Origin of the sequence: Amycolatopsis samaneae, assembly GCF_039541975.1 — a bacterium.
Lineage (GTDB): Bacteria > Actinomycetota > Actinomycetes > Mycobacteriales > Pseudonocardiaceae > Amycolatopsis > Amycolatopsis samaneae.
In genome coordinates this window covers 391,853-447,857 of record NZ_BAABHG010000006.1, presented here as the reverse complement: position 1 = coordinate 447,857, position 56,005 = coordinate 391,853, and the positions used below count along the sequence as shown (strand labels likewise).

General features: G+C 70.5%; 55 protein-coding genes and 1 riboswitch (1 of these 56 only partly in view). Of the genes, 31 read left to right on the top strand and 24 right to left on the bottom strand.

The window, feature by feature from the left end:
• Both ABD987_RS18810 and ABD987_RS18805 read left to right on the top strand, forming a co-directional pair.
• A protein-coding gene (locus tag ABD987_RS18810) for an NHL repeat-containing protein (protein ID WP_345394668.1) crosses the window boundary here: on the top strand, nt 1-625 show its 3' portion. Its footprint begins 527 nt before the window's first position; the window shows 625 of its 1,152 coding nt (coding positions 528-1,152); the start codon falls outside the window, past its left edge; it ends in the stop codon at nt 623-625.
• Nucleotides 622-2,019, top strand: a complete 1,398-nt coding sequence (locus tag ABD987_RS18805; RefSeq protein ID WP_345394665.1) for a phosphocholine-specific phospholipase C — start codon at nt 622-624, stop codon at nt 2,017-2,019. The genes ABD987_RS18810 and ABD987_RS18805 overlap by 4 nt, the downstream gene beginning before the upstream one ends.
• Nucleotides 2,020-2,142: 123 nt before the next feature.
• Here ABD987_RS18805 and ABD987_RS18800 read toward each other — a convergent pair whose 3' ends face one another.
• Together ABD987_RS18800 and ABD987_RS18795 are read right to left on the bottom strand one after the other, a co-directional pair.
• Nucleotides 2,143-2,547 (bottom strand): CoA-binding protein, encoded by a 405-nt coding sequence (locus ABD987_RS18800; protein WP_345394663.1) that lies wholly within the window; start codon nt 2,545-2,547, stop codon nt 2,143-2,145.
• Between the two features lie 81 nt (nt 2,548-2,628).
• Nucleotides 2,629-3,132, bottom strand: a complete 504-nt coding sequence (locus tag ABD987_RS18795) for a VOC family protein (protein ID WP_345394660.1) — start codon at nt 3,130-3,132, stop codon at nt 2,629-2,631.
• 162 nt (nt 3,133-3,294) lie between these two features.
• Between ABD987_RS18795 and ABD987_RS18790 the strand changes: the two genes are divergently transcribed.
• The 5 genes from ABD987_RS18790 (at nt 3,295) to ABD987_RS18770 (ending at nt 6,777) form a co-directional block, all read left to right on the top strand.
• Nucleotides 3,295-4,092 carry a 2-keto-4-pentenoate hydratase gene (locus ABD987_RS18790; protein WP_345394657.1) on the top strand — a complete coding sequence of 266 codons (798 nt, stop codon included), beginning with the start codon at nt 3,295-3,297 and terminating at the stop codon, nt 4,090-4,092.
• Complete coding sequence (locus tag ABD987_RS18785) at nt 4,089-4,880, top strand: 2-keto-4-pentenoate hydratase (RefSeq protein ID WP_345394654.1); 792 nt, start codon at nt 4,089-4,091, stop codon at nt 4,878-4,880. Before ABD987_RS18790 ends, ABD987_RS18785 begins: the two co-directional genes overlap by 4 nt.
• 105 nt (nt 4,881-4,985) lie before the next feature.
• Entirely contained in the window at nt 4,986-5,393 is a 408-nt protein-coding gene (locus tag ABD987_RS18780) for a nitroreductase/quinone reductase family protein (protein WP_345394832.1), read from the top strand.
• A 71-nt stretch (nt 5,394-5,464) separates the two neighbouring features.
• Nucleotides 5,465-5,803 carry a PadR family transcriptional regulator gene (locus ABD987_RS18775; protein ID WP_345394651.1) on the top strand — a complete coding sequence of 113 codons (339 nt, stop codon included), beginning with the start codon at nt 5,465-5,467 and terminating at the stop codon, nt 5,801-5,803.
• Nucleotides 5,800-6,777, top strand: a complete 978-nt coding sequence (locus ABD987_RS18770; protein ID WP_345394648.1) for a hypothetical protein — start codon at nt 5,800-5,802, stop codon at nt 6,775-6,777. The genes ABD987_RS18775 and ABD987_RS18770 overlap by 4 nt, the downstream gene beginning before the upstream one ends.
• 22 nt (nt 6,778-6,799) lie before the next feature.
• On the opposite strand, the gene ABD987_RS18765 is transcribed toward ABD987_RS18770, so the two are convergent.
• Nucleotides 6,800-8,662, bottom strand: coding sequence for an ABC transporter ATP-binding protein (locus ABD987_RS18765; RefSeq protein WP_345394829.1), 1,863 nt, complete (start codon nt 8,660-8,662; stop codon nt 6,800-6,802).
• Between the two features lie 73 nt (nt 8,663-8,735).
• A complete protein-coding gene (locus ABD987_RS18760; protein ID WP_345394646.1) occupies nt 8,736-9,218 on the bottom strand; it encodes a DUF1579 family protein in 483 nt (160 codons plus the stop codon).
• Between the two features lie 46 nt (nt 9,219-9,264).
• On the opposite strand from ABD987_RS18760, the gene ABD987_RS18755 reads away from it, so the two are divergent.
• The gene (locus tag ABD987_RS18755; RefSeq protein WP_345394643.1) at nt 9,265-9,708 is read left to right on the top strand and encodes a MarR family winged helix-turn-helix transcriptional regulator; all 444 of its coding nucleotides are present in this window, start codon (nt 9,265-9,267) and stop codon (nt 9,706-9,708) included.
• Between the two features lie 322 nt (nt 9,709-10,030).
• Here the strand turns inward: ABD987_RS18755 and ABD987_RS18750 are convergent, their stop codons facing one another.
• Nucleotides 10,031-10,603 carry a TetR/AcrR family transcriptional regulator gene (locus tag ABD987_RS18750; RefSeq protein WP_345394641.1) on the bottom strand — a complete coding sequence of 191 codons (573 nt, stop codon included), beginning with the start codon at nt 10,601-10,603 and terminating at the stop codon, nt 10,031-10,033.
• 115 nt (nt 10,604-10,718) lie between these two features.
• Between ABD987_RS18750 and ABD987_RS18745 the strand changes: the two genes are divergently transcribed.
• Complete coding sequence (locus ABD987_RS18745) at nt 10,719-13,157, top strand: glycoside hydrolase family 3 protein (RefSeq protein WP_345394638.1); 2,439 nt, start codon at nt 10,719-10,721, stop codon at nt 13,155-13,157.
• Nucleotides 13,158-13,187: 30 nt separating this feature from the next.
• On the top strand, nt 13,188-13,619 hold the full coding sequence (locus ABD987_RS18740; RefSeq protein WP_345394635.1) for a hypothetical protein: 432 nt from the start codon (nt 13,188-13,190) through the stop codon (nt 13,617-13,619).
• On the opposite strand, the gene ABD987_RS18735 is transcribed toward ABD987_RS18740, so the two are convergent.
• Complete coding sequence (locus tag ABD987_RS18735; protein ID WP_345394632.1) at nt 13,606-14,061, bottom strand: MarR family winged helix-turn-helix transcriptional regulator; 456 nt, start codon at nt 14,059-14,061, stop codon at nt 13,606-13,608. The genes ABD987_RS18740 and ABD987_RS18735 overlap by 14 nt on opposite strands.
• Nucleotides 14,062-14,156: 95 nt before the next feature.
• Between ABD987_RS18735 and ABD987_RS18730 the strand changes: the two genes are divergently transcribed.
• Nucleotides 14,157-15,296 (top strand): dipeptidase, encoded by a 1,140-nt coding sequence (locus ABD987_RS18730; RefSeq protein WP_345394629.1) that lies wholly within the window; start codon nt 14,157-14,159, stop codon nt 15,294-15,296.
• Between the two features lie 48 nt (nt 15,297-15,344).
• Nucleotides 15,345-15,758: a LapA family protein gene (locus ABD987_RS18725; RefSeq protein WP_345394626.1), complete on the top strand. Its 414-nt coding sequence runs from the start codon at nt 15,345-15,347 to the stop codon at nt 15,756-15,758.
• Between the two features lie 48 nt (nt 15,759-15,806).
• On the opposite strand, the gene ABD987_RS18720 is transcribed toward ABD987_RS18725, so the two are convergent.
• Complete coding sequence (locus ABD987_RS18720; protein ID WP_345394623.1) at nt 15,807-16,622, bottom strand: maleylpyruvate isomerase N-terminal domain-containing protein; 816 nt, start codon at nt 16,620-16,622, stop codon at nt 15,807-15,809.
• 96 nt (nt 16,623-16,718) lie between these two features.
• Between ABD987_RS18720 and ABD987_RS18715 the strand changes: the two genes are divergently transcribed.
• The 8 genes from ABD987_RS18715 (at nt 16,719) to ABD987_RS18680 (ending at nt 29,186) form a co-directional block, all read left to right on the top strand.
• On the top strand, nt 16,719-17,525 hold the full coding sequence (locus ABD987_RS18715) for an Abi-alpha family protein (protein WP_378214073.1): 807 nt from the start codon (nt 16,719-16,721) through the stop codon (nt 17,523-17,525).
• 8 nt (nt 17,526-17,533) lie between these two features.
• Nucleotides 17,534-18,778 carry a DUF445 domain-containing protein gene (locus ABD987_RS18710; protein WP_345394620.1) on the top strand — a complete coding sequence of 415 codons (1,245 nt, stop codon included), beginning with the start codon at nt 17,534-17,536 and terminating at the stop codon, nt 18,776-18,778.
• Between the two features lie 131 nt (nt 18,779-18,909).
• Nucleotides 18,910-21,957 carry a patatin-like protein gene (locus ABD987_RS18705; protein WP_345394823.1) on the top strand — a complete coding sequence of 1,016 codons (3,048 nt, stop codon included), beginning with the start codon at nt 18,910-18,912 and terminating at the stop codon, nt 21,955-21,957.
• Between the two features lie 773 nt (nt 21,958-22,730).
• Nucleotides 22,731-23,231: a diaminobutyrate acetyltransferase gene (gene ectA, locus ABD987_RS18700; protein ID WP_345394617.1), complete on the top strand. Its 501-nt coding sequence runs from the start codon at nt 22,731-22,733 to the stop codon at nt 23,229-23,231.
• A gap of 48 nt (nt 23,232-23,279) precedes the next feature.
• Nucleotides 23,280-24,536 carry a diaminobutyrate--2-oxoglutarate transaminase gene (gene ectB / locus ABD987_RS18695; protein WP_345394614.1) on the top strand — a complete coding sequence of 419 codons (1,257 nt, stop codon included), beginning with the start codon at nt 23,280-23,282 and terminating at the stop codon, nt 24,534-24,536.
• A gap of 10 nt (nt 24,537-24,546) precedes the next feature.
• Nucleotides 24,547-24,942 carry an ectoine synthase gene (locus ABD987_RS18690; protein ID WP_345394611.1) on the top strand — a complete coding sequence of 132 codons (396 nt, stop codon included), beginning with the start codon at nt 24,547-24,549 and terminating at the stop codon, nt 24,940-24,942.
• Between the two features lie 38 nt (nt 24,943-24,980).
• Nucleotides 24,981-25,883 carry an ectoine hydroxylase gene (gene thpD / locus ABD987_RS18685; RefSeq protein ID WP_345394608.1) on the top strand — a complete coding sequence of 301 codons (903 nt, stop codon included), beginning with the start codon at nt 24,981-24,983 and terminating at the stop codon, nt 25,881-25,883.
• Between the two features lie 522 nt (nt 25,884-26,405).
• Entirely contained in the window at nt 26,406-29,186 is a 2,781-nt protein-coding gene (locus ABD987_RS18680) for an AfsR/SARP family transcriptional regulator (protein WP_345394605.1), read from the top strand.
• Between the two features lie 323 nt (nt 29,187-29,509).
• On the opposite strand, the gene ABD987_RS18675 is transcribed toward ABD987_RS18680, so the two are convergent.
• The 6 genes from ABD987_RS18675 to ABD987_RS18650 form a co-directional block, all read right to left on the bottom strand.
• Nucleotides 29,510-30,088, bottom strand: coding sequence for a DUF4190 domain-containing protein (locus tag ABD987_RS18675; protein ID WP_345394602.1), 579 nt, complete (start codon nt 30,086-30,088; stop codon nt 29,510-29,512).
• A gap of 648 nt (nt 30,089-30,736) precedes the next feature.
• Nucleotides 30,737-31,624: a hypothetical protein gene (locus ABD987_RS18670; protein ID WP_345394599.1), complete on the bottom strand. Its 888-nt coding sequence runs from the start codon at nt 31,622-31,624 to the stop codon at nt 30,737-30,739.
• Nucleotides 31,621-32,097, bottom strand: coding sequence for a DUF6932 family protein (locus ABD987_RS18665; protein ID WP_345394597.1), 477 nt, complete (start codon nt 32,095-32,097; stop codon nt 31,621-31,623). The genes ABD987_RS18670 and ABD987_RS18665 overlap by 4 nt, the downstream gene beginning before the upstream one ends.
• A gap of 90 nt (nt 32,098-32,187) precedes the next feature.
• On the bottom strand, nt 32,188-32,673 hold the full coding sequence (locus ABD987_RS18660) for a hypothetical protein (RefSeq protein ID WP_345394594.1): 486 nt from the start codon (nt 32,671-32,673) through the stop codon (nt 32,188-32,190).
• A gap of 5 nt (nt 32,674-32,678) precedes the next feature.
• Nucleotides 32,679-33,422, bottom strand: coding sequence for an OmpA family protein (locus ABD987_RS18655; RefSeq protein WP_345394591.1), 744 nt, complete (start codon nt 33,420-33,422; stop codon nt 32,679-32,681).
• 76 nt (nt 33,423-33,498) lie between these two features.
• Nucleotides 33,499-34,317, bottom strand: a complete 819-nt coding sequence (locus ABD987_RS18650; RefSeq protein ID WP_345394588.1) for an SGNH/GDSL hydrolase family protein — start codon at nt 34,315-34,317, stop codon at nt 33,499-33,501.
• A gap of 239 nt (nt 34,318-34,556) precedes the next feature.
• Here ABD987_RS18650 and ABD987_RS18645 point away from each other — a divergent pair, with 239 nt between their 5' ends.
• Nucleotides 34,557-35,225 carry a DUF3159 domain-containing protein gene (locus ABD987_RS18645; RefSeq protein ID WP_345394585.1) on the top strand — a complete coding sequence of 223 codons (669 nt, stop codon included), beginning with the start codon at nt 34,557-34,559 and terminating at the stop codon, nt 35,223-35,225.
• A 107-nt stretch (nt 35,226-35,332) separates the two neighbouring features.
• Here the strand turns inward: ABD987_RS18645 and ABD987_RS18640 are convergent, their stop codons facing one another.
• Both ABD987_RS18640 and ABD987_RS18635 read right to left on the bottom strand, forming a co-directional pair.
• A complete protein-coding gene (locus ABD987_RS18640) occupies nt 35,333-36,292 on the bottom strand; it encodes an N-acetylglucosamine kinase (RefSeq protein ID WP_345394582.1) in 960 nt (319 codons plus the stop codon).
• Nucleotides 36,289-37,332, bottom strand: a complete 1,044-nt coding sequence (locus ABD987_RS18635; protein WP_345394579.1) for an SIS domain-containing protein — start codon at nt 37,330-37,332, stop codon at nt 36,289-36,291. Before ABD987_RS18635 ends, ABD987_RS18640 begins: the two co-directional genes overlap by 4 nt.
• Before the next feature lie 154 nt (nt 37,333-37,486).
• On the opposite strand from ABD987_RS18635, the gene ABD987_RS18630 reads away from it, so the two are divergent.
• From ABD987_RS18630 to ABD987_RS18620, 3 genes are all read left to right on the top strand, one after another.
• Nucleotides 37,487-38,242, top strand: a complete 756-nt coding sequence (locus ABD987_RS18630) for a GntR family transcriptional regulator (RefSeq protein ID WP_345394576.1) — start codon at nt 37,487-37,489, stop codon at nt 38,240-38,242.
• Nucleotides 38,243-38,330: 88 nt separating this feature from the next.
• Nucleotides 38,331-39,845 carry an MFS transporter gene (locus tag ABD987_RS18625; protein WP_345394573.1) on the top strand — a complete coding sequence of 505 codons (1,515 nt, stop codon included), beginning with the start codon at nt 38,331-38,333 and terminating at the stop codon, nt 39,843-39,845.
• A gap of 112 nt (nt 39,846-39,957) precedes the next feature.
• Nucleotides 39,958-40,743, top strand: a complete 786-nt coding sequence (locus ABD987_RS18620) for a hypothetical protein (protein ID WP_345394570.1) — start codon at nt 39,958-39,960, stop codon at nt 40,741-40,743.
• A 104-nt stretch (nt 40,744-40,847) separates the two neighbouring features.
• Here the strand turns inward: ABD987_RS18620 and thiE are convergent, their stop codons facing one another.
• Nucleotides 40,848-41,516, bottom strand: coding sequence for a thiamine phosphate synthase (thiE, locus tag ABD987_RS18615; RefSeq protein WP_345394567.1), 669 nt, complete (start codon nt 41,514-41,516; stop codon nt 40,848-40,850).
• 30 nt (nt 41,517-41,546) lie between these two features.
• Nucleotides 41,547-41,655: riboswitch (TPP riboswitch) on the top strand.
• Nucleotides 41,656-41,728: 73 nt separating this feature from the next.
• Here thiE and thiO point away from each other — a divergent pair.
• The 4 genes from thiO to ABD987_RS18595 all read left to right on the top strand — a co-directional run bounded on the left by thiO (nt 41,729) and on the right by ABD987_RS18595 (nt 44,366).
• On the top strand, nt 41,729-42,805 hold the full coding sequence (thiO, locus tag ABD987_RS18610) for a glycine oxidase ThiO (protein ID WP_345394564.1): 1,077 nt from the start codon (nt 41,729-41,731) through the stop codon (nt 42,803-42,805).
• The gene (thiS, locus tag ABD987_RS18605) at nt 42,805-43,005 is read left to right on the top strand and encodes a sulfur carrier protein ThiS (RefSeq protein ID WP_345394561.1); all 201 of its coding nucleotides are present in this window, start codon (nt 42,805-42,807) and stop codon (nt 43,003-43,005) included. Before thiO ends, thiS begins: the two co-directional genes overlap by 1 nt.
• An 85-nt stretch (nt 43,006-43,090) precedes the next feature.
• Nucleotides 43,091-43,855: a thiazole synthase gene (gene thiG, locus ABD987_RS18600; RefSeq protein ID WP_345394558.1), complete on the top strand. Its 765-nt coding sequence runs from the start codon at nt 43,091-43,093 to the stop codon at nt 43,853-43,855.
• An 82-nt stretch (nt 43,856-43,937) separates the two neighbouring features.
• Complete coding sequence (locus tag ABD987_RS18595; protein WP_345394555.1) at nt 43,938-44,366, top strand: MarR family winged helix-turn-helix transcriptional regulator; 429 nt, start codon at nt 43,938-43,940, stop codon at nt 44,364-44,366.
• Nucleotides 44,367-44,369: 3 nt separating this feature from the next.
• On the opposite strand, the gene thiD (ABD987_RS18590) is transcribed toward ABD987_RS18595, so the two are convergent.
• On the bottom strand, nt 44,370-45,203 hold the full coding sequence (gene thiD, locus ABD987_RS18590) for a bifunctional hydroxymethylpyrimidine kinase/phosphomethylpyrimidine kinase (protein WP_345394552.1): 834 nt from the start codon (nt 45,201-45,203) through the stop codon (nt 44,370-44,372).
• Between the two features lie 107 nt (nt 45,204-45,310).
• Here thiD (ABD987_RS18590) and ABD987_RS18585 point away from each other — a divergent pair, with 107 nt between their 5' ends.
• On the top strand, nt 45,311-46,336 hold the full coding sequence (locus tag ABD987_RS18585; RefSeq protein ID WP_345394549.1) for a phosphatidylinositol-specific phospholipase C domain-containing protein: 1,026 nt from the start codon (nt 45,311-45,313) through the stop codon (nt 46,334-46,336).
• Between the two features lie 68 nt (nt 46,337-46,404).
• Here ABD987_RS18585 and ABD987_RS18580 read toward each other — a convergent pair whose 3' ends face one another.
• From ABD987_RS18580 to ABD987_RS18565, 4 genes are all read right to left on the bottom strand, one after another.
• Complete coding sequence (locus ABD987_RS18580; protein ID WP_345394546.1) at nt 46,405-46,758, bottom strand: hypothetical protein; 354 nt, start codon at nt 46,756-46,758, stop codon at nt 46,405-46,407.
• 122 nt (nt 46,759-46,880) lie between these two features.
• Nucleotides 46,881-47,699 carry a bifunctional hydroxymethylpyrimidine kinase/phosphomethylpyrimidine kinase gene (gene thiD / locus ABD987_RS18575; protein ID WP_345394543.1) on the bottom strand — a complete coding sequence of 273 codons (819 nt, stop codon included), beginning with the start codon at nt 47,697-47,699 and terminating at the stop codon, nt 46,881-46,883.
• Nucleotides 47,696-49,339, bottom strand: coding sequence for a phosphomethylpyrimidine synthase ThiC (gene thiC / locus ABD987_RS18570; RefSeq protein WP_345394540.1), 1,644 nt, complete (start codon nt 49,337-49,339; stop codon nt 47,696-47,698). Before thiC ends, thiD (ABD987_RS18575) begins: the two co-directional genes overlap by 4 nt.
• 504 nt (nt 49,340-49,843) lie before the next feature.
• Entirely contained in the window at nt 49,844-50,410 is a 567-nt protein-coding gene (locus ABD987_RS18565) for a peptide deformylase (protein WP_345394537.1), read from the bottom strand.
• A 157-nt stretch (nt 50,411-50,567) separates the two neighbouring features.
• Between ABD987_RS18565 and ABD987_RS18560 the strand changes: the two genes are divergently transcribed.
• Entirely contained in the window at nt 50,568-50,879 is a 312-nt protein-coding gene (locus ABD987_RS18560) for a DUF3263 domain-containing protein (protein WP_345394534.1), read from the top strand.
• Nucleotides 50,880-50,955: 76 nt separating this feature from the next.
• Nucleotides 50,956-51,606, top strand: coding sequence for a LytR C-terminal domain-containing protein (locus ABD987_RS18555; RefSeq protein ID WP_345394531.1), 651 nt, complete (start codon nt 50,956-50,958; stop codon nt 51,604-51,606).
• A gap of 55 nt (nt 51,607-51,661) precedes the next feature.
• Here ABD987_RS18555 and ABD987_RS18550 read toward each other — a convergent pair whose 3' ends face one another.
• From ABD987_RS18550 to ABD987_RS18540, 3 genes are all read right to left on the bottom strand, one after another.
• Nucleotides 51,662-53,935 carry an AAA family ATPase gene (locus ABD987_RS18550; RefSeq protein WP_345394528.1) on the bottom strand — a complete coding sequence of 758 codons (2,274 nt, stop codon included), beginning with the start codon at nt 53,933-53,935 and terminating at the stop codon, nt 51,662-51,664.
• 357 nt (nt 53,936-54,292) lie between these two features.
• Nucleotides 54,293-55,273: a CDP-diacylglycerol--serine O-phosphatidyltransferase gene (pssA, locus tag ABD987_RS18545; protein ID WP_345394525.1), complete on the bottom strand. Its 981-nt coding sequence runs from the start codon at nt 55,271-55,273 to the stop codon at nt 54,293-54,295.
• 3 nt (nt 55,274-55,276) lie between these two features.
• Nucleotides 55,277-56,002 carry a phosphatidylserine decarboxylase gene (locus ABD987_RS18540; RefSeq protein WP_345394523.1) on the bottom strand — a complete coding sequence of 242 codons (726 nt, stop codon included), beginning with the start codon at nt 56,000-56,002 and terminating at the stop codon, nt 55,277-55,279.
• Nucleotides 56,003-56,005: the final 3 nt, after the last annotated feature.

Here is a 56,005-nt window from a genome sequence, read left to right as displayed (position 1 = left end):
CGCGCTCGACGGCGCGGGCAACGTCTACGTCGCCGACACCGGGAACAACCGGGTCGTCGAGTACTCCTGGTGGGGCGGGTTCGTCCGGGAGTTCGGCGCGGGCAAGCTGGACAACCCGCGCGGTGTCGCGATCGACACCGCGGGCAGGCTCTGGGTGGCCGACACCGGGCACCAGCGCGTCGCCCGGTTCGACACCAGGGACGGGGCGGCGCTGGCCGACGTCACCGAGAAGGTCAGCTCGCCGCAGGGCGTCACGAGCGACGGCGCCGGCGGTGCCTGGGTCGTCCACAACGGACGCGCGGCGAGCGGGAACGTCGCCGTGGTGCGGTATTCGGCCGAGGGCAAGGCGATCGCGTCGATCGGCTACGGGCAGCACAGTACGTTCGGCGGGCTGTCCAACCCCGCCGACGTCGCGGTGAACGCGGGCGGTGACGCCTACGTCGTGGTGCCCGACTACGGCTGGGTGGCGCAGTTCCGGGTCACCGGCCCCTATCGCGCGGAGTTCGGGACGGACGGTCCGGGCGCGCTGCGCTTCCCGCTCGGGGTCGCCGTCGACCCGGCGGGCCGGATCTTCGTCGCGGACACCGGAAACCACCGTATCGTCCACTTTGGAGCATCCGCGTGAACGGCCACCCCCTGACCCGACGTCGTGTCCTCGGTGCCGCCGCGGCGGCCGCGCTGGGGTCGACGGTGCTGCCGCCGAACGTGCGCCGGGCGATCGCCGAGCCCGTAGTGCGTCCCGGCCGGCTTTCCGACATCGAGCACATCGTCATCCTGATGCAGGAGAACCGGTCCTTCGACCACTACTTCGGCACCATGCAGGGCGTTCGCGGGTTCTCCGATCCGACGGCGATGAAGCTGCCGAACGGTGATTCCGTGTTCAAGCAGCCGTATTCCGGTCATCCGGACGGCTATCTGCTGCCGTTCCGCTACAACACGGCGAAGACGAACGCGCAGGCGACGCCGGGGCTGCCGCACAACTGGTCGGATCAGCACTCGGCGTGGAACAACGGGAAGATGGACAACTGGATCCCGGCCAAGGGCGCCAAGACCATGGCGTACTACGACCGCGAGGACATTCCGTTCCACTTCGCGCTCGCCGAGGCGTTCACCGTGTGCGACAACTACCACTGTTCGGTGATCGGCCCGACGAACCCGAACCGGCTGTACATGTGGACCGGCTGGATCGACCCGCACGGCACCGCGGGCGGCCCGGCGAACACGAACTTCATGTCCTCGGACAATCCGGTGCTGTCCTGGAAGACCTATCCGGAGCGGCTCACCGAGGCCGGTGTCTCCTGGCGGATCTACCAGGAGGAGGACAACTACGATGACAACTCGCTGGCGTGGTTCCGGCAGTTCGCGGACGCGCCGAAGTCGTCGCCGTTGTACCGCAACGGAATGGTGAAGAAGTCGGCGGGCTGGTTCGAGCACGATGCCCGCAACGACCGGCTGCCCGCGGTTTCCTGGCTGGTGGCACCCTCCGCGCAGACCGAGCACCCGAACTGGATGCCCGCCGCCGGCGCGCAGTACATCGCGTCCAAACTGGACGCCATCGCGGCGAACCCGGACGTGTGGGCGAAAACCGCGTTCATCCTGACCTACGACGAGAACGACGGCTACTTCGACCACGTGCTGCCGCCAACGCCCGCCGCGGGCACCCCGGACGAGTTCGTCGGCGACGTCCCGATCGGCCTCGGGTTCCGGGTGCCGACGGTGGTCGTCTCGCCGTGGACGGCCGGGGGTTTCGTCTGCTCGGAGACGTTCGACCACTCGTCGCTGATCCGCCTGCTGGAGGCGCGTTTCGGGGTGCGGGAGCCGCACATCAGCGACTGGCGGCGGCGCACGGCCGGTGACCTGACCTCGGCGTTCCGCTTCGGCCGCCCGCCCGCCGGGTTCCCGCACGACAGGGCCGATCTTCGTTACCCCGCAACGGTTTCCAAACTTCGGCAGGCCCAGTTCGAGGTCCGCGACAACCCCGATCCCACCGTCCCCACCGGCCCCCAGCACCTGCCCTGACGCTCCCGGTACCCCGGCGCCCCAAGCGCCCCAATGTGGCGTTCGCTGCGTTGGACGCAGCGAATGTGGCGTTCGGTGCGTTGAGCGCACCCAATGCCACATTGGGGCGTTCGGCCCCGGGAGCTAGGCGGCTTTGGAGATGTTCGCGACGGCGCGGACCACGGCGGTGCAGCGGTCCTCGACGTATTCGAGCCCGGCCTCCTCGGCGATGCGGCGTGCCTCGGCGGAGACGATTCCCTGCTGGAGCCACAGCGCTTTCGCGCCGATGGCGACCGCCTGTGCCGCGATGCCCGGCGCCTCGTCCGCGGGGCGGAAGACGTCGACGAGGTCGACCGGCTCGGGAATGTCGGTCAAGGATCGGTAGACCTTCTCGCCGAGCAGTTCGTCGGCGGAGGGGTGCACCGGGATGATCCGGAACCCGTGTTCCCGCAACACCGCGGGCACGCCGTGCGCCGCCTTCGCCGGGTCGCGGCTCAGGCCGACGACCGCGATGGTGTCCGCGCTCGCGAGGATCTCCTCTGGCTTCATACCGGTGGAACGTCCAACCGTGCCGTGGCATTCCGCCGCTACGGCTTCCGGAGCCCGCGAACGACGAGCCGAATCCACGGTTCAGCCGATCTTTTCGCCGTACATCTCGCCGAGCGGGTCCGAGATGAGTTCCAGCCGCACGCCGTCCGGGTCGGGCAGGTAGATCGAGGTCCTGCTCTCCAGCTGGTAGGCGACCCCGGCTTCGTCGAGCCGCTTGCGTGCGCCTTCCCAGTGTTCCGGGGTGACGGACAGCGCGAGGTGGTGCAGCCCGCCGAGCACCTCGGCGTACGGGCCGAGGTCGAGACCGGGCAGGTCGAAGAACGCGACGGCGTTCCCGTTGCCGACGTCGAAGAAGAAGTGGCTGGACCCGGGGTAGTCGCGGTTCTCGAACAGTTCGGTCAGCGGGAAGCCGAGGATGTCCTGGTAGAAGGTGATCGTTCGTTCGACGTCGCTGGAGATCAGCGCGGTGTGGTGGATCCCGCGCCCGATGGTGGCTGGCCGTTCTCCGGCCGGACGGAGATGGCGGCGGCGGAGATCGTCGCGGACTTCGGCGAGCTTCGCGACCTCGGTTTCGGGCAGGGCCACGGTGACCACGTCCTTTCTCGCTGTGCGTGGTCACGACGGTACGCCGATAACATCTCGCGCGCAAGAGATTGACTTGCGAGAGGTTTTTGTTCTGCTCAGCGGAACGGCGGTCTTGTCCGCTCCCGCTCTGGACGGCAGAGTTCGCGGTGTCGGAAGGACCCCATGGACGCACACGCGCTGCACGAAGCGGCCACCAGCCTGATGAGCGCCTACGAGACGCGGAAGCCGATCGAACCGCTCGTGACGAGTTATCCCGAGGCGACCGTGGAGGACGCCTACCGGATCCAGCAGCACGTGGTGCGGCACTGGGTCGAGGGCGGCGATGTCGTGCGCGGGCACAAGGTCGGCCTCGCCTCGGCCGCCATGCAGCGGCAGATGGGCGTCGACCAGCCCGACTACGGTCACCTCACCGGCACCATGTTCCACCTGGAGCACCAGCCGATCCCGAGCGGGCGATTCCTGCAGCCGAGGATCGAACCCGAGGTCGCGTTCGTGCTCGGCTCGGCGCTGCGCGGTCCGGGGGTCACCGTCGCCGACGCGGTGCGCGCGGTCGATTTCGTGTTGCCGGCGCTGGAGATCGTCGACTCGCGTATCCGGGACTGGCGGATCGCGCTGGTGGACACGATCGCCGACAACGCCTCGTCCGGCGGTGTCGTGCTGGGTAGCAGGCCGACCGCGCTCGGCGACGTCGACCTGCGGCTGGCCGGATGCCTCCTGCACGCCGACGGCGAGCTCGCGGCGACCGGGGCCGGTGGCGCCGTGCTGGGCTCGCCGATCAACGCGCTGGTGTGGCTCGCGAACACCGTCGGCCCGCTCGGGGTGACCCTCGAACCCGGGCACGTCGTGCTGCCCGGCTCGATGACGCGGGCCATCCCGGTCCGTCCCGGCGGCACGGTGGTCGCAACGATCGCGGGACTGGGCAGCGTCACCGCCGTGTTCTCCGAGGAGGAAGCCCGATGAGTCTCGGAACGAACAGTCCCGGTGTGCACGCGGCCGCGGAACTCCTGCTCGCCTCCGCCGACGCGGTCGCCGACCGGGAGCCGCTGACCGACACCTGGCCGGAGTTCGACCTCGGCACCGCCTATGCCGTGCAGGACGAGGCCCTCCGGCTGCGCCGTGCCAGGGGCGAGACGCTGATCGGCGTCAAGCTCGGCCTCACGTCGCGGGCCAAGCAGCAGCGGATGGGCATCGACTCGCCGCTGCTGGGCTGGCTCACCGACGCGATGGTGCTCCCGGCCGGTGAACCGGTGCCGCACGCCGAGCTGATCCACCCGCGTGCCGAGCCGGAGCTGGTTTTCTTGCTGGGTAAGCGGTTGACCGGCCCCGGCGTGACCGCGGCGAGCGCGCTGGACGCCGTTTCCGCGGTGTACGGCGGCATCGAGATCATCGACAGCCGCTACCGCGACTTCCGCTTCCAACTGCCGGACGTGGTGGCGGACAACGCCTCCTCGGCCCGCTTCGTGCTCGGACCCGTCGGCCTCGATCCGTCCACAGTGGATCTCACGTTGGAGGCGGCGCTGGTGGAGGTCGACGGCCAGATCGTCGACACCGCGACCGGTGCCGCGGTCCAGGGCCATCCCGCGCAGGCGCTGGCGCTGGCGGCCAACGCCCTCGGCGAGCGCGGCCTCGCGCTGGAGGCGGGCTGGCTGGTGCTGACCGGCGGGATGACCGACGCGGTCGAGGTGCGGCCCGGTTCCCGGGTGGCGGCGCACTTCTCGCACCTCGGTTCGGTGACGCTCGCGGGCTGAAGCCGCTCAGCCGATCGTTTCCCTTGGCGCGCTGGACAACGGGAGTGCTTGCGCTACCCTGCGCACGACGCGTTCTTGGTGAGCGAGGGGGAGTGACACGTGGACATGCGGGCGTTCAACGAATCGGTGATCGAGGAGTTCCGGGCCAACGGCGGTGTGCTGGGCGGCCGCCTGGCCGGTACGTCCATGCTGCTCCTGACCACGGTCGGGGCGCGGAGCGGCCTGCCGAGGACGAGCCCGCTGGCCTGTGTGGCCGATGGCGGGGATCTGGTGGTGTTCGCCTCCAATCTCGGCTCGCCGCGCGACCCCGAGTGGTTCCGCAATCTGGTGGCCTGCCCCGACGTGACGGTCGAAGTGGGTACCGAGCGGTTCGCCGCTCGCGCGACGGCGGCCGAGGGAGCCGAACGCGAACGGCTGTACGACCTGTTCGTCTCGCGTAACCCGGGCACCGAGGGGCATCAGGCCAAGGCGGGCCGGCCGATTCCGATGGTCGTGCTGCGCCGGATCGGTTAGCGACCTGCCACCGGGCATCAGCGACGCACACCCTTGTCGATATATTCTGTCTATCGGTATATGCTCTCGACATGACTGAGGTTGCCATGCGGGAGCCGACCTTTCTGGTCCTCACCGCGCTCGCCGCCCAGGCGCAACATGGTTACGGCGTGTTGCGTGACGTCGCGGCGATTTCCGATGGGCAGGTCACCCTGCGGGCCGGGACGTTGTACGCCGCGTTGGACCGACTCTGCGCGGAAGGCTGGGTGGAGGTCGATCGCGAGGAGGTGGTGGAGAGCAGGCTGCGCCGCTACTACCGCCTTACCGAAACGGGGGCCGCCCGGCTGACGGCCGAGGTGCGGCGGAGGCAGAGACACACCAGCGCCGCCGAGCAGCGGCTGCAGCTGCGTGGCGAGGGAGGGCTGGCGTGAACGAGCGCGATGCGGGACATACCCCGATAGAGCGGCGTTATCTTCGGTTGCTGGCCCTGTATCCGCGTGCGCACCGCGCCGCGCATGGTGAGGAAATGCTGGGTGTGCTGCTCGACGGCGCCGAGGGCCGGAGCCGTCCGGGGATGGCGGAGACCGTGGACCTGCTGTGGGGTGCTGTCCAGGTGCGGTGGCAGCACGCACTGGGCGGACACCGGGGGCGGGACCGGCGAGACACCCTGGCGATGGTGAGCCTGCTGGCGCCGGTGCTCCTGCTGGTCGGGGCCTACTGGGCGGTGCGCGGCATCAGGGGGTTGATCCGAGCGGAGGCCGGGGCACCGCGGCTGTGGCTCGGCGTGCTCGCCGACGTGCCGGTGTGGTCTGCCTGGCTGGCGGCCCTTGTGGTTGGCGTGTTCGGCATGCGTCGTGCTTCGGTGGCTCTCGCGTGGCTGGCGACCGCCGCCTTGATCGTGGTCACCGCCATCGACCCGGATCGTCACTGGTCGGTGGAAATGGCCGCGGGCTGGGTGCTGCTGAGCGTTTTCGCCGCGGTGGCGGTGACCGTGTCGCCGGGGCCCCGTCGTGGTTTGGAGCTGCTGGGCTTGTCACGACTGATCATTCTCATCGGCACGGCTGTCATTCTCGGTCTCCTCACGACGACAGGGCTGGGTAGGTATCTCCCCCTTGTCGAACTGGTCGAGCTGGTGGTGTTGGTGCTGGGTGTGCTGGCCGCCTGCCGCCCGGGGACGCGAAGCGGCCGCCGCGCGGCGCCGATCATCCTCACTCCCCTCATCGCGGTATCGGTAGCCGACCGGCTGTTCCTGGATTTCGATGCCTATCTGATCTTCGCTGCCCCCGTGCACGCCGTCCTCCTCTACGGCGCACCGGTGGTGATCACGGTGGGATTCGCCGCCCTGCTGCATCGTTTCGACCGGCACCCGTCTCCCGAGCCGAGGCCCGGCTGGGCGGCTCGCTGACGGTGCCGCCGGAGCGAGGCGGTCATGCCGCCTCGCTCCGGTAGGCGCGGGCCTGGATTTCGTACAGCTCGTGGTAGAGGCCTCCGGCCGCGAGGAGTTCGTGGTGGGTGCCCTGTTCGACGAGCTTTCCCTTGTCCAGCACCAGGATCCGGTCGGCGGTGCGGATGTTCGCCAGCCGGTGGGTGACCAGGACGGTGGTGCGCTTGCCGTGCCCGGAGGCGCTGGCGCGCTGGAGCCCGGCGAACACGCGTGCCTCGGCACGGGCGTCCAGCGCGGCCGTGGGTTCGTCGGCGACGAGTACCGACGCGTCCCGGTAGATGCCGCGGGCGATCCCCATGCGCTGCCACTGCCCGCCGGAGAGATCCTGGCCGTCGTTGAACTTCTTCGACAGCACGGTGTGTTCCTTGAGTGGCAGGGCCGCGATCACCTCGTCCGCGCCGGAGGCGGTGACGGCCTCGCGCCACGCCACCGCGTCCGGATCGGCCCTGCCGAGCCTGCCGACCGTGACGTTGGTCGCCGCCGTCATCGGCCACTCCGCGGGTTCCTGCGCGATGACGGCGATGTTCTCGTGTACGGAGGCCGGATCCGCGAGCGCGAGATCGACGTCGTCCCAGTGCACCGTGCCCGCCGACGGCGGGTACAGGCCGGTGAGCAGTTTGCCCAGCGTCGTCTTGCCCGACCCGTTCTCCCCGACCAGCGCGACCACCTCACCCCGCCGCAGGGTCAGCGAAATGTCCCGTAGCGCGGGTTCCTGCTGGCCGGGATAGGTGAACGAGACGCCGTCCAGCCGGATCTCGGCCGGGTCGGCGGGCGCCAGCAGCGCGGACGGCGCCGGTCTGCGCCGGGCGGATTCGGTCAGCAGCTGGTGGTAGAAGCCGATGTAGAACGAATCCTCGTAGAGGGCGTTGACCGCCCGCGTGGTGGTGGACAGCGCCGTCGACGCGGTGCGCATGGCGAGCACCGCCGTGCCGGCCAGCGCGAGCGGCATTCCGCCGGTGTAGAGCAGCCAGCCGAGCACGAGGTAGGCGATCGCGGTGCCGACGCCCGCGGCGGTCCGCCCGGTGGTGCGGACCAGGTTGCGACGGTGCGCGAGCCGCACCTCCTCGCGCATCAGGCTCGCCGAGATACGGTGGTACTCGGCCAAAAGCGGCTCCTGGAGGGTGAGCGCGTGCCGCTCCAGCGCCATGGTGCGCCAGGTCGCGACCTCCTCGACGACCGTCTTGCGGATGTGCCGGCTCACGGTGTCGAGGAAGTGCCGGTAGTTCAGCTTGGCGACCCGCGCCGACGCCCAGCCGTTCGCGGCGGCGGCCAGCAGCAGGACCGGCGCGAGCCACGGGTTCAGCAGCGCCGCGGTGATCATCGCGGCGAGCAGCGAGATGAGCGAGGAGAGCAGGTCCGCGAACTCGCGCAGGCTCGTCTCGATCGACCGCACGCCCTGCCGGGCGCCCTGCTTGGCCAGCTCCCGGAAGTCGGCGTCCTCGAAGGCGAGCAGTCCGACGCGGACCACGGACGCGGTCACCGCGTGGTCGGCCGCGGTGGTGATGCGCGGGCGCAGCGCTCCTTCGACGGCGGCGACCGCGGCGTCCAGCAGTGCCCGTGCCGCGTAGGACCCGGCGACCACCGCGAGCGCGGGCAGGGAGTGCAGGACACGCTCCGGGGTGGGGCCGTGGGTCAGCAGCGCGGTGAACACGTTGGCCGTGGCGAGCAGGCCGAACGCGGTCACACAGCCGGACACCAGGTGCACGAACGCGGCCAGCACGGTCAGCCGGGGGGAGGTACGCCAGGCCAGCCTCAGCACGACCGCGACCGCGGTGGGCAGCGTGCGCACGGCCTGGCCGAACCCGGCGGCGGCCGCGCGTTCGTCGACGCGGGCCCACTCGGGCATCTTGACCTGCTCCACCCCGATCAGCGGAGTGGAGGCGTTCTGGGTCTCGGCGGTTCTGCGCACGCCTTCATCTCTACTCCGGGGGTCCGACAGTTTCGGTGTCACGTGAGTAATGGGCACGCAGGAAAGGGCTGAATTCGCGTGCTTCACCCATTCGGACGTCGATCTCGTGCCGGAGCACGTCGCCGTCCGGGGTGAGGCGGTGCACGGCCGTCCCGCGCGGGGTTCTCTTTTCCAGCACCAGGGTGTCGCCGACCCAGTCGCCGCGTCCCGGGGTCTCGGGTGGGAAACCGTAGCTGTCGAATCCGTACCACAGGGTCTCGCCGGTTTCCGGGTCCGCGGTGAACACGTTGTGCGCCAGGAACTCCGGGCCGCCGTCGGCGCGGCGCTGCCGGTAGTCCTGGACGACGGCGAACCCGTCGAGTGCCGGCCGGTACTCGCAGCGGGCGGTCGCCGTCGTCGCGGGCGCCCATGGTGAGGCGGCGATCTTCTCGGTGCCGGACCAGTTCCCGACGAACGCGGTGAGTTTGCGGTGTGCGGTCCCGATGGCGGGCATGCCCTCTCCTTTCGACAGGTACCTGTCGATATGCGACACTAGCACCATGGCACGCCGTACCGCTCGCGCGCAGACGTTCACCGAGGTGATCGACGAGGTCTTCCGTGTGAACGGTGGGCTGCTCGCCGCCGGTGACGCGCTGACCGCGCCGGTCGGGCTGACGGCGGCGCAGTGGCAGGTGCTCGGCTTTCTCGAACACGGGCCCTCGACCGCCGCCGAGCTGGCGCGGCGGCGGGGACTGCGGCGGCAGAGTGTCCAGGAGACGGTGAACCGCCTGCTGCGCAACGGAATGCTCGAACGTGTGGAGAACCCCGGCGATGCCAGGGCGCCGCTGCTGCGGCTCACCGATCGGGCGCGTGCTGCGTTGCGGCGGCTCGGGGAGGCGCAGTCGGCCTGGTCCGACGGTGTCGCCGCCCAGCTCCCGAACGCCGATCTGGAAACGACGTTGCGCACCCTGCGACGCCTGCGCGAGATCGTGCGCGACCAGTAGCGGGGTCGCGCGATCGCGCAGTCAAGGCCACCTTACCGGCGTCAGACGCCCGTAAGGTGGCCTTGACGGCACTTAGTCCTTTGTGGACTCAGAACCCTCTCGCTGCTGTAGGGTGGATCTTCGGGGGAGCCGCGATGGCGCGAACGGTCCATTCGCGACAGGCGATCGGCGGTTCGGAGGCTTCTGTGTCCTGAAAGGGCCGTTGGAGACGTTGAATGTCCTCAATGGCCCTTTCGGGACATCGCCGGTGTTGTGCGGGCCCCGCCGCCTCCCCACGGACGTCCCAGAGGGAACCTTCAGAACCGCGGGCACGAACGGCGCGTCACGGTTTCGTGCCCAGCAAAGTCAGGAAGTCGCGGAAGCTCTGCGGCATGTCGACCTCTTCGGGGTCGAGCAGCCACTGGAGCTGGAGTCCGTCCAGCACCGCGATCGCGAGCGGGGCGAGCTGTTCCGGGGTGAGGCCCGGTGGCAGCAGTTCGCGGTTGCGCTCCAGCAACTGCGCGATCCCGGCGCGCACCCGCCGGTACCGGTCGTGGAAGTACTGCCGCGCCGGGTGTCCCTCGGTGACACTGTCCGCGGACAGCACGGTGTAGGTCTGCACGATCCCTGGCCGGGTCGCGTTGTAGTCGACGAGGTCGGCGAGCTGGCCGGGGGTCATCGCGGGCGGGGCGGCGGACCGGCCGAAGTTGAGCAGATCCCATTCGTCCCTGGTTTCGAGTACCGCGGTGAGCAGGTCCTCCTTGCTGGGGAAGTAGTGCATCAGGCCCTGCTGGGTCAGCCCGACCCGCTCGGCGACGGCCGCCAGCGACGTGCCGCGGTAGCCGCGCTCGGCGATGACCTCGAACGCGGCTCGGATGATGCTCTCGCGGCGATCGGTGCCCCTGGTGCGGCTCATGATCCGCAGCCTACGGGACTCCGCCGAGAATCACAAATGAATAACGTAACCTACCGTATGCCAGGGAACCTGGGTAAGGCTGGTTCTGCCAGGACCGATCACGGAAGGGGAAGCGATGACCGACGACGCGCTACTCGGGAAGCTCGATCTGGACGCGAAGACGCGGTTGCTCGCCGGGCAGGACGTCTGGACGCTGCCCCCGCTGCCGGAGATCGGGCTGGCCTCCCTCGTGCTGTCCGACGGCCCGGTCGGGGTACGCGGCGTGCGCTGGACACCGGACGATCCGTCGCTCGCGTTGCCCAGCCCGACGGCGCTCGCGGCGACCTGGGATCCCGCGCTGGCCGAACGCGTCGGCGCGGTCCTGGCGCAGGAGGCTCGCCGCAAGGGCGTGCACGTGCTGCTGGCGCCGACGGTCAACCTGCACCGGTCGCCGCTCGGCGGGCGGCATTTCGAGTGCTATTCCGAGGATCCCCTGCTGACCGGGCACATCGGTGCCGGGTACGTCACGGGCGTGCAGGCGGGCGGAGTGGGCACGACGGTCAAGCACTTCGTGGCCAACGACTTCGAGACGGAGCGGTTCACCGCCGAGGTGGCCGTCGACGAGCGGGCGCTGCGCGAGCTCTACCTCGCGCCGTTCGAGTACATTGTGGACAGGGCGAAGCCGTGGGGGATCATGGCCGCCTACAACGGGGTCAACGGGTCGACGATGACCGAGCACGCCCGGCTGCTGAACGACGTGCTGCGTGGCGAATGGGGGTTCGACGGCTTCGTCGTGTCGGACTGGCTGGCCGCACGGGACACCGTGAACGCGGCGAAGGGCGGCCTCGACGTCGCGATGCCGGGCCCGCGGACGGTGTTCGGCGCGCGGCTCGCCGAGGCGGTACGGGCGGGCGCCGTCGACGAGAGTGTGGTCGACGACATGGTGCGCCGGGTCCTGCTGCTCGCCCGCCGTGTCGGCGCGTTCGACGGTGACGAGCCGCCGAAAGTGTCCGAAGTGGACGGCGAGGCGCTGGCACGTGAACTGGCCGCCCGCTCGTTCGTGCTGCTGCGCAACGAAAACAACCTCCTCCCGCTGAGCAGGCCGCGCAGTGTCGCCCTGCTCGGCGCGCTCGCCGACGACCCGAAGATCCTCGGCGGCGGCAGCGCGACGGTCTTCCCGGCCGACGTCGTTTCGCCGCTCGACGGGCTCCGCGCGGTGCTCCCGGACGGTGTCGACCTGCGTTACGCGCTCGGCGCCGACCCGCGGACGACCTTGCCCACGGCGTCGGACGGCTTCGAGCTGACCGCGATCGCCCGGGACCACGAAGGCCGCGAGCTTGCCGGTTTCCCGTTGCCGGAGGGGAAAATCCACTGGGCGGGCGAACTTCCCGGTGACCTCGACCTCGGTGTGCTCGGCTCGGTCGAGATCGCCGGGTCGTGCACCCCGGAGCTTTCCGGCGAGCACACCTTCGGTGTCACCGGGGCGGGCCTGCTTTCCCTGACGGTGGGCGGGAAGACGTTGTTCGACGGCTCGACCGTTCCCGAGGGCACCGACGCGGTCACCGCGGTCACCCACGTCGCGGAACAACGGCACGCCACCGAGCTGACCGCGGGTACGCGGACCGACGTCCGGCTCGTCTACCGTGTTCCGCCGGGGATGGCGGACGGCGGGATCACCTGGATCTCCTTCGCGCTCGGGTATTCCGGCCCGGTCGCCGATCCCGGCGCCGCGCTGGAGGCCGCGGTGGAACTCGCCGCCGAATCCGAGGTCGCGGTGGTCGTCGTCGGCACCACCGCCGACGTCGAGAGCGAGGGCTTCGACCGGAAGTCCCTGGCGCTGCCGGGAAGGCAGGACGAGCTGGTCACGCGGGTCGCCGCCGTCAACCCGCGCACGGTCGTGGTGGTGAACGTGGGCGCGCCGGTCGAGATGCCGTGGCGCGCGGACGTCGCGGCGGTGCTGCTCGTGTGGTTTCCCGGGCAGGCGGGCGGGGCCGCGCTCGCGGACGTCCTGTTCGGCGCGCGCGAACCCGGCGGCAGGCTGCCGACCACCTGGCCGGACCGGCTTTCCGACTGTCCAGTGTGGAACGTCAAGCCGGAGAACGGTGTGCTGGAGTACGCCGAAGGCGTGTTCGTCGGCTACCGCGCCTGGGCGCGGACGGACGTCGCGCCCGCGTACTGGTTCGGGCACGGTCTCGGCTACACCACCTGGGAATACACGTCGCTGGCGGTGGAACCGGACGCCGGAGGCGGCGCGGAGGTCACGGTGCGGCTGCGCAACACCGGCGCGCGGACCGGGCGCGAGGTCGTGCAGGTCTACCTGGCGCCGGTGCTCGCCGACGCCGCCCGTCCCGATCGCTGGCTGGCCGGGTTCGCGAACGTCGAGGCGGGCCCGGGTGAGGAGATCGAGACCGTCGTGCGGATCGAGCCGAGGGCCGCGTCGATCTGGGACGGGGGCTGGCGGTACCTGCCCGGTGAGTACGTCGTCGAGGCGGCGCGCTCCTGTGCCGAGCCGCGGTTGCGCGCCACGGTCCGGCTCGACAACGGAGGCCGTCCGGGCTTACCCTCAACTCGCTAGAGCGATCTATCAAGTCGCAAGGGGGCGGCCATGGACGAACTGCGGGAGAAGGGGTTGGCCCCGCTCCGGGGCATCCTGGTTTTCTCGGTGCTGACCACGACACTCCACTACGCGCACAACGTGATCAGAGCGGCGGACTACCCGCAGATCGAGGGCATCGGTGTCGGTACGGCGCAGGTGCTGGTGGTACTGGCCTACGTGGTGTTCACCGTGTTCGGCGTGCTCGGCTACCGCGACTACCTGCGCGGACGGTACTGGCGCGCGCTGGCGTTCCTGATGGTCTACTCGCTGACCGGGCTGGCCAGCGCGGGGCACTTCCTGGTCGGGGTGCCGCAGATCCCGGCGTTCTGGTTCGCCACGATCTTCACCGACGCCGCGGCGGCGCTGGCGCTGTGGGCCTTCGTCACCTGGGCCGCGTCGAGGTTGAACCGGGTGCCTGGCGCGGTCGCTACGAGCCGTTGACGGCGCGCAGCGTGCGCATGGCCGAGGCCAGTTTGGCGGCGTCGTTGCCGAGGGGCTCCAGCACGATGCGCCGGAGGATTTCGGCACCCGCCGCCCGCGCGCGCTGGGCGACGTCGACGCCGTGGTCGGTGAGCGCGGCGAAGGTGACGCGCCGGTCGTCGGGGCTGGGGACGCGGCGGATGAGGTCCGCGGCGGCCATCCGGTCGGCGACCTTGGTGAAACCGCCGCTGGACAGTGCCGCCTCGGTGGCCAGCCGGGTCATCGGCATCCGGTGCTCCGGCGAGCGCAGCAGCCGCAGCAGGATGTCGAACGACGCGGGCGCGAGGCCGAAGCGCGTGGAGATCTCGCCCATCAGGACGTCCTGCGTGGCGAGGTACCCCTCGATCACCAGGCCCCACCAGCTGACGATCTCGTCGTCGTCGGTGTGCGGATCGGGTGTCACGGGCCCACCTTAGCCCAATTTCTCTCGCGGGTAAGAGACTTTGTTCTCGCTTTGCTCCCGCACCCGCCGCCCGGTGCGGCACTTACGATCGGGGGATGACTTCTCGGGACCTCGAGCGCGCGTCGGCGCTGCTGGAATCCACCATCCTGGCCGACGGCCACAACGACCTTCCGTGGGAACTGCGTGACCTGGTCGGGCCCGATCCGGTCGACGCGGCACACGGTCTCGACCTCACCATCCGGCAGCCCTCGCTGCACACGGACCTGGTGAAGCTCCGCGAGGGCAGGCTCGGCCTGCAGTTCTGGTCGGTCTACGTGCCCTGCTCGTTCGAGGGCCACAGCGCGGTCACCGCGGTGCTGGAGCAGATCGAGGTCGTCCACCAGCTCGCCGAGCGCTACCCCGAACACCTCGCGCTGGTCACCACCGCGGACGAGGCGGAGGCCGCGTTCGCCGACGGCAAGATCGCCTCGCTCCTCGGCGCCGAGGGCGGCCACAGCATCGCCGAATCCCTTGGCGTGCTTCGGATCCTGCGCCGCCTCGGCGTCCGCTACATGACGCTGACGCACAACTACAACACGACGTGGGCCGACTCCGGCACGGACGAACCCGCGCACAACGGCCTGACCGAGTTCGGCCGCGCCGTCGTCCGCACCATGAACCGCGTCGGCATGCTCGTGGACCTCTCGCACGTCGCGCCGAGCACGATGCGGGCGGCGCTCGACGTCAGCACCGCACCGGTGATCTTCAGCCACTCCTCGTGCCTCGCGGTCAACGACCACCCGCGCAACATCCCGGACGACGTCCTCGAACGGCTCCCCGGCAACGGCGGTGTCGCGATGGTGACTTTCGTGCCCGGCTTCGTCTCGCCCGCCGTGACCGAGTGGGACCGGCGGCTCAAGGCCGCGATGGCCGAGGCGGGCCAGGACTACCGCGACCTCGGGCAGCGCGGGAGGTTCACCGCGAGCTGGGACGGGCCGGCGAAGCCGAAGGCGTCCGTCGAAGACGTCGTCGCGCACGTCGAGCACGCCCGCGAGGTGGCGGGCATCGACCACATCGGGCTGGGCGGCGACTACGACGGCGTCGCGGAGCTGCCACAGGGCCTGGAGGACGTTTCCAGGTACCCGGTGCTGTTCGCCGCGCTGCTCGAACGTGGCTGGAGCGAGGAGGACTGCGCGAAACTCGCCGGCCGCAACACCCTCCGCGTCCTCCGGGATGTCGACAAGTACACCCGTTAGGGGCATATCGTCCGGCGAACTCCCGCAGGTCGGCGGACACTGGGGACCATGACTCACGCCCGTGGTGGAGGTGACGAACCCACCCGCTCCGTCCCGTCGGAGACCCCCGGCGGGCGGCTCCAGGACGTGGAGCCGCCCGCCGCCCTCGGCCCGCCGGCGGAATCCGCGCGGCCCACCGGGTCGCGGCCTTCCGGCAGGGCCAAGAGGTCCGGGAAGCTCAGGCCCACCCGGATCAGCGGCACCTGGGTGGCGGTGATCGTCGCGCTGGTCGTGCTCGCGTTGCTGCTGGTGTTCATCCTGCAGAACCTCGACTCGGCGACCGTGCACTTCTTCGGCGCGTCGGGCAGCATGCCGCTCGCCGTGGCGATGCTGTTCTCCGTGCTCGCCGGCGCCGCGCTGGTCGCGCTGATCGGCGGCGCGCGGATCCTGCAACTGCGCAAACAGGCCAAGCGACGCCGCTGAGGTCTCTGAAGGCCACCTTCGGGGACCTGAACGCCCTCAAGGTGGCCTTCAGAGACCTGTGGTCATCCCGAGCAGAGCCGCGCAAACGTTTTCGTCGCCGGTGAGGGTGACGCGGTCCGTGACGTCCGAGGGGCGGAGCAGGCCCGCGGACAGGCGCCAGAACGTGTCGGCGTCGGTGGTCACCGCGGCCAGCGGCGAGCGGGACGTCGGCGCCGCGCGGTCGAGAGTCCATCCTCCGGCCTCCCGGCGGGCGGTCCAGCGGCCGCCGCTCCGGCCGGTCACCGTGTAGGCGACCTGCCGCCCGGTCCTGGCCTCGACCTCCCGCAGCGTGTGCGGCAGCGCGCGCATAAACGTGTCCACCACCGGGCCGCGGAACTCCGGCGCGTCGAGCAGCGGGAGGTCCACCGCCTCGCGGATCTCCTGCTGGCAGGTCCAGAACGCGCTGTACTCCGCGGCGGCGTCGAGCCAGCGCGGCGCGGGCTCGGGTCCGGCCCAGGCCACCGGCGCGCCGGGTTCGTCGAGGTCGGTCCTGCCCCAGTGGTCGGCGAGCTGCGCCGTGCTGTCCACGAGCAGCGTGAACAGGACCTCCGGCGAGAGCCGTCGACACGCTGTCACCCACGCTTCGGCCGCGTCCGGTGACTCGGGAACGCGATGGCCGTCGCGATCGCGGGACAGCCGCCCGAGCTTGACGCCGAGGACGTGCGCCGCGAGGTCGTGGACCGTCCGGCCGGGGCGCGCCGTCGGCGTCGCCCACTGGCCGGGGTCGAGCCCGGTCAGCACGTCCACCAGCGCTTGTTCCTCACGGGCGAGCAGGGGCAGGACGGCGATCGGCGGTCCCCAGTACGGCGCGCGCATGGGAGCCATCCAACACCGCGTGCCGGATCACGATGCGGAGCCGTCACGCCGCCATTCGGCCTACTCGCAGGTAGCATCAGCGCGGACAGCGAGGAGTTGGGGCCCGTGAGCACTGAGCGAGCCAACGGCAGTGAGCCGAAGAACGGCACCGTGGACGACGTCGCGAGGTTCGCGCGACGGGCCGGTCAGCTGGCGGGCTGGGCCGCGCGCACCGGGTTCGACCTCACCAGGAAGCTGCCAGGGGTGGACACCGCCGAGCGTGGCTTCCGCACGGTCGAGCGGCAGCTGCTGACCGAGTTGCGCCGCCGTCTCGACGAGGTCGACGACCCCTACCACGCCGCGCTGACCGCCGCGTCCGCGATGAACCGTGCCCGGCTGGACGGGCAGCCGGTCGAGGCCACCGTGACGCTGGTGCCCGCGCGCGACAACCACGCCGAGCCGCTGCGCGCGGCGATGGCGGAGCTGCTGAACCATTCGATCGGCTTCGGGCGCGAGCGGGCCCGCGAGTACCTCTACGCGATCATCCTGCGCCAGCTCACCCCGGACGAGGCCCGCATCCTCTCCGCGCTGTCCGACGGCTCGCCGTTCCCCTCGGTCGACGTCGCCGAGCGCACCGGCATCGGCGGGACCGGCCGGATCGTGCTGCGCAACGCGTCGACGGTCGGCAAGACGGCCGGGGTGTCCCTGACCGACCAGGTGCCCGGTTACCTCACCCGGCTGATCGGGCTCGGCCTCGTCGACCTCGACGAGGAGGTGCCCTCGCTCGAAACCCAGTACGAGATCCTGCTGACCGACGAGACCGTGCGCGAGGCCGAACAGCTGGTCAAACGCGCGAAGTTCATCCGGCGCACCGTGCATGTCTCGCGCCTCGGCGCGCGGTTCTGGCAGGCCTGCGACCCGAGCCTCGGCTGAGCACGGCCATGGGTGCGTTCCTCGACGGCGTCCTCGACGACTTCGGGCGGCACTGGGCGCTGTACGTGTCCATCCCGATCGTCGCCGCGCTGATCGGCTACTCCACCAAGATCGTCGCGATCCGGATGATGTTCCAGCCCGTCGAGTTCGTCGGGATCAAGCCGTTCCTCGGCTGGCAGGGCATCGTGCCCAAGCGCGCGGCGCGGATGGCGAGCATCGCCTGCGACACGATGACCGAGCAGCTCATCAAGCCGTCCGAGGTGGTGTCCAGACTGGACGCCGAACGGATCGCCAAGGAGATCGAAAAACCGCTGCTGGCCGGTGTGGAGGACATCGTCCGCGAGGTCGCCGGGCACTACCAGCCCGGGCTGTGGGAATCGCTGCCGCCCGGTGTGCAGCGCATGGTCATCCAGCGGGTGCAGGCCGAGTCGCCGCGCATGGTCGCCGCCGTGCTCGACCTCATCAAGTCCGATGTGGACAGTGTGTTCGACCTGAAGGGCATGGTCGTCACCAGTCTCGTCAAGGACAAACGGCTGCTGAACCGGATCTTCCAGGAGGCGGGCAAGGACGAGTTCAAGTTCATCCAGCGTTCCGGGCTCGTTTTCGGCGGATTCATCGGCATCATCCAGATGGCCGCCTGGATCCTGTTCAAGTTCCCGTTGATCATGCCGCTGTTCGGTCTGTTCACCGGCTGGTTCACCGACTGGCTCGCGTTGCGCATGATTTTCTACCCGATCGAACCGAAGAAGTATTTCGGAATCCAGTGGCAGGGGTTGTTCCTCAAACGGCGCGCCGAGGTCGCCGAGGCCTACGGGGAGCTGATCGCGAAGGAGATCATCACCCCGCACAACGTGATCGAGGCGATCCTGCGCGGGCCACTGTCCGATCGGGTCCTCGCGCTCATCCAGCGTCAGCTCGACGCCGAGCTCGGCAGGCGGAGCGGGCTGGCGAAGCCGTTGCTGCTGTTCGCCGTCGGGGGCAGGCGCTACCAGGACCTCAAGCTGTCGATCTCCGAGCAGATCATGGCCCGGCTGCCCGAGACCATGGCCTACATCGAGGACTACGCCACCGACGCGATGGACATCCGCAACGTACTGGTCTCGAAGATGAAGGAACTTTCCCCACGCGAATTCGAGCGGCTCCTGCGCCCGGCCTTCGAACAGGACGAATGGATCCTGATCGCCACCGGGGCGGTGCTCGGGTTCGTCGTCGGTGAGGCGCAGGTGCTGTTGCTGGAGCATTTCGCCGACTGATTGCTCCGGCCGGTTAGAACCGGGGACGACTTCCGCCGCCTGCCCCTATCCTTTGTGGTATGGCTGAGGGAGCGCGGGAGGACCGCGGCGAGGAGCGTACCGGCGACACCTATTCGGACCCGAATTCCTTTATGGATTCCCGAAAGGATTCCCCATCGGGCAAGGAAACCCCGGAGCCGTGGCGGCAGGAGATCCGGCTGGCGATGACCATGGTGGGCGGTGCGAGCCTCGCCGTCTGGATGGGCGGGATCGCGACCGAGACGTCCCAGGTGCTGCACGCCTCGCGTGACGAGAAAACGGAAAGCGTATACCGGAAGTTGATTGATCTCCTGCACGTCACGGTGTCGATCGACGTCCTCACCGGCACGAGCGCGGGCGGCATCAACGCGGCCTGCCTCGGGCTGGCCGAGGCGTTCGGTTCCACCCCGCAGGTGCTGCGGGACACCTGGATCAGCACCGGTTCGCTGGAGAACCTCATCCGGGATCCGAAGGAGAAGCTGCCGCGTTCGCTGCTCGACGGGGACCGGGTCCTGCTCGGTGATCTGGAACGCGCGCTGCGGGTCATCAGCGGCGGGGGTACTCCGCCGTCCGAGCAGCCGGACATCACTGTGCTGCTCACCGGTACCATGATCGACGGCGAGACCACGCGGTTCGACGACGCACTGGGAAACCTGGTGCGGGACACCGAACACCGGATGCTGTTCCGCTTCGATGGTCCTTTGTGGACTCCGGACGTCCTCGGCCCGCTCGCGCTCGCCGCGCGCTCGACCGCCTCCTTCCCCGGCGCGTTCGAGCTGTCCAGGATGCCCATCGGCACCGACGGCGCCGACCGGCTGCACCCGGACATGACGCGCTACACCGAACTCACCCGGTCGCACTGGCTCACCGACGGCGGGGTGCTGCTCAACAAGCCACTCCGGCCCGCGCTGCGGGAGATCTTCGAGCGGCCGTCGCACGCCGACGTCCGGCGGCTGCTGCTGTACGTGGTGCCGACCGGCGAGCGGGAGGCCGACGTGGTGCACGTCGACCCCGCGAATCCGCCACTGCTCGGCGAGGCGCTCAGCAAGGTGGTTTCGACCGTGCTGAACCAGACCATCAGCACCGATCTGGAGGACCTGACCCGGCACAACGACGCCGTGGTGCGGACGCGCGACACCCGGGTCTCCCTGGCCGCGATGGGGCTGCGCGGAGATCCGGACACGTTCGTCGACGCCAGGCTGATGGCCGCCTACCGCGAACGCCGGGTGGCCGAGGACGCGAGCGAGCTGGTGCGCGCGGCGAGCCGGATCTACGCGGTGTCCGAAGTGGACGGTCTGGAGTCGCAGTGGGCGTCCGGGATGTCCGCGCAGCTGCGGACCGTCGCCGCCGACGGACTGCGGGACGGCGTCCCGGACCGGCCACCGGGTGGGCGCGTCACACCCGACGAGCTGGCCGGGTTCCGCACCACAGCGCTGGACGACGCCGTCGGCACCGGGATCCAGGTGATCAACGCCGGGTTCCGGCTCGGGCCGTCGCCGGAGCAGGCCGGGCAGCTCAACGAATGCCGCGCCCTGCTGCACCGCGCGCGACGCGCGGCGGCGCGTGGGGTGAAGCTGACGCCGTGGGTGGTGGAGCACGAGCCGCCCTCCGCCGGGACGTCGCTGGACGCCTGGATCGCCGCGCTGGCCGCGGAATGGGCGGGCAAGGGCAGGGCGGACACGCTGCGCGAGGCGTGGCCTGCCGTGGTCGGTGCGCTGCGCCAGGCGGCGCCGGTGTTGCGCGCGCTGGCGGGCGCGCGGGCCGAGCAGGCCGATCCGGCGGCCGACACCGTCCGCACGCTGCTCGACTGGTTCGGGCTCACCGGCGACGACGGTGCCGGCGGCGACGGCAAGGGCGCGGCCGACGAGGTCGTGCTGGCCAGGCTGCTGGCACTGCACGTGGCCACGCGCGGGCTGCTGGCGCAGCCGCCGTCGGTGGACCAGCGGGTCGATCTCGTCCAGGTCAGCGCGGATTCCCGGACGCTGCTGGACATGCGCCGCTCCCGGGCGCACACCAAGCTGACCGGGATGCAGGCCGGCGATTTCGGCGCGTTCTACAAGGCTTCCTGGCGGGCCAGCGACTGGATGTGGGGCCGCGTCGACGGCGCGGGCTGGCTGACGCAGTGCCTGCTCGACCCGAAACGGTTGCGGCTGCTGCGTGATCTCACCGGCGCCGAGGTGTTCCGGGGCCGGGTGCGGGAAACCTTCGGAGCCATCGGCTGGCGGCTCCCCGGCGCCGCGGACAACCTCACCCCCGGTGAGGCGGAGGCGCTCGCCGCCCAGCTCACCGAGGAACTGGGATTCCTCGGACTGGACGCGAATCTCCAGGACGTCGAGGTGGCCGAGAAGGTGCCGCTGAGCATGCCGGTCACCGCGATGGTGCTCGCGCGGGTGCGACAGCTGGAGATCGCGCGCGAAGAGCTGCCCGTGGTGGGCAAGCACGCCGGGGAGGACCTGGAAACGGCCAAGGGCAACGGAAAGGCGTCGGAGGCGTTCCGGAAGCTGGCGGCGGCCCCGCCCGCCGACGACGTCGAGACGCAGCGGGTTTTCCAGGCGTGCCAGGTTTCGGCGGAGAAGATCGAGGACGAGCGCGGGTCGATGCTGCTGACCTCGACCCTGATCAAGGCGGGCGCGGCGGGGATGAACGCCGCCGCCGGGGCCGCGAAGGTGCCGAAGTCGGTCCAGCCCGCGGTCGGTTTCGCGCAGACCACGGGCCGCAGTGCCTGGTGGGTCACGCGCGGCGCGGTGCGGCTCGGGAGGCCGTGGAACCTGATCGCGGCCGCGGTCACCATGCTCGCCGGGTTCGTGCTCGGCGGGAACGGCGGCCAGCTCCTCCAGTGGGTGGGCCTGCCGGTCGCCGCGGGCGCGCTGGTGTTCCTGGTGGTCAGCCTGATCACGCTGCGCCGGACGTGGCGGATGGTGCTCACCGTGCTCGGCGTGCTGATCGTGGCGGCGTTGCTGTTCGCCGCCTTCCTGCCACCGATCGCCGAGCCGCTCTTCGGCTGGCTGGGCGAGGTGGTCGCGGGCTGGCGGCGCGGCGAAGCCCCGGTGTGGTGGCTGGTGGTGGCCGCGCTGCTCGTCCTGCCCGCGGTCTGGACCCCGCTGGACGCCCTCACCCGCCGCCTGCGCCGCTCCGCCCCGGCCCCGAAAAACCGCCGCTGACCCGCCCCGCCCGATGCCCCCACCGCAGTGCAGCCCCCTCCCTCCCTTTGGGGGGCGGCCCCGCCTCATTCTACCGCCGGGGTAAGACAAAACCCCTGATCCCGGCCGTGCGGGCGGAAGTTGTCCACAACCGCGCACCCCTGTGGGCAACGAGCGGAGCCAGGTCCGTGAATGCCACATTGAGGGACTCAGAGTCCCTCAATGTGGCATTCACGGACCGTCCCGGCGCCGTCGATGAGGCCGGTGTGGCTGCTGAGGTGCGCGAGGTGGCGCGCGGTGGTTCTGACGCTCCATACGAGACGTTGAGCGTCCTTGGCGTCTCGTTCGGGACGTAAGGACGCAGTCGGCAATCACGAACGCGATGTAGCGGTATCGCCATTCGCGGAACACCGCCACCGTCCACTCGCGGAACGTGAGGATCGCCAGGTCGAGGGAGGGAAATCCCGGACGGCTCGTGGAATCCGGCGACCCGGAATATGCCTCGGCACGCGGCCGTGTGACAGGCCGTCGGAACGTCCGATGATCGGTCGCGCACGGAAAGTATGCGTGTTCGCCTTGCGAAGCGAGCCATTTCGGGTCATCGTCGAGAAGTGACCGGACTGGAGGCCGCTGACCACAGGTGGGCGGCCCAGCCGCATGTCTTACCCACAAACTCGCAGGTTCAAACGCGTATGTGGGACTAGTCACGCGAGTTTTCCCGTTCTCGCAGGTAGGCGCGCTGTCCGGGTCGCCGCCGCTGGCGGGACGAAAATTCTCTGTTACGTTTCATGAGTATGTCCGGAAAGCTCTTGATCGAATACCCGACCAAGGCCGATGGCGCCGCGCTCTGGCGAATCGCTCGCGATTCGGCGAAGCTTGATCTCAACTCGCCATACGCTTACATGCTGTGGTGTCGCGATTTCGCGGACAGTTCGGTTGTGGTCTCGGATGGCGGCGAGCCCGTTGGTTTCGTGATCGCCTACCGCAGACCCGGTGACCAGGAGACGGCGCTCGTCTGGCAGGTGGCCGTCGACGCGTCGCAGCGCGGGAAAGGCCTGGCCGGGGCACTGCTGGACGAGCTGTTCAGGCGGCTCGTCCCCCGTGGTGTGCGGTACCTGGAGACCACGATCACGCCGGACAACGAGGCCTCCATCAGGCTGTTCACGTCGTTCGCGAAGCGGTGGAACGCCGCGTGTGAAAGCGACAGGTTGTTCGAGGCGGCGGATTTCCCGGCGGACGGGGAAACGCACGAGCCCGAAGACCTGTATCGCATCGGGCCACTGCGGCTCGCTTAATCGTCAAAAGTACGTTAATTTCCCGCGAGAGGGAGAAAAGAAAGCGTCATGAGCATCTTCGAGGATCTCGAATCCGAAGTTCGCAGCTACAGCCGGGGCTGGCCGGTGGTCTTCGACCGCGCGCAGGGCAGCTGGTTGCACGACGAGAGCGGCAAGGCGTATCTCGATTTCTTCGCCGGCGCGGGCGCGCTCAACTACGGGCACAACAACCCGGTGCTGAAACAGGCGCTGCTGGACTACATCCAGCGCGACGGCGTCATCCACGCGCTGGACATGTTCACCGTGGCCAAGCGGGACTTCCTGCAGACGTTCCAGGAGAAGATCCTCGCCCCGCGCGAGCAGGACTACAAGATCATCTTCCCCGGTCCCGGCGGCGCGAACGCCGTCGAGGCCGCGCTGAAGCTCGCGCGCAAGGTGACCGGCAAGGAATCGGTCATCAACTTCACCAACGCCTTCCACGGCATGACGCTGGGCGCGCTGTCGGTCACCGGCAACTCGATGAAGCGGGGCGGCGCCGGTGTCCCGCTGGTGCACGCCACGCCGATGCCCTACGACAAGTACTTCGACGGCGCCATGCCGGACTTCCTGTACTTCGAGAAGCTCCTGGAAGACTCCGGCAGCGGTCTCAACGAGCCCGCCGCGGTGATCGTCGAGGTCGTGCAGGGCGAGGGCGGGATCAACGCCGCGCGCATGGACTGGCTGCGGGGGCTGCAGGAGCTGTGCCGCCGGCACGGCATCCTGCTCATCGTCGACGACGTCCAGATGGGCTGCGGCCGTACCGGTCCGTTCTTCAGCTTCGAAGACGCCGGGATCCAGCCGGACATCGTGTGCCTGTCGAAGTCGATCAGCGGCTACGGCCTGCCGATGGCGCTCACCCTGATCCGGCCCGAGCTCGACGTCTGGGAGCCGGGTGAGCACAACGGCACGTTCCGCGGCATCAGCCCCGCGTTCGTCACCGCGACCGAGGCGATCCGGACATACTGGAACGACGACGATCTGGAGAAGTCCACCAGGGCCAAGGGCGAGCGCATCGCCGCCGCCTTCTCCGGCCTCGTCGAGACCTACCCCGAAGCCGAGCTGACGGCCAAGGGCCGCGGGCTCGCGCGCGGCCTCGAGTTCGCCAGTGGCGAGCTCGCCGGAAAGGTCTGCGCCGCGGCGTTCGACCGGGGCCTGCTGATGGAGACCTCCGGCCCGGACGGCGAGGTGATGAAGCTGCTGCCGCCGCTGACGCTGACCGACGACGAACTGACCCAGGGGCTCTCGATCATCGACGAGTCCGTCGCCACCGTACTGAAGAAACACTAAGGAGCTGCCCGTGCTGGTCCGCACCCTGGACGAGGTCACCGACACCGAGTCCGACATCAAGACCCCCAACTGGCGGAGCAAACGGATCATCCTCGCCAAGGAGGGAGCCGGGTTCTCGGTGCACGAGACCACGCTCTACGCGGGAACGGTGAACGACTTCTGGTACGCCAACCACGTCGAAGCCGTCTTCATCGTTTCGGGCGAGGGCGAGATCGAGGACAAGGCCACCGGGAAGGTCTACCCCCTCAAACCGGGCTCCCTCTACCTGCTGAACGACCACGACAAGCACCAGGTCCGGCCGAAGACCGAGATCAAGTGCGTGTGCGTGTTCAACCCGCCCGTCACCGGTGCCGAGGTACACGACGAGAACGGCGTGTACCCGCTGGTCACCGAAGAAGCTTCATAGGCCGAACCCGTAAGACAACGTCAGGAGGCGAACCAACCGTGACACTGATGGGCACCCGCGTCGAAGACTCGTACCCGACGCGGATCACCGGCACGCCGGAGCACCTGCCACGCCCCCACCCCACCGTGTGGGGTACCGAAGCCGACGGTCCGATCGACGCGGCCACGCTGGCCAACCACGAGACCAAGGGCTACACGATCGTGGAGGATCTGCTCTCGCCCGGTGAGGTCCAGACGTACTGGCAGGAGCTGGTCCGGCTGTCCTCGTCCGAGGAGCTGAGCGGCGACGAACGCGTGATCACCGAGCAGAAGACCGGTGAGGTGCGCTCGGTGTTCGACGTGCACGAGATCAGCGAGCTCATCGCCGAACTCGTGCGCGACCCGCGGGTGCTCGACCGTGCGCGGCAGATCCTCGGCTCCGAGGTCTACATCCACCAGAGCCGGGTCAACTACATGCCCGGCTTCAAGGGCACCGGGTTCTACTGGCACTCGGACTTCGAGACCTGGCACGCCGAGGACGGGATGCCGATCCCGCGCGCGGTCAGCTGCTCGATCGCGCTGACCGACAACTACCCGTTCAACGGCGGGCTGATGGTCATGCCCGGTTCGCAGCGCACGTTCGTCCAGTGCGCCGGCGAGACGCCGGACGACAACTACAAGAGCTCGCTCAAGGACCAGCGCGTCGGTGTCCCGGCCGAGGACGACATCACCAAGCTGGCCGCCGAGTACGGCATCGACCAGTTCACCGGTCAGGCCGGCTCGGCGCTGTGGTTCGACTCGAACATCATGCACGGCTCGGCGAACAACATCACCCCGTATCCGCGGTCGAACATCTTCCTGGTGTTCAACAGCGTGGAGAACGCGCTGACCGACCCGTACGCGGCCGCGCAGCCGCGTCCGGCGTTCATCGCGGGGCGGGACTCGACGCCGTTGAGCCGCTGACGCCGGGCCGAGGTGTGGGGCGGCTGTAGCCGGTTCTGTGCGCCCTGTTACCTTGTCGCCACGCGTGGGCAGTGGTTCACGCTGACGTCACCGACCCTCGGCCGGGTTCTTGAAGCTCGGGGTGAGCCAGCCCGGACGGCCGGACGGTGACGCCTCGGGTGGACCGCGCCCCCTGGCGGCCCAGCCGACGGCTCCAAGCCGGGCCCTGCACCATCAGATCGGGACTGATGGTGCAGGGCCCGGCTTCTTTCTTTCGCCGGTCGAACGGGCACGAACGGACCCCTCGCGAAAAAAGCGGATTCGTGGTCTCCGCCGAATGCGTTACGACATCCGGCGTAATTGATGCCCGCGAAGTGGTAATCGGTGACAAACCACCTGGCCCGCGACGGACGGCGTACCGGCCCGGCGCCAGGCACACTCGTTCTTCTCCGCGGAATCGTGTGGGTCAGTCCCCGATCACGGTAAGTTGACATTCCTGGCGAGGGAGACGCCGGAAGGACGAACGGGGAGGTGGGCGCGAGCATGGCCGAAAACGGATTGACCGCACGATTCCGGCTGCTCGGCCCGGTCCAGCTCGTCGTCGGCGACCGGACGGTGCCGATCGGCGGTCCCGGTGTCCGTGGTCTGCTCGCGCTGCTGGCGCTCAACGCCAACAAGGTCGTCGGGCTCGACGAGATCATCGACGCGCTGTGGGACCACGACCCGCCCGCGACCGCGCGGACCATCGTGCACGGCAACGTCTCGCATCTGCGCCGGGTACTGCGCAACGTCCAGGGCGAGCACGGCGCGCGCATCCTCACCAGCCCACCGGGTTACCTGCTCGTGGTCGACCCGCTGCTGATCGACGTCCACCACGCGCGAGCCCTGCTGGGCCGGGCCGCGCACGCCCGTCCGGAGATCGCCTCCGCCCTGCTGGCCGAGGCGCTGGCGCTGTGGCGCGGCCCCGCGTTGTCCGGGGTGCCGGACGCGTTGCGCGCGCCGGAGCTGGAGGATCTGCGGCTCGCGGTGCACGGCGCCAGGGTCGACGCGGACCTCGATCTGGACCGCCACGCCGAGCTGATCGCCGAGCTGAGCCCGATCGTGCGGGCGAACCCGCTCGCCGAGCGCACCGCGGGCCAGCTCATGCGCGCGCTGTACTACGCGGGCCGCCGGGGCGACGCGCTGGAGCTGTACCGGACCGTGTCCCGCGCGATCATGGACGCGCTCGGCGTCGAGCCCGAAGCCAGGCTGCGCTGGGTGCACGAGCGGATCCTCAACGACGACCTGCCGTCCCGCGCGGAAGCCGGCGCCGGGGCGGCCCGCGGCGCCCAGCCGGATCCCGAGCCCGCCCCCTCCCAGCTGCCCGCCGCGGTGCCGAGCCTGCCCGGCAGGCAGGCCGAGCTGGCCTGGCTCGACGACCTGGTCGGGCGCGGGGACGGCACCGTCGCCGTCGTCTCCGGCACCGCGGGGATCGGGAAGAGCGCGCTCGCCGTGTGGTGGGCGCACCGCGTGGCCGACCGCTTCCCGGACGGCGTGCTGTTCGCCTCGCTGCGTGGTTTCGACACCCGGCACTCGCCGCTCGACCCGGCCGAACTGCTCACCCAGTTCCTGCTCGGGCTCGGCGTGACGACGGCGCAGATCCCGGACCGGCCGCACGAACGGGCCGCGCTGTACCGGTCGCTGATCGCCCGGCGCCGGATGCTGGTGGTGCTCGACGACGCCCGCACCACCGATCAGGTCCGGCCGCTGCTGCCGCCGGGTCCGGGGTCGATGACGGTGGTGACGAGCCGGTCGCGGCTGGACGGGCTCGCGGTGTCGAACGCGGCGAAGCTGCGGGTGCTCGGCGCGCTCGCCGAGCCCGACGCCGTCCAGGTCATCGAGGAACTGGCCGGGCCCTCGCCGCTCAACCACGAGCTGGCGAAGCTCTGCGGCTACCTGCCGCTCGCGCTGCGGATCGCCGGCGCGCGGCTCGCCGCCGGTCCGAAGTGGACCGCGCAGGACCTGGTCGCGGAACTGCGGGACGAGCACACCCGGCTGGCCGCGTTGCAGGTCGAGGGCGCCGAGGGCGGGGTGCGGGCCGCCTTCGACGTCTCCTTCCGCAGCCTGCCCGCCGAGGTCGCCGAGACGTTCCTCCAGCTCGGCGCGGTGCCGGGACCGACGGCGGGGCCGTACCTGATGGCCGCGATCGCGCGGGTGCCGATGGCCGAGGCCCGGCGGCGGCTGCGCGCGCTCGCCGCGCACAACCTGGTCACCGAGACCGACCGCGACGTCTTCGCGCTGCACGACCTCGTCCGCGTCTACCTGCGCGAGCTGACCGAGACGGAGCTGCCCGCCGAACGCCGGGCCGTGCTGCTGGACCGGCTGGTGGAGTTCTACCTGCGGACGGCTGATCACGCCCGTCGCCGGATGGTCCGGATCGCCGACCCGGTGGACTTCTCCGGCGCGCCGGAGAAGATCGAACTGCCCGCGATCGTCTCCTTCGACGACGCGCTGGACTGGTTCACCGCGGAGTGGCCGAACCTCCTGGCGACGCTGGCCGCGGTGAACGTCAAGGGCCGGTACGGGCAGGCGTGGCGGCTGGCCCAGGTCGCCCACAGCTACCGGCTCGTCTCCCCGTTGCTCGACGAGTGGACGCGGATGGTGGACTGCGGGCTGCGCGCCGCCGAGGACGCGGGCGATCCGGCCGGACAGGGTTGGATGCTCGTCGCGCGGTGCGCGATCGCGCTGACGTTCGAGGTGCCGCACAGCGCGATCGCCGACGCCGAACGGGCCGTGGAGCTGGCCGCCGGGCTCGGCGACCGTGGGTTGTCGATCGCCGCCGCCGTCCACCACGGCAGCTTGATCAGCCTGCTCGGCGAGCACGACCGCGCGGTCGAGCTGCTGCGCTGGGCGCTGGGCGAGGCCGAGCACGGCGGGAACGTCGAACTGCGCGGCCAGGTGCTGACCGACTGCGCGGTGATCGAGAAACGGGCCGGGCACCTCCGGGAGGCGATCGCGCACCAGCTCGAAGCGCTGGAGATCGACCGGGAACTGGGCGACGACTGTTACGCGATCGTGTCGCTGAACCGGCTCGCCGAGCTCACCCTGCGAACCGGCGAGGTCGACGACGCCGAGCGGTACGCCGGGGAGGCCATCGAACTGGCCATACGCGGCCGGTTCGTGTTGCAGGAAGGCGTGCTGCGCCTGACGTTGGGCCGGGTGCTGCGGACCAGGGGCGAGGCCGAGGCCGCCCGCGAGCAGTTCGCGCGGGCGCTGCGGATCTACCAGCGCGCGAATCCGAACCTGGTCGGCGGAGCCCGCGTCGAACTGGCCGGACTGGACTGAGCGACGAGGCGGACGGAATGCCCGAAAGGGCATTGTCCGCTGCCCTTTCGGACCACGGATTCGGTGTCGCCCAGCGGGAAAACGACCTGTCGGGGGGTGCCCAAGCGCGCACCCTTAGTGGATTCTTAGTGGCTGGGGCCGTGATCCGCGTAGGGTCCGGCCAGTGCCCGCTGAGCCCTAGGGGAGGGGCAGCCTGTGAGGTGGGCGCGTCGGACCCGTAACCCCTAGTCGGGTTCGACCAGGAGCCGTCAGGGACGGCTCAGGCGGCCCGGCCGGGGACACGTCGGGGGGAGAACCGGCCGGGCGCCAGGCAGCCGCGCGCGTCAGCCGACGTTCGCCGTGCACAGCGCGATCGTGGTGCCGGTGTTCTCGGCGACCTTCTTGCCGTCCACCGTGATCGAGCAGCTGATCTGGTTGTTGACGCTGCCGTTCGGCGAATCCGCGGTCAGCGTCAGCAGGTACGCGCCCGAGTTGTAGGACGCCTGCTGCCGCCAGGCGTCCGTGCTCGACGGCGTGGTCCCGGTCAGCTGCGTGTTGAGGCTCCCGTAGCGCACGTTCGCCCCGCCGTTGGCGGTGACGACGAAGGCGACGGTGTGCTTGTCGCCGCTCACCGCGGGCATGTGCAGGCCCGCCGCGGTGCCCCCGCTGAAGTAGGTCTGGTACACGAGCCAGCCCGCCGTGGTGAGGAGGGCGAGCGCGCTGATCACCGCGCCGGTGACCGCCACGCCCCGGTTGCCCACCGTGCCCCGGCTCGCCTGGACGGCGCCGACGATCGCGAGCACCAGCCCGCCACCGGCCAGCGGCCAGGCCGCCAGGGTGGCGACCGGCACGAAGACGACTCCGAACGCGGCGAGGCCGCACACGAGACCGATGATGCCGAGCGTGTTCCGGCGGGGTTTCACCTTGCTCGCTCTGCGTCGCTGGGTGGCGGCGATCGGATCCTCTACTCGGCCGTGTCGCGCGGTCGAACGCGGAGACGGCGGCTCGGTGATCATTTGCACTGCCCTTCGACTCGGAGAGGGCCGACGTTAACCCAAAAGTGTGGCGCAGAACGAAATCGTTACATACTGGAAAACGTCATTGTCCCACCGCGACCGTGAGTGCTCCGTCATTCCTTGACCAGCGACGATGATGGTTGAATCAGCAACGATCGGATTTCCTGGCAATGGCGAATCGGGATGGATGTTTCGCGTGTGATCGGTGCCGGATCAGTCCGTTTTTTCCACGTCGGGGCGCACTGGCGCGGAATTCGCATTGCGAACGGTCGTTCGCGGGAACGGGAAATGCGCCGGATGGCGCAGTCGTTGACAGTGGGTGATCGGCAGGGCACGCGCGGCCGACCGGCGGCACGAATCGGCGACACGGTGTTCCGGTGTGACATTCATGCCGACCGGCGTCACAGATGGGCTCGGGGTGTCCACGCCGGACACCCCGAGCGGCGTCACGGGCTGGCTGCGCGAGGGTAAGCCCGCGGCGCCTCAGTATCTTGCGGGACACCCGCACCCGATCGGCGTCACGGGCTGGCTGCGCGAGGGTAAGCCCGCGGCGCCTCAGTGCTCGTCGAACAGGCTCACTTCGGGCGTGATCTCGAGCAGCTCGTGCACCGGGCGTCCCCGGCGGCCGTCGATGGTCGTGGTGCGCACGACCCGCAGCCGCGCGGTGACCGGACGGTCCAGGTTCTCCTTGATCTGGTCGAGCAGATCCTCGGCCACCGCGCCCTGGATCGTGCCGCCGGACTCCCGCTCCAGGTAGAAGATCCGCCGTCGCGTACGGACACCGTCGAGCCGCCCGGTGACCGTCTCGTAGCCGACGGCCTCGCGGGACTCCCGCAGGCTGCCCTGCAGGATCCTGGCCTGCTCGCTGGTCATGCTGCGGGTGACCTGCTCACCGGCGGTCGGCGTCAGCGCCATTCCGATCCCGGCGTGCTTGCTGACCGCGTTGACGACGTCGCTCACCGCGTTGCGGACGGTGTCGCGCTGGAGCAGGACGGCGTCGAGCGCGCCGTCGTCGGAACCGTTGGCGGGCAGGAAGTCGCACAGCTCCTTGACCGCGCGCTCGGACAGCGTCTCGATCCCGTCGTGGATGAGCGCGTCGTCGAGCGCCGGTTCGGGGAAGCCGAAGAAGATCGCGTTGCCCGCCTGGCCGCGCTGGATGAGCGGGGCCTTGTCCCGGTCGGCCTGCTGGACGATGGTGACCTCGCCCGACGGGTTGCGGATGATGTGCCCGATCTTCGCGGTCGCGTCCTGCAACGCCCGGCTGATGTCGGAGAACGTGTACGCGTCGATGTGCGTCTCGCCGATGACGGACACGTGCAGCAGCGGCGAGCGGCAGGTCCGCTCGAACTTCGCGTTCGCGGCCATCGCCGACGCGCGGGCCAGGTCGTCGAGCCAGGTGCCGCCGGGGATCTCGTCCGCGACGCGCCGGAATTCGTTCCTCACCAGACCATCTCCGGATATCCCTTGCCGCCCTCGGCCCACACCTCGGCCCAGACGTCCTCGTCGCCGGGACGGCAGAGGAAACCGTCCAGCATGCCCCCGACCGGTTGAACCTGATCGAGGTACATCGCGGGCTGGCCGACGAACACGCCGCGCAGCGTCAGCAGGCCGTACAGCGCCGACCGGCCGGCGTCGTCGAGGCGCTTGAGCGCGCCCCACTCGTCCGGGATCAGCACCACGTCGAGACCGTGCGGGGGCTGCGGCGTCCGTGTCACGAACGCGCCGCCGATCCACGCCCGCCCGGACGGGATGATCCTTCTGGCCACGCCCAGGTAGCTGTTCAAGGCGCTGAAGAGGATCTCGCGCTCGTTCTGGAACGGCGCGTCGAAGACCAGCCGCTCGTAGATGTCGGCGAGATCGGCGTGATGGCGGCCGGGTGGCAGCAGGTTCTCCGCCGTCCAGCGCGGGAGCGCCATCGATAGCCTCCTTCGTCGCCCCGGGGCTCCCGATCGAAGAACGTCCGCGGCTCCCGCTCACAGTGCGTAGCCGAACTTACCAGGTGGGTGTCAGCCTCCGCGCCCCGGTTGGTGGGACCGGGCCGACGGGTCCTCCGGGGCCGGGTGCTCCGGCGAGTCCGCGGGCCACGCGTCGTCCGCCGGCCAGGCGGGATCGTCGGCCGCGTGGCGCTGGGTCTGCGGCGCCGGAGTCGGCAGCTGACCCTGCCGGTGCCCCTCCGGCTCGGGGTCGTACGGCTCCTCGTCCGGGTAACGCGGTTCGTCGTCCGCGTGCTCGTGCCGCGCGTAGGGATGCGCGTGGTCCTCCGGGTGTTCGTCGTCGTAGGCCGCCTGCGGGATGTACTGGGTTTCCTCGGCCGCGTGCGGTTCCGGCTCGTGGACCGGTTCCGGTTCGTGCTCCGGGTAGGGCTCGTGCTCGGCGTAGGGCTCGGGCGCCTCGCGGCGTTGGGCGGCGCGCATCACCAGCCACGTCACGAGCGCGCCGAGGAGGAACGCGAGGAGCAGCCAGAGCCAGATCTGCCCGAAGAGCCAGAACATCGCCATCACCCCTGTTCGACCGTGATCTCGGCCCGGCGGTCGTCGCCACCGGCGGCGGGCCGGGTGTCCCCGTACCCCTGCGCGGTGACCCGATCCTGCGGAACACCGTTGGCCTGCAACAGTTTCGCGACCGCCCTGGCCCGGTCCTGCGACAGCCGCAGCGCGGCGCGCTCCCCGCCGGGGCCGCGGGCGGCGTGCCCGCCGACGCGGAACTGGAGCTCCTCGGGCGCCTTCGCGAGCACCTTCGCCACCTCGCGGACGGCCTGGGTGCCCTGGGCGGTGAGCCGGGAGCTGTCCGGGACGAACGTGATCGGGGTGGCGGCCAGCACGCGGTCGAGCTCGGCCTGGACCCCGGCCTTACCGGTCGGTGGCGCCGGGGAACTCGACGGCGGGCTCGACGACGGAGGCGTCGACGGTGGCTCGGGCGCCGAGGAAGCGCTTCCCGGCGCGGACGGGGCCGCGGGACGGACGTCGCCGGAGATCGCGGCCGCCCCCACCCCGTCGACGGACTGCACGACGTCGAGCGCCCTGGTCGCCTGTTCCGGCGGGAAACCGCTCAGCGTCGCGTCCCGCCCGGAGAAGTCCACAGTGCCCGGTGGCAGTCCGGCGGCGGCCAGCGCGGACTGGGCGCGCGCGGTCAGGTCCGCCTCGATGGCGCCCGCGCGCAGCCAGGTCACGATCCCCGCGAGCAGGGCAGTGACCAGCAGCGCGATCGGGATCAGCCGGATCCAGCTGCGTGCGCCGGGCATAAAGGGACTGTAAGCCGGGTGCCCCGACTTGGCGACTCAGCTCGGCGCCGCGCGGGTGGGACCCGGCGGGCTCGCGTCAGCTGGCGGCGGCGTTGTCGGGCAGCTCGACGGGCGCGAGCGGGGCCAGCGGGGCCAGCTGGGGGCGCTTGGGGGACAGGCCGTCGCCCATCGACTCGCCCTTGAGCTGACGCCTTATCCACGGCAGCAGGTGCACCTTCGTCCATTCCAGGTCGGAGCGGCGCGAGGTGATCCACGTGTTGGGCTCGCCGGTCTCCGGCCACGGCTCGCGCCAGTCGGCCTCGACCGGGACGCCGAGCACCTCCGCGGTGCGCAGGGCGATCCGCCGGTGCGCCTCGGGCGTGAAGTGCAGCCGGTCACCGCTCCACGCGCGCCGGTCGTGCAGCGGGTCCATGCCCCACAGGTCGACCATCTTGGCGCCGTGCCGGTCGGCGATCGCCCACAGGTGCGCGTTGTAGAGGCCGACCTTGCCGCGCAGCACGTGCATCACCGACAGCGACTTGGTGTCCGGCCCGTTGAAGATGACCACCGGGATCCCGGCCGCGCGGAGCTTGGCGATCCCCGCCTCGAAGCGGGCGGCCACCGCGTCGACGTCGGCGCCGGGCACGATGATGTCGTTGCCGCCGGCGCACACGGTGACCAGGTCGGGTTTGAGCTCGAGGGCGATCGGGAGCTGCTCGGTGAGGATCTCGTCCATCATCTTCCCGCGCAGCGCGAGGTTGGCGTACTGGAAGCCGGCCCGGCCGTCCGCGAGGATCTCGGCCAGCCGGTCCGCCCACCCGCGGAAGGTACCGTCGGGCAACTCGTCGTTCAGTCCCTCGGTGAAGCTGTCACCGATCGCCACATAGCTGTCAAACACGCTGGGTCCCCTTCCCATCCGGCGCGCGGCTCCCGACATATAGTTGTACACCCCAACTAACCTTCGGACGCAGTCCCCCTGAGCCCGTCGGGTTCAACCGGCAGTCACAGTCTCTTATCTTGACGTACGTCCGCGCATCCCCATTACGTCTACTTCACATAACGTGGCCAAATCGCCCCAACGGGGAATACCTCGTACCTGTGGTGTAGGTCTCCCCGGGTCAGGGGTGCCGGGCGACTTCGGGCACGCTGGAAGACGTGACCGACGAATCCGTGCGCCGCGAGTCGCTCGCGCAGGTACTCGGCGGCCGCCAGGGTGCCATCGACGCGAGCATCCCGCCGGTCGCGTTCGTCGTCGGCTGGCTCGTGTCCGGCCGGTCGATCGGCTGGGGCGCCGGTGCCGCCATCGCGGTGGCCGCCGCGCTCGCCGTGTTCCGGATCACCCGGGGCGGCAAGGCCCGTGCGGTGGTGGTGAGTGTCGCCGCCGTGGCGGTCGCCGCGCTCATCGCGCTGCACACCGGCCGCGCCGAGGACTTCTTCCTCCTCCAGCTGCTGTCCAATGTGGCCAGCGCGCTCGCGTGGGCGGCGAGCATTGTCGTCCGCTGGCCGCTGCTGGGTGTCGTAGTCGGCCTGGTGACCGGACAGAAGACGCGGTGGCGCCGCGATCCCGCGCTGCTGCGTGCCTATTCGCGGGCGAGCTGGGTCTGGGTGTTCGGCCAGTACACACTGCGAGTGCTGGTGTACGGCGCGTTGTGGTGGTCCGGTCAGGTCGTCGCGCTGGGCGTGGCCCGCACGGTGCTTTCCTGGCCGCTGGTGGCGCTGACCGTCGCGGTGAGCGGCTGGGTGTTGTTCCGGACGTTGCCGGCGGGACATCCGGGCCTGCGCGCGGTACCGGATGCCCCGCCGGGTGACGTACCCAAGGCATAAGGCGGCCCCCGGCGAGGGGGGAGGGTCCGGGGGCCGGTTCCTACGGTACCTGGACAACCCCTCCCGCGTCGATGTTTTCGACTCGTTGTGCCACCTTTTGCCGATTTTTATCGTTCCGAAGGGCGCACGGCGTTGCCCTCGAAGGCGGCCAGCGCGGCGAGCCAGGCGGCGCCCAGCACGCCGTCGGAGCTGGTCAGCACCTCGCATCCGGTCAGCCGGGCCCGCACGAGGGCCCCGACCGGCCCCTCGGGGGACAGGACACTGCCAACCAGCACAACGGGTGACGACTCGCCCGTGTCGCGTGTCGCGAGCGCGTTCGTCACGAGCAACTCGGCCGCGCGAACGGTGATCCCCTTCGCCGCGAGATCCCCGGCGGCGTCCGCGGCGCTCACGAGCGGAGCGAAACGCGCGAGCCGGATCGGGGCCTCGGCATTGGCTTTCGTGATGAGAGCACGGGACGCGGCGAGCCGGTCGCCGTCGGTCACAACGTCCACAGCGGACAGTGCCAGTGCCTCGGCGAGTACCGCGGCCGGGAGCCCGTCGAGGGACCGGCCCCGGCCGAGAGCCTCCAAAGTGGAGCGCACGGCTTCCCGGCCGAGCCAGAAGGCCGACCCCTCGTCGCCGAGCAGCCAGCCGTACCCGCCCGCCGTGCCGGCGAGCCGGTGGTCCCGGATCCGCCCGGCGATCGAGCCGGTGCCCGCGACGAGCACCGTTCCGTCCGGAGAGGACGTCGCCGAGGCGAACGCCACCTCCGCGTCGGTCACCGTCCGCACCACGCCGCGCAGGCCGATCCGGTCCCACGCGGCGGCGAACACCGCCGCGATGGCCGGATCGGACAGTTTGCTCACTCCGGCCATACCCACCACGCAGGCGCGCACGTCCGCCGGATCGAGGTCGCCGAGCGCGGCGAGGATCGTGTCCGCGATACGCCCGGCGGCCACGGCGGGCTCGTGCGCGTTCGGGTTGGCGCCTTCGCCACGACCGGAACCCCGCACGACGCCGGTGGCGTCGGCCACGACCGCGCGGGTCGAGGTGCCACCGGCGTCGACACCGATGGTGAGGTTCACCGCGTCTTGGTCACCTTGAGCAGCCCGCGCGGGCTGTCCGGGTCGCCGCCGCGCGCCAGCGACAGGCCGAGCGCGATCCGCTGGATCGGCAGGATCTCCAGCACCGGCGCCAGCTCCTCGACCGTGGGCGCGACGCCGATGCGCAGCGCCGCCGGGACGTCCTCGGCCGCCGAGCCCACGGCCAGCACGTCCGCGCCCCGCTTGCCGACCGCGTCCAGTACGTCGCGCATGGCCTGGCCGCCGTGCCCGTTGCTGGTCACCGCGAGCACCGCGGTCTCGCCGTCGACGGCCGCGACCGGGCCGTGCAGCAGATCCGCGCCGCTGTAGGCGCGGGCGGCGAGGTAGCTCGTCTCGGCCAGCTTGAGCGAGCCCTCCAGCGCGGAAGCGTAGGAGTAGCCGCGGCCGGTGGTGAGGACCCGGTCGACGAACCGGTAGCGGTCGACCGCGCGCTGCACGCCGGCGTCCGCGCCGTCGAGGGTCTGCTGTGCCAGCTCGCCCAGCTTCGCGGCGTCGGCCGCCTTGCCGCCGCGGACCGCGTCGACGAGCAGGTACAGCGCGAGCAGCGTCGCGGTGTAGGTCTTCGTGGCGGCCACCGCCAGCTCGACACCGGCGCCGACGTCGACACCGAGTTCGGCCGCCTCGCGTAGCGGGGAGTCCGGCGTGTTCGTGACGGACACGGTCAGCGCGCCCTGGCGCCGCGCGGTCTCGGTGACCTCGATCAGGTCCGGGGAACCACCGCTCTGGCTGACCGTGACGAAGAGCACGTCCCGCAGGTCGGGACGGGCGCCGTACAGCGTGGCGGTGGACGGCGAGACCAGCCCCGCGGGAAGGCCGAGCAATACCTCGATCAGGTACTTCGCGTACAACGCTGCGTGGTCGCTGGACCCCCGGGCGGCGAGGAGCGCGAATCGCGGGGGCCGCTGTGAGATTTTTTCCGCCACTTCGGCGATTTCGGCCTGACGCTCGACCAGCCCCGCCAGAACGGCCGGTTGCTGGGCGATTTCCGCGGCCATGTGCTCGCCGGGACGTTGTTCGGTCATCACTTTCCTCTCCACCGGGACGCGGTGTCCCGAAGCGCTGGCGGCGTCGGTCAGGTCTAGACCAATGCTAGCCGGGCGGGCCGTTTGTGGAGAAGGGTACGTTTCCTAGTGGGAGCGTGGCGCGTTAAGCGGGAAGGCAGTAGGGAGTTCGGTCATGTTGGAGACAACCGCAACGGGTGAGGCAGGCTCGGTGAGCACGATTCGCGGGCAACGGGAGCCCAAGTACTGGGCATTGAAACAGCACCTTCTCGACCTGCTCGACGCGTTACCACCCGGCTCGCCCATTCCCACCGAACGCGCGCTCGCCGGCGAGTTCACGGTGTCCCGCACCACGGTCCGGCAGGCACTGGCCGACCTGACCGCGGAGGGCCGCCTGCACCGTGTTCAAGGGAAGGGCACCTTCGCGGCCGAGCCGAAACTCGCGCAGCGGCTCCAGCTGTCTTCCTACACCGAGGACATGCGCAAGCAGGGCCTCAAACCCTCGTCCAAACTGCTGGACCTGGAGGAGATCCCCGCCGAGGGCGATCTGGCGAAACTGCTCGGAATCCGGGCGGGCGCGAAAATCCTCCGGCTCAGCCGCCTGCGGCTCGCCGACTCCCAGCCCATGGCACTCGAGACCACACACCTGCCGCTCGGCCGATTTCGCGGACTGAAGAAGCACGTGTCCGCGGGCGGCTCGCTCTACGCCACACTGCACGAGCATTACGGCGTCGCACTCGATCGCGCCGAGGAAACCATCGAGACCTCGCTCGCCGGGCCGAGGGAGGCCGAGATGCTCGGCGCCGACGTCGGCATGCCGGTGCTGCTGCTGACCCGGCACTCCTTCGCGACCGACGGCAAACCGGTCGAATTCGCCCGCGCCACCTATCGAGGCGACCGCTACAAGTTCGTCACGACCCTGCTGCCCTGATCACGGGGGACGCGAACGTGCCGCGTCTTGCTTTCCCCGGGGACGCGGGCCACGGTGATCCCATGCGATCACGGAGCGGAGCGAAACGGTGACGGCGTCCGCGGACACCGGCATCCGGTGGGGCACGCCTGCCGCGCGCGGAGTGCTGACGACCACCATCCTCGGCTCCGGCATGGCGATGCTCGACGGCACGATCGTCAACGTCGCGTTGCCCCGGATGGGTGAGGAACTGCGGGCCTCGGTGGCGGGGTTGCAGTGGATCCTCGACGGGTATCTGCTCGCCCTCGCCGCGCTGATCCTCGTCGCGGGTTCACTCGGCGACCGCTACGGCAGGCGCCGGGTGTACGTCGTGGGGGTGATCTGGTTCGGCGTCGCGTCCGGGCTGTGCGCGGCCGCGGTGTCCACCGAGATGCTGGTGGTGACGCGTGTCCTCCAGGGCATCGGTGGCGCGTTGCTGACGCCGGGCTCGCTGGCGATCCTGCAGTCCTCGTTCGCGCACGATGACCGGGCGCGCGCGATCGGCGCGTGGTCCGGGCTCGGCGGGATCGCGGCCGCGGTGGGGCCGCTGCTGGGCGGGCTGCTCGTGCAGCTGTGGTCGTGGCGGCTGGCGTTCCTGATCAACCTCCCGCTCGCCGTCGTCGTCGTGCTGCTGGCGCGCCGGTTCGTGCCGGAGTCGCGGGACGAGGACAGCAGCGGTCACCCGGACTTCGGGGCCGCCGCCCTCGGCGCGCTCGGGCTCGCCGGGGTCACCGGCGCGCTCGTCGAGGCGCCGGGACGCGGTATCGGCGACCCGCTCGTGCTGGTCGCCGCGGTCCTCGGCGTGGTCGGGCTCGGCGCGTTCGTCCTCGTCCAGCACCGCTCGGCGGACCCGCTCGTGCCGCCCACGCTGTTTCGCGACCGGACGTTCACCCTCGCCAACGCGCTGACGTTCGTCGTCTACGCGGCGCTCGGCGGGGTGATGATGCTGATGGTCATGCAGTTGCAGGTCTCGCTCGGGTACTCGCCGACGGCCGCGGGGCTCGCCGGGCTGCCGATCACGCTGATCATGCTCGTGCTCTCCGGGCGGTCGGGCGCGCTGGCCCAGCGCATCGGCCCCCGGCTCCAGCTGGTCGCCGGCCCGTTGCTGATCGCCGCCGGGATGCTGCTGCTGACGCGCGTCGGGCCCGGCGCGTCCTACCTCGGCGCGGTGCTGCCCGCGGTCTGCGTGTTCGGGTTCGGGCTCTCCGTCGTGGTCGCCCCGGTGACCGCGACCGTGCTCGCCGCGGCTCCCGACCGGTTCGCGGGCGTCGCCTCCGGCGTCAACAACGCCATCGCCCGCTCGGGTGGTCTTCTCGCGGTCGCGGTGCTGCCCGCCGCGGCCGGGCTGACCGGCGCCGCCTACACCGATCCGGCGGCGCTCACCGCGGGCTGGCGGACCTCGCTGGTGATCTGCGCGGTGCTCGCCGCCGCGGGCGGACTGATCGCGCTCGGCATCCACAACGGAGTTTTGGGTACCCGTAAGGAAGAAACTCCCGACGACGAATGCCCGCACCCCGGCGAGTGCCTCCACTGTGGTGTGGAAGGGCCGCCGACCCACGTGCGGCCATTGGCCCGCGACTCCTGAACCGTCCACAATGGATTTCAAACGTGGTGTTCCTCACGGCGCGCCAACGTATGGATAGCTTCGCGCGCCTTACTCGTTGGGAGTCGTAGAAGAAGTCGGACAGATCGGGATCATGAGCAAGGAGAACGAGCAGACCGCGGAGAAAAAGGAAGAGAAGCCCGCACTGCGTGTCCCGCAGATACTCGCGGCGGCACTCGCCGCGGTGACGGCGGCACTGGTGGGTTCCTCGCTCGGTGTCGCGGGCACGGTGCTGGGTGCGGCGGTGGCGAGCATCGTCACCACCGTCGGCAGTGAGCTGTACCTGCGTTCGCTGCATGGCACGACCAGGGCCGCGCGGAAGGCGCGTGACGCGCTGGCGACCACGGGCAAGCTGAAGGTCGTCGAGAGCGCGGGCACGCCACCGACCCCGGCGGACCTGGCGAACCAGCCGACGGTCAACCTGCGCAAGCCGGAGCTCGAGGGGCCGGCGGAAGAGGCTACCGGCAAGCTCCGGAAACTGCGCTGGCCGTTGATCATCGGGACGAGCCTCGTCGCGTTCGTGGCGGCGATCCTGCTGTTGTTCGGTGTCGAGAAGACCACCGGCAAGCCGATCGGCGGCGACGGCGGGATACGGGGGATCTTCGGCGACAGCACCGGGCAGAGCCGTGACGACCCCAAGAAGGACGTCCCGGCCACCGGCGATCAGGCGCCGCCGCCGAGCAGGTCGGGTCAGCCCTCGCCCACGACGACGCCGACGCTGCCGCCCAGCAGCACGCCCGCCACGCCGCCGCCGTCCACCAGCAGTGCGCCGCCGACCACGTCGGCCCCGCCGTCGTCGACGCGGCAGCAGCCCACGACGACACCGACACCGGCGCAGCAGCCTTCACAGGAACAGAAACCGCCGCCCGGCGCGGAATAGACCGTCCTATGTGGACTCCGCGCCGAAGTCTTCCAGGTCCGTGAATGCCACATTGAGGGACTCAGAGTCCCTCAATGTGGCATTCACGGACCGATGTGAGCGGTTCAGGCGGGGAGGGCGGCTCGCAGGGCTCGGGCGGCCGCGGCCGGGTCCTCGGCCTCGGTGATCGCCCGGACGACGACGATGCGGGACGCGCCCGCGTCGAGCACCTCGGGCAGCCGGTCGAGGTCGATGCCGCCGATCGCGAACCACGGCCGCGACGTGCCCGCCGCGGCCGTCGAGCGCACGAGGTCCAGCCCGGGGGCGTCCCGGCCCGGCTTCGTCGGCGTCGGCCAGCACGGGCCGGTGCAGAAGTAGTCCACGCCGGGTTCCCCGGCCGCCGCCGCGGCCTGGCCGGGGGAGTGCGTGGACCGGCCGATCACGACGTCGTCGCCGAGGATCCGGCGGGCCAGCGGTACCGGGATGTCGTCCTGGCCGAGGTGCAGGACGTCGGCGCCGACCGCCAGCGCGACGTCGGCCCGGTCGTTGACCGAGAGCAGTGCTCCGTGTCGAGAGCAGGCGTCAGCCAAGATTTCGAGAGCGGCGATCTCCTGCTTGGCTTCGAGCGGCGCGCCCCCGGTCTTGTCACGCAGCTGGACGATGTCGACACCGCCGGCGAGGGCGGCGTCCACGAACTCGGCGAGGTCGCCACGCGCGGTGCGCGCGTCGGTGCACAGGTACAACCGGGAGTCGGCGAGGCGCGCCCGGACTTCTACGCCAGTGAGGTGGGGCATGGCGGCGACGGTACCCGCGCGCTACGGTGGGGTGGTCCGCACGGGAGCCCGAGGCACGGGCTGAGAGGGAGCCGTCACCGCTCCGACCGTGGAACCTGATCCGGGTCATGCCGGCGCAGGGAGCGTGATTCCATGAGCGAAGCTTGCGAGCGAATCATCAACATCATGCGCCAAAAAAGATTGGACGCTGTCTCGCGAAGCGAGGCGATCGCATGAGTGAGTTGACCATCATCGGCGGCGGTGTGATCGGCCTCGCCGCGGCCTGGCGTGCCGCCGTGCACGGGCACCGGGTCAGCCTGTACGACCCCGAACCCGGACGCGGCGCGTCCTGGGTGGCGGGCGGCATGCTGGCACCGGTCACCGAGGCCTGGCCGGGCGAAGAGGACGTCCTGCGCCTTGGCGAGGCCTCGCTGCGCCGCTGGCCGGGTTTCGCGGCCGAACTGGCCGCCGAGGGCGTCGATCCCGGTCTGGCCGCGCACGGCACGCTCGTCGTCGCGCTGGACAGTGCTGACGCCGGGCAGCTGGACATCCTCGCCGGGTTCCTGCACTCCCTCGGCCGCGAAGTCGAGTCGCTCACCGGCCGCGCCGCCCGCCGGGTCGAGCCGGGTATCGGGTCCGTCCGAAGTGGACTGCTGGTGCCCGGCGACCTCGCCGTGGACAACCGGAAACTCCTGCTGGCCCTCGAACACGCCTGCCGTCGTCGTGGTGTGACGTTCCACAGTACCCGGATCGACACGCTCGAAGAGGTCCGCGCGGACGCCGTGATGCTGGCCGCGGGCGCGTGGACGGGGCGGCTGCACCCGCTGCTCGCCGACGCCGTCCGCCCGCTCAAGGGCGAGATCCTGCGGCTGCGGCCCCGGCGCGGCTGCCTGCCGCCTCCCGGCAACACCGTCCGCGCGCTGGTGGAGGGCCGCCCGATCTACCTCGTACCGCGCGAAGACGGCGAACTCGTGCTCGGCGCGACCCAGTACGAGGCCGGTTTCGACGAGTCCGTGGCCGCGCGCGGGGTGCGTGAACTGCTGGAGGGCGCCGAGCGGGTGTTCCCGGCGATCGCCGAGTACGAGCTGGTCGAGACCGCGGCCGGGCTGCGCGCGGGCAGTCTCGACGCGTTGCCGTTCGTCGGCGAGCTCGGGGACGGCGTATTCGCCGCGACCGGGCATCACCGCAACGGTCTGCTGATGGCCCCGGTGACCGCGGACGCGGTGGTCGCCTGGCTGGCCGGCGAGGCGCCGCCGGACGAGGTCGCCGCGGCCTCGCCCGCGCGGCTGCGGGAAAGGGAACGGGTGTGATGGAGATCCAGGTCAACGGCCAGTGGCGCGAGTTCCCCGAAGGGACGACGGTGGCCGAGGTCCTCGACGCGCTGGGCGCCGCCCGGCAGGGGGTGGCGGTCGCGTTGAACGGTGAGGTCGTGCGCCGGGGTGAGTGGCCGGACGCGGTGGTGCCGAAGGGCGCGAGCGTCGACGTGCTGACCGCGGTCCAAGGAGGCTGACATGAGCCACAGTCGCGAAGCCGCTCATGGCGGCCGACCGGGTGCGGGTGTCCCCGCAGAACACGGAGGCTGAGAAGTGGCGGACATGGTTCAAGACGGAGACCAGCTCGTCATCGGCGAGTACAAACTGTCCTCGCGGCTGGTCATCGGCACCGGCGGGGCGGCGAACCTGGCGGTGCTGGAGCGCGCGCTCGTCGCGTCCGGTACCGAACTGACCACGGTCGCGATGCGCCGCGCCGACGCCGAGGGCGGTTCCGGGGTACTCGAACTGCTGCGCAGGCTCGGGATCGCGTTGCTGCCGAACACCGCGGGCTGTCGCACGGCGGCCGAAGCCGTACTCACCGCACGGCTGGCGCGCGAGGCGCTGGACACCGATCTCGTCAAACTCGAAGTCCATGCGGATGATCGGACGTTATTGCCCGATCCGCTGGAAACCCTCGACGCCGCCGAGCAACTCGCCGCCGACGGGTTCACCGTGCTCGTCTACACCAACGACGATCCGGTGCTCGCGCTGCGGCTGGAGGAGGCGGGCTGCGCCGCCGTCATGCCGCTGGGCGCGCCGATCGGTACCGGGCTGGGGATCCGGAACCCGCACAACATCGAGCTGATCGTGTCCAGGGCGTCGGTTCCGGTGATTCTCGACGCCGGGATCGGGACCGCTTCGGACGCGACACTCGCGATGGAACTCGGCTGTGACGCGGTCCTGCTTTCCACTGCCGTGACACGCGCGGCGGATCCGGAGAAAATGGCCTCCGCCATGCGTTCCGCGGTGATAGCGGGCAGGCTCGCCAGGGGAGCCGGGCGTGTCCCGCAGCGCTTTTGGGCGCATGCTTCGAGTCCACCTCGGTGAATCCTGGAGTACCTTCACGCGGAAACAGTGCCGGTGGCCGTAAGGTTGACGGCACTTTTCCAGCGGGCAGAAGGAGCCAGCGGTGACCACGACATCGGTCCAGGACGTCTCGGGCAGGTTGTACCTCGCCGTGGGCAGGTTGTCCCGGTCATTACGGCAGGCGGGAGTGCCCGGTCCGGGGCACGGCGCCCTCTCGGCGCTCGCCACGCTGGTGCACACCGGCCAGATGCGGCTCGGCGATCTCGCGGCCAAGGAAGGCGTCGCGGCGGCGACCATGTCGCGGATCGTGGCTTCGCTCGTCGAGTCCGGGTACGTCAGCCGTGAGTCGGACCCGGTGGACCGCCGGGCCTGGCTGGCCAAGGCCACCGAGGAGGGGGAGCGGCTGGTCTCCGGCGTCCGGTCCACCCGGGTGCAGGAGCTGAACCGGAGACTCGACCGGCTCCCGCCCGAGCAGCGGGAGGCGCTGACCGCCGCGCTGCCCGTGCTGGAGGCCCTGATCACCGAGGAGTGAGCTTCAGCGGTCCTCCGGAGCCAGGCGCCAAAAGGCCGAAACCGGGCCGACCTTCGCCCCCATCGGGTAGGCGTTCTCGACGGCGCGGGAGACGAACCACTTGCCGTACCGCGCCGCCTCCACAACGGACATCCCTCGGGCCAGCCCGGCGGTGAGGGCGGACGCCATGGTGTCCCCGGCGCCGTGCGTGTGCGGGGTCGAGTAGCGCCTGCCCGGCAGTTCGACGAAGGTCGACCCGTCGAACAGCAGGTCGACGCATTCCGGGTCGGACACCAGGTGCCCGCTCTTCACCAGTACGTACTTCGGGCCGAGCCGGTGCAGCACGATCGCGGCCTGGTGCATCTGCTCGCGGTCGGTCACGGTCATGCCGGTGAGCAGCCGGACCTCGTCGAGGTTCGGGGTGAGCACGGTGGCGCGCGGCAGCAGCTCGTCGCGCAGCGCGATCAGCCCGGCCTCGTCGAACAGCGGGTGGCCGTGCATCGACGCGGCCACCGGGTCGACGACGAACGGCACCGCGCGATCGCGTCCGATGTCGGCCCGGTCACACGCCGCCGCGACGGCGTGGATGATCTCGGCCGAGGCGAGCATCCCGGTCTTCGCGGCGCCCACGCCCATGTCGGCGGCGACGGCCTCGATCTGCCCGGCCACGATGTGCGGCGGCAGATCGGCGCGGTCGTGCACGCCGAGCGTGTTCTGCACGGTCACCGCGGTGACCGCGACCAGGCCGTGCACCCCGCAGGTGAGGAAGGTCCGCAGATCGGCCTGCAGCCCGGCGGCGCCGCCCGAGTCGGAGCCCGCGATGGTCAGTGCCGAGGGCGGGCTCGGATTCTCACTCATGTTTCCCCGACTTCCGGTCTGGGCCATTTGGTCAGTCATTCTTCACCCTTAGTCCATCACAGCGGTCGAAGGTGAAAGCTATTGCACATTCGGTCGAAGGAGTCTGGATGAAGTTCCCCACAGCCACCCTGGCTTCGGCGCTGCTCCTGACGGGCGTGCTCGCCGGTGTCCCCGTCGCGGCGAACGCGGACGGCCCGAAGCTGTCCCACGTGACCACCGTCGGCGTGCACAACACCTACGAGACGAGTGCCTACGACTATCTCGCGCGGTCACTGGACGCCGGGACGTCGCTCATCGAGCTGGACGTCTGGCCGGACGTCATCACGCACGAGTGGAAGGTCAGCCACGGGAACCCGCTGGGGAACGACAACAACTGCGTCGCGGCGAACTCGGCGGACCAGCTCTACTCCGGCGGGCGGAACAAGAACCTGGAGTACTGCCTCGACGACATCCGGATCTGGCTCGCCGCGCACCCCGGGCACTCGCCGGTGACGCTCAAACTGGAGATGAAGACCGGTTTCTCGGACAACTTCGGGCTCGGCCCCGACGAACTCGACGCCACCTTCCGCGCCCACCTCGGCGGCGCCGCGTTCCGCCCCGCCGATCTGCTCGGCACGTACTCCACTTTGGACGAAGCGGCTCGGGCGGACCACTGGCCTTCGCTGGATTCCTTGCGGGGCAAGGTGATCACCGAGATCATCCCGGGAACGGTCGAGGAGGGAAACCCGACCGACACGCTCAAGACCGATGTCGAGTACGCGCGCTACCTGCGTTCGCTCGCCGCGTCCGGGCGGGTGGGCGAGGCGAACATCTTCCCGACCGTGCACGGGGCGGCGCCGGGTGACCCGCGCGCCAAGTACCCGGACGCCGCGCTGCGGCCGTGGTTCGTCGTCTTCGACGGCGACGCCAAGGCGTGGGTCACCCAGACCGATCCCGGCTGGTACGACGCGAACCACTACTACCTGGTGATGACCGACGCGCAGAACGTCTCGCCGCCCATCGACGGGCACACCCCGACCGTCGAGCAGGCGAACCGGCGGGTGGCGGAACTGGCGAAGCGGCACGCGTCGGTCGTCACCGCCGACTGGACCGGCTTGACCACCGTGCTCCCGCAGGTTCTCCCACGCGGCTGACCACGCTGGTCCGTGAATGCCACATTGAGGGACTCAGAGTCCCTCAATGTGGCATTCACGGACTCGGGCTACTGAGGTGCGCGGCGCTTGACCACCTTGCCGCGCAGGTCGAGCAAGTGCACACCCTCCCTGATGCCCGGCTTCGGCTCGATCCCGGATCGATCGCGAAACGCCATGATCGCGAGGATGTGCTTGCCTTCGGCGATCAGCTCGTCGATCTCGTCGCGGACATCGGCGGGGACCCGGTCCCAGAGGATGCGCACCGCGCAGTCCGTGCAGAGCCTTTCGTCGGCGACCTCGCGCAGGCGGAGCGATGGCGTCCCACACTCGGCGCACTGCCAGTGCACGTACCGCGACGCGCAGGACTCGCACAGGGTGTCCCGTACGGTCGCACCGGCGCCGCACATCAGGCAGGAAGGCATACGCGCAGTATGTCCGGGCTCCCGCCCCGGACGCGCGCCATTTTCCGGCGCCGGATGGTCCGTGGGGGACTCCTTGAGGGAGCTGGAGTCCCTCAAGGAGGCCCCCACGGACCGAACCGGGATTACGGGGCCAGGCGCCAGAAGGGGGAGACGGGGCCGACCCCGGCGCCCAGCGGGTACGACTCGGCGACACAGCGCTCGATGAACCGCTTGCCCTCGGCCACCGCCGTCGGCACGTCCGCGCCCTTCGCCAGCGACGACGTGATCGCCGAGGCGAGGGTGTCCCCGCCGCCGTGGGTGTTTTCCGTGGCGTAGCGAGGTCCGGACAGGGCGATGAACTCCGAGCCGTTCGAGAGCAGATCGACGCAGTCCGCCGCTTCGCGCAGGTGCCCGCCCTTGACCAGCACCCACTCGGAACCGAACTCCAGCAACGCTTCCGCCGCCGCGCGCTGCGAGGCCGCGTCGGTCACTTCGACGCCGGTGAGCAGCCGGACCTCGTCGAGGTTCGGCGTGATCAGGGTGGCACGCGGGAACAGTTCGGTCCGGATGGCCTCCAGCGCCTCCTCGCGCAGCAGCGCGTGCCCGGTCATCGAGGCGGCCACCGGGTCCACCACGAACGGTGTGTCCGTCGACCGTCCGATGTGGACCTCGTCGAGGGTCTTCGCCACCGCCTGGATGATCTCGGCGGTGGCGAGCATCCCGGTCTTGGCCGCGTCGACGCCCATGTCCGTGGCCACCGCCTTGATCTGCGCGGTGACCACGTCGACCGGGACCTCGCTGAACCCCTGTACGCCAAGGGAGTTCTGCACGGTGACCGCGGTGAGCGCGACCATCCCGTGCACACCGTTCGCGAAGAACGCGCGCAGGTCGGCCTGGATGCCCGCACCACCGCCGGAGTCGGATCCGGCGATGGTGAGGGCGGTGCGCGGAGTGAGTGTCACTGACTGACCACGGGCAGGTAGACCTTGTTGCCCTGCTCCGCGAATTCGGAGGACTTCTCCGCCATCCCGGCCTCGATGGCCTCTACAGTGGACAGTCCGTGTTCCTCCGCGTACTTGCGCACGTCCTGGGTGATCCGCATCGAGCAGAACTTCGGGCCGCACATCGAGCAGAAGTGCGCCGTCTTCGCCGGTTCCGCGGGCAGCGTCTCGTCGTGGAACGCGCGGGCGGTGTCCGGGTCCAGCGAGAGGTTGAACTGGTCGTTCCAGCGGAACTCGAAGCGGGCCTTGGAAAGCTCGTCGTCCCACTCCTGCGCGTACTGGTGCCCCTTGGCCAGATCCGCGGCGTGCGCGGCGATCTTGTAGGTGATCACCCCGGTCTTGACGTCGTCGCGGTTGGGCAGGCCCAGGTGTTCCTTCGGCGTGACGTAGCACAGCATCGCCGTGCCGTACCAGCCGATCTGCGCCGCGCCGATCGCGGAGGTGATGTGGTCGTAGGCGGGCGCGATGTCGGTCGTGAGCGGGCCGAGGGTGTAGAACGGCGCCTCGCCGGTGAGCTTTTCCTCCAGCTCGACGTTCTCCTTGATCTTGTGCATCGGCACGTGGCCGGGGCCCTCGATCATCACCTGGACGTCGTGCTCACGCGCGATGTGCGTCAGCTCGCCCAGCGTCTCCAGTTCGGCGAACTGTGCGCGGTCGTTCGCGTCGGCGATCGAACCGGGGCGCAGGCCGTCACCGAGGGAGAAGGTGACGTCGTACTCGCGCAGGATCTCGCACAGCTCGGCGAAGTTGGTGTACAGGAAGGATTCCTGGTGATGTGCCAGGCACCACGCCGCCATGATCGACCCACCGCGGCTGACGATCCCGGTGACGCGCCGCGCGGTCAGCGGGATGTAGCGCAGCAGCACGCCTGCGTGCACCGTCATGTAGTCGACGCCCTGCTCGCACTGCTCGATGATCGTCTCGCGGTAGATCTCCCACGAGAGCTTTTCCGGCTCACCGTTGACCTTCTCCAGCGCCTGGTAGATCGGTACGGTGCCGACCGGGACCGGCGAGTTGCGGAGAATCCATTCCCTGGTCTCGTGAATCCGCTTCCCGGTGGACAGGTCCATGATCGTGTCGGCGCCCCAGCGGGTGGCCCACACCATCTTGTCGACCTCTTCCTCCACAGAGGACCAGACGGCCGAGTTTCCCATGTTGGCGTTGATCTTCACCAGGAAGTTCTTGCCGATGATCATCGGCTCGCTCTCCGGGTGCCTGCGGTTGACCGGGATCACCGCCCGCCCGCGCGCGACCTCGTCCCGCACGAATTCCGGTGAGCAGCGCTCACGCGCGGCGATGTACTCCATCTCGCGGGTGATCACCCCGGCCTTGGCCCAGCCGAGCTGCGTGTTGTGCTCACGCCCGTCGGCCCAGCCCGCCCGCAGCCGGTGAAGTCCACTGTGGACGTCGATGCTCGCGTCCGGATCGGTGTAGGGGCCCGACGTGTCGTACACGTCGAAGTGCTCCCCGTTCGACAGGTCGATCCGCCGCGCGGGAACCCGGAGCCCGGATTCCGTCTGGTGGTACACCTTCCGTGAGCCGGTGATCGGGCCGGTGGTCACGGTCGGCGTGATGGCAGCACTGTTGTCCAGCGTCGTCAACGACGTTCACTCCCTACGCCGGCATTACCCGGTCAGGTTCATGCGGTCGGCGGCACCGGGTGTCCCAGATCGACACCAGCCGCCCTCTCAGCCCGCCATGGCGCGAGCTCCCGCGGTTTTAAGGTTGTGCCCCGACCATGCCACGCCGGGCCCGAGGACTCAACCCCGGGACCGGAGTCGCCGACATTTGTCAAGGGTGGGCAGTCGCCCGCGAGACAGTATTGAGGGAGGTCAGGTCGATGAGCGCCATCACGGCGAGGCCGGAGTGGGGCTGGGATGTGCTACTGCGCATCTGGCGGGAGTTCGACGTGCCGAAGGAGTGGGCTGTGTCGCAGACGCTCGCCGGGTGGAGAAGCTGCGCGCGTACGCGGTCGCGGGCATTCCGCTCTACCTGTTGATCGATCGGTTCGTCGACGAGGGCCCGTGGGGTGGCCTGCCGGATGCTCTGAAGGCCACCTTGAGGGAACTCAGGTCCCTCAAGGTGGCCTTCAGAGCGTGTCCGGGTCAGTCCTCGTCGTGGTCCTTGGGCGGCATCCAGGACAGGCCGGGGACGCCCCACTTGTTGGACTTGATCATCTTCTTCGCCGCGCGGGCGTGCCGTCCGACGAGCCGGTCCAGGTAGATGTAGCCGTCCAGGTGATCGGTCTCGTGCTGCAGGCAGCGCGCGAAGTACCCGGTGCCCTCGACCTCGATCGGGTTCCCCTCGACGTCGAAACCGGTCACCTTCGCCCACGAGGCGCGGCCGGTCGGGTACGACTCGCCGGGCGCGGACAGGCAGCCCTCCCAGTCGTTGTCCGGGTCCGGCATGGTCTCCGGGATCTCCGAGGTTTCGAGCTTGGGGTTGACGACGACGCCCTTGAACCGGTTGCCCTCGTCGTCGTGGCAGTCGTAGACGAACAACCGCAGGTCGAGACCGATCTGGTTGGCCGCGAGACCGACGCCCTCGGCGGCGTACATCGTTTCGAACATGTCTTCGGTGAGCGTGCGCAGCTTCTCGTCGAACTCGGTGATCTCCCGAGTCGGGTTGTGCAGCACGGGGTCACCGGCGATACAGATGGCGTGGACGGTCACGAGGCCGCAGTTTAGTCGGACCCTTCTGGTAGACCTTCCCCAGACCGTGACGCGCCGACGTGGATGCCCACGACAGCCGGGTATTCCGTGGTGTAATGGCGCCGCGGAACGACAGCCCTGTGATTCGCCGAGCACTTCAGTGATTGCGAGGAGTCAGATGGACGCCGCGGAGTCGATGGCTGAGTCGGAGCAGCCGTCCCCGCCGGAGATCGTGGACGGCCTGACCGAACGCGAGATCGACATCCTCGCCTTCGAGCGCCAGTGGTGGCGCTACGCGGGCGCGAAGGAGCAGGCCGTCCGCGAGCGGTTCGGGCTGTCCACCACCCGGTACTACCAGGTGCTGAACCAGCTCCTCGAGAAGGAGGCGGCGATCAAGGCCGATCCGATGCTGGTCAAGCGGTTGCGCCGGAACCGCGCCACCCGCAAGCGCACCCGGGCCGCCCGGAGGCTGGGGTTCGACCTGCCATGAGCGATGCTTGCGAGCGAATCATGAAGGTCATGCGCCAAGAAGGATTGGGCACTGTCTCGCGGAGCGAGGCGGTCGCATGAGCCTGTTCTCGGGACTGTCCCGGCCGCTGAAGGCCGCGGGGCTCGCCCTGATCGGCGTCGCGGTGATCGCCGCCGTCATCGGCGGGGTGTCCGCGCTGTCCGGCGGCGACTCCACCAACACCGCGGCGTCGAGCCCCGCCCCGCCGCCGTCCACCCCCGGTGACGCGGTGCCGCCCACCTCGCCACCCGCCTCCCCGCCGGGGTCGCCGTCCTCCCCGCCCGCCTCGCCGACGCCCCCGGCCTCGACGCCGCCGGGCAGCGGTGCGCCGACCTCCGGCCAGCCGGGGCAACCCGGTCAGCCCGGTCAGCCGAAGCCGGGCCAGCCGGGCGGTGAGCAGCAGGCGTCCAACAAGTGGGTCACCGTGCGGGTCTACAACAACAGCATGATCCAGGGGCTCGCGGAGCGGGCGGCCGAGGACTTCCGCAAGGCGGGCTGGACCGTCACCGCGGTCAGCGGTTACCCGAGCGGTGTCATCCCGGAGAGCACCGCGTACTTCCGCCCGGGCACCGACGAGGAAGCCGCCGCCAAGCAGCTCGCGACCGAGTTCGGCATGCGTGCCGAGGCCCGCTTCCCCGGCATCCAGAACTCCAGCGCCGGTGTCATCGTGATCGTCACGAACAACTACCACTCGCCGGGCAAGAGCTGACGCGAGTTCCGTCCGCACGTGCCCGGGTGTCCTACCCGGGCACGTGCGGACGGTGCTATTCGCGCGACCGCGCGTAGGCCTCCAGCGCGGCCAGCTGTGCCGGGTCCAGTGACGGCCGCACGGTCTTGCGGGCCGTGTCCAGGTGGGTCGCGGTGACCTCGGCGGCTTCCAGCGACTCCCGCATCGCCGTCAGCGCGGCCTCCCTGATCAGCGCGGCGCAGTCCGCGGCGGAATAGCCGTCCAGAGTGGACGCGAGCTCCGCGAGGTCCACATCGGACGCCAGCGGCGTGTTCCGCGCGCCGGCGGCGAGGATCGCGGCGCGGGCCTCGGCGTCCGGCGGCGGGACGTACACCCGGCGCTCCAGCCGTCCCGGGCGCAGCAGCGCCGGGTCCACCAGCTCGGGCCGGTTCGTCGCGCCGAGGACGACGACCTCGCGCATCGGCTCGACGCCGTCCAGCTCGGTCAGCAGCGCGGCGACCACCCGGTCGGACACGCCGGAGTCCGAGGACTGCCCGCGCCGGGGCGCGAGCGCGTCGATCTCGTCGAGGAAGATCAGCGCGGGCGCGGCCTCGGCGGCGCGGCGGAACAGCTCCCGCACCGCCCGCTCCGACTCGCCGACCCACTTGTCCATCAGCTCGGCGCCCTTGACCGCGAACACGTTGAGCGCGCCGGTCCCGGCCAGCGCCCGCACCAGGAACGTCTTGCCGCCGCCGGGCGGCCCGTACAGCAGCACGCCGCGTGGCGGCTCTACGCCGAGCCTGGCGAAGGAGTCCGGGTAGCGCAGCGGCCACAGCACGGCTTCGGTGAGCGACTGCTTGACCTCGGTCATGTCGCCGACGTCGTCCAGGGTGAGCCCGCCGGTGGCCAGATTGTCCGAAGTGGACATCGAAATGGGACGGACGGTGCTGAGCGCGTCGAGCAGGTCCTGCTGGGAGATCCGGGGCTCGCTCTCCTCGCGCTGGCGCAGCGCGGCCCGCAGCGCCGCGTCCCGGCGCAGCGCGAGCAGATCCGCGGCGACGAACCCCGGTGTCCGCTCGGCGATCGTGCCCAGCTCGACGCCGGGTTCCAGCGGGACGTCGCGCAGCAGGACCAGCAGCAGCTCCTTGCGGGTCCGTGCGTCCGGCAGCGGCAGGCTCAGCTCGCGGTCGAGCAGATCCGCCGCGCGCAGCCGGGGATCGGCGGACTCGGCCCGCGCGGTGGTCGCGACGACGGCGAGCCCCTCGTGCCGCAACGCGCCGCGCAGTTCCTCCAGCACCACGGTCGCGACCGGCGGCGGCTGCGAGGCGGGCAGCAGCGCGTCGACGTCGGTGATCAGCAGCACGGACGGGCCCGCCGTGGCGGCGGCCGCGGCGATCGCCTCGCGCAGCCGCGCGGCCGCGACGTTCGGTTCCAGCACGGCGATGTTCGGCGCGGCGAGCGAGACCACCTCGACGTTCTCCGCCCGCGCCACCGAACGCACCAGGGTGGCCTTGCCGACGCCCTCCGGCCCGGAGAGCAGGACGCCGAGATGCGCCGTGGTGCCCAGTTTCGCCAGCAGTTCGGGGCGGTGGAAGGCCAGGTCGAACCACTCGGCGAGCCTGCGCGCGGACGATTCGACGCCCATCAGGTCGGCGACCGGCGGCACGGTCTCGACGACCTCGGGCAGCACCTCGTCCTCGACGATCTCCGCCTCGATGTACTCCTCGACCGCGGTCACGGCCGTGCTGCGCACGAGCGCGGTCGCCGAGCGGGCCGGTGCCGCGCCGGTGGGTTCCCCGGTACGCGCGCCGTCCCGCCAGCTGACCACTGTGGACGGTCCGACCGCGACCGGGCCCGCCGGGTCGGTCGCGGTGACGGTCAGCAGCTCGTTGGTCCAGGTCCCGCCGATCGCGCGCGACAGCTGCCCGCGCACGGCCGAGACGTCCGAACCCGCCGCGGGCGCCAGGTCCTGGGGGAGCAGCGAAACCGCGTCGCCGACCGTGAGCACCTTGCCGATCAATGCCAGCCGCAGCGTGTGCGGCGGGACCGACGCGCTGGCCAGCCGCGATCCCGCGACCGTCACGGTCTTCGCCGCGGACACCTCCGCCGGGGCCACCACGATCTCCGCGCCCTCGGACACGCCGAGGTTCGACATGGTGACGTCGTCGACGAGCACCACCCCCGGCAGCCCGCCGTCGTCGGCAGGCGCGGCGAGCGCCGCGCTCACCCGCGCGCCGGTGAGGTGCACCGCGTCCCAGGCACGCAGGCCCAGCGCGTCGAGCACCTCGGGATGCAGCCGGACGACACCGCGGCGCGAGTCCAGTGCGGACGGGGTGTGCCGGACGGTCAGCGTGATCTGGGGGTCGCTCACACCGATCACCCTAGCGACGCACCCAATGTGGCGTTCGGTGCTCCGCCCTTGCCCCCACCACCACCCTCAACGGAGACGCTCCGCGTCCGGCCCCGATTCCACGCACCGAACGCCACATTGGGGCGCATGACCGAGCGGGAATGACCGGCGAGGCGGGGTGCGGGGGCGCGGGCTGGGTGACCGACGGGGTGCCGTGTGCCGAGGGACGCCTTCGGTGCGGTCAATGCACCGAAGGCGTCCCTCGGTGCAGCCAACGCACCCAGGGCGTCCCTCGGTGCATTTCCCGCCCGCAGCCCCGCCTGAAGCCGTGAAGGCCCCCTTCGCAGCGGAAGGAGGCCTTCACGGAACGAAGGGAGCTCAGTCGCGGTTGCGGGGGCGGATGCCGATGCGCCGCCAGCTGCGCCGCCGGGCGTGGCCGTCGCCGTTCTGCGTGTTCTCCCGCCCCGGCGACCGGGACGTCCGCATGTGCTCGACACCGTTGCGGGGCAGCCGGACCGCACGCATCGCGCCGGCCACCCGGCGCCGCAGTGGCGGCCGGAGCCCGAGCCGCCGCGCGCTCCTGGCCCGGCGGATGGCCCGGCGCTCGCGCGGCGGCACGGCCCACGCCTCGGGATGCGCGGCCAGCCAGCGGTGCCGGTAGACCGAGTACGGGATGTGCGCCAGGTACAGGATCAGCGCGATGGCCAGCGCGACCAGCGGGAACTGGATGATCGCCGCGGCCAGGATGCCGACGATCACCAGCAGCGGCGCGATCGCCTTGGGCGGTGCCTTCGCCGTCTTCAGCGACAGCGTCGGGATGCGGCTGATCGAGAGCGCCGCGATCGCGACCATCCAGGCCCAGGTCAGGTACTCCGAGGACCACCAGCCGGTGCCGAAGTGCATCGTGACGATCAGCGGCAGCATCGCCAGCAGGCCGCCCGCCGGCGCCGGGACGCCGACGAAGAACTCGTTCGCGTAAGGCGGCTGCTCGGTGTCGTCGAGCAGGGTGTTGAACCGCGCGAGCCGCAGGATCATGCACACCGCGAAGATCAGCGACGCGACCCAGCCGGTCTTGTCCGCGCCCGGCTGCCAGACGTAGAGCACCAGCGCGGGGGCCACGCCGAACGAGATTCCGTCGGACAGCGAGTCCAGCTCGGCGCCCATCTTCGACGTCGCGTCGAGCAGCCGCGCGATCCGGCCGTCGAGGCTGTCGAGCACGGCGGCGATGCCGATCGAGGCGATCGCCATCCCGTAGTTGTGCGTCAGCGCGAACTGCACGGCGGACAGACCGGCGCACAGGGCCAGCACGGTGATGGCGTTCGGCAGCAGCCGGACGCCGGGGGTGGTCACGCGGACCATGGCTCAGCCCTTCGCCGGGACTGCGGGGAGTTCGGCGATCACGGTCTCGCCGCCGACCGTGCGCTGGCCCTTCTCGACGAGCACCTTGCTGCCCTCGGGCAGGTACAGGTCGACGCGGGAGCCGAAGCGGATGATGCCGTACGTCTCGCCGACGCCGACCTTGTCGCCCTCGTGGATCTCGCACAGGATGCGGCGCGCCACCAGCCCGGCGATCTGCACCATGACCAGCTCGTGACCGTCCTCGGTGCGCAGCAGCACGGAGTTGCGCTCGTTGTCCTCGCTCGCCTTGTCCAGGTCCGCGGAGAGGAACTTGCCCGGCCGGTACGCGATCCGCTCGATCACGCCGTTCGCGGGCGTGCGCTGGACGTGCACGTCGAACACGGAGAGGAAGACGCTCACCCGCATCCGCGGCTCGGCGGGCAGCCCGAGCTCCGGCGGCGGGGTGGCCTCCTCGATGAGGGAGACGAGACCGTCGGCGGAGGCCACCGCGATGCCGCCCCGGCTCGGGGCGACGCGCTTGGGCGAGCGGAAGAACGCCGCCATGGCGGCGGTGGTCAGCGCGCCGACCACGCCAAGGGGCTTCGAGAGCCGGCGCAGCAGCAGGGTGGCGGCCAGTCCGCCGTACACGAACGGACGGCCAGCGGGGTGCATCGGCGGCACGGTCTCCCTGGCCAGTTCGATGGCGTGCGCGAGGGGGTTACCGCCTGCCTCCGGCCGGTTGCCGCTCATGAG

Bases quoted from the DNA above. Each gene is read 5' to 3' on its own strand.
- ABD987_RS18800 (WP_345394663.1), bottom strand. From the start codon at position 2,547: ATGAAGCCAGAGGAGATCCTCGCGAGCGCGGACACCATCGCGGTCGTC.
- ABD987_RS18790 (WP_345394657.1), top strand. From the start codon at position 3,295: ATGGACGCACACGCGCTGCACGAAGCGGCCACCAGCCTGATGAGCGCC.
- ABD987_RS18785 (WP_345394654.1), top strand. From the start codon at position 4,089: ATGAGTCTCGGAACGAACAGTCCCGGTGTGCACGCGGCCGCGGAACTC.
- ABD987_RS18780 (WP_345394832.1), top strand. From the start codon at position 4,986: ATGCGGGCGTTCAACGAATCGGTGATCGAGGAGTTCCGGGCCAACGGC.
- ABD987_RS18775 (WP_345394651.1), top strand. From the start codon at position 5,465: ATGACTGAGGTTGCCATGCGGGAGCCGACCTTTCTGGTCCTCACCGCG.
- ABD987_RS18765 (WP_345394829.1), bottom strand. From the start codon at position 8,662: ATGCCCGAGTGGGCCCGCGTCGACGAACGCGCGGCCGCCGCCGGGTTC.
- ABD987_RS18760 (WP_345394646.1), bottom strand. From the start codon at position 9,218: ATGCCCGCCATCGGGACCGCACACCGCAAACTCACCGCGTTCGTCGGG.
- ABD987_RS18755 (WP_345394643.1), top strand. From the start codon at position 9,265: ATGGCACGCCGTACCGCTCGCGCGCAGACGTTCACCGAGGTGATCGAC.
- ABD987_RS18750 (WP_345394641.1), bottom strand. From the start codon at position 10,603: ATGAGCCGCACCAGGGGCACCGATCGCCGCGAGAGCATCATCCGAGCC.
- ABD987_RS18745 (WP_345394638.1), top strand. From the start codon at position 10,719: ATGACCGACGACGCGCTACTCGGGAAGCTCGATCTGGACGCGAAGACG.
- ABD987_RS18740 (WP_345394635.1), top strand. From the start codon at position 13,188: ATGGACGAACTGCGGGAGAAGGGGTTGGCCCCGCTCCGGGGCATCCTG.
- ABD987_RS18730 (WP_345394629.1), top strand. From the start codon at position 14,157: ATGACTTCTCGGGACCTCGAGCGCGCGTCGGCGCTGCTGGAATCCACC.
- ABD987_RS18725 (WP_345394626.1), top strand. From the start codon at position 15,345: ATGACTCACGCCCGTGGTGGAGGTGACGAACCCACCCGCTCCGTCCCG.
- ABD987_RS18720 (WP_345394623.1), bottom strand. From the start codon at position 16,622: ATGGCTCCCATGCGCGCGCCGTACTGGGGACCGCCGATCGCCGTCCTG.
- ABD987_RS18710 (WP_345394620.1), top strand. From the start codon at position 17,534: ATGGGTGCGTTCCTCGACGGCGTCCTCGACGACTTCGGGCGGCACTGG.
- ABD987_RS18705 (WP_345394823.1), top strand. From the start codon at position 18,910: ATGGATTCCCGAAAGGATTCCCCATCGGGCAAGGAAACCCCGGAGCCG.
- ectA (WP_345394617.1), top strand. From the start codon at position 22,731: ATGTCCGGAAAGCTCTTGATCGAATACCCGACCAAGGCCGATGGCGCC.
- ectB (WP_345394614.1), top strand. From the start codon at position 23,280: ATGAGCATCTTCGAGGATCTCGAATCCGAAGTTCGCAGCTACAGCCGG.
- ABD987_RS18680 (WP_345394605.1), top strand. From the start codon at position 26,406: ATGGCCGAAAACGGATTGACCGCACGATTCCGGCTGCTCGGCCCGGTC.
- ABD987_RS18665 (WP_345394597.1), bottom strand. From the start codon at position 32,097: ATGGCGCTCCCGCGCTGGACGGCGGAGAACCTGCTGCCACCCGGCCGC.
- ABD987_RS18660 (WP_345394594.1), bottom strand. From the start codon at position 32,673: ATGTTCTGGCTCTTCGGGCAGATCTGGCTCTGGCTGCTCCTCGCGTTC.
- ABD987_RS18655 (WP_345394591.1), bottom strand. From the start codon at position 33,422: ATGCCCGGCGCACGCAGCTGGATCCGGCTGATCCCGATCGCGCTGCTG.
- ABD987_RS18650 (WP_345394588.1), bottom strand. From the start codon at position 34,317: ATGGGAAGGGGACCCAGCGTGTTTGACAGCTATGTGGCGATCGGTGAC.
- ABD987_RS18635 (WP_345394579.1), bottom strand. From the start codon at position 37,332: ATGACCGAACAACGTCCCGGCGAGCACATGGCCGCGGAAATCGCCCAG.
- ABD987_RS18630 (WP_345394576.1), top strand. From the start codon at position 37,487: ATGTTGGAGACAACCGCAACGGGTGAGGCAGGCTCGGTGAGCACGATT.
- ABD987_RS18620 (WP_345394570.1), top strand. From the start codon at position 39,958: ATGAGCAAGGAGAACGAGCAGACCGCGGAGAAAAAGGAAGAGAAGCCC.
- thiE (WP_345394567.1), bottom strand. From the start codon at position 41,516: ATGCCCCACCTCACTGGCGTAGAAGTCCGGGCGCGCCTCGCCGACTCC.
- thiO (WP_345394564.1), top strand. From the start codon at position 41,729: ATGAGTGAGTTGACCATCATCGGCGGCGGTGTGATCGGCCTCGCCGCG.
- thiS (WP_345394561.1), top strand. From the start codon at position 42,805: ATGGAGATCCAGGTCAACGGCCAGTGGCGCGAGTTCCCCGAAGGGACG.
- thiG (WP_345394558.1), top strand. From the start codon at position 43,091: ATGGTTCAAGACGGAGACCAGCTCGTCATCGGCGAGTACAAACTGTCC.
- thiD (WP_345394552.1), bottom strand. From the start codon at position 45,203: ATGAGTGAGAATCCGAGCCCGCCCTCGGCACTGACCATCGCGGGCTCC.
- ABD987_RS18585 (WP_345394549.1), top strand. From the start codon at position 45,311: ATGAAGTTCCCCACAGCCACCCTGGCTTCGGCGCTGCTCCTGACGGGC.
- ABD987_RS18580 (WP_345394546.1), bottom strand. From the start codon at position 46,758: ATGCCTTCCTGCCTGATGTGCGGCGCCGGTGCGACCGTACGGGACACC.
- ABD987_RS18560 (WP_345394534.1), top strand. From the start codon at position 50,568: ATGGACGCCGCGGAGTCGATGGCTGAGTCGGAGCAGCCGTCCCCGCCG.
- ABD987_RS18555 (WP_345394531.1), top strand. From the start codon at position 50,956: ATGAGCCTGTTCTCGGGACTGTCCCGGCCGCTGAAGGCCGCGGGGCTC.
- pssA (WP_345394525.1), bottom strand. From the start codon at position 55,273: ATGGTCCGCGTGACCACCCCCGGCGTCCGGCTGCTGCCGAACGCCATC.
- ABD987_RS18540 (WP_345394523.1), bottom strand. From the start codon at position 56,002: ATGAGCGGCAACCGGCCGGAGGCAGGCGGTAACCCCCTCGCGCACGCC.